Genomic DNA, 55,947 nt, shown 5'->3' on the forward strand with positions numbered 1-55,947 from the left:
CCAGAATTCACCAACCGGCGCGGCCACCTATCGGCCATCAAAATTGACGCCGACCGGACTCCGTAATCGTCGCGCTACAGGATTCGACGCCGCTGATGCAGCTTGTGGAACGCTATGTCGACCAGACCATGCTGGATGCCATCGCCCGCGAATATGCCAAGGGGCGGCTGCTGCTGGTGGCCACGGCGGACCTGGACGCGCTGGAGCCGGTGATCTGGAACATGACGGCGATCGCCGCCAGCAAGAATCCCCGCGCGCCGGAGCTGTTCCGCAAGATACTCGTGGCGTCGGCGTCGATCCCCGGCGCCTTCCCACCGGTGATGATCGACGTGACCGTCGACGGCGTCCGCCACCAGGAAATGCATGTCGACGGCGGCACGATCGCGCAGGTCTTCCTCTATCCGCCGGCGGCGAAGGCCGCGCTGCACGGCCATATCGTGGCGCGCAAGCGCACGCTCTACATCATCCGCAACGCCCGGCTGGACCCAGACTGGGCAAGCGTCGAACGGCGCACCCTGCCGGTGGCCGCGCGCGCCGTCGCCTCGCTCACCCAGACGCAGGGGATAGGCGATCTCTACCGCATCTACGTGACCACGCAGCGCGACGGGATCGATTACAACCTGGCCTTCATCCCCAGCAGCTTCAACGTGCCGCACCGCCAGGAATTCGATACCGATTATATGCGCCAGCTCTTCGAGCTCGGCAGGGCGGAGGGAAGTGCGGGATATCGCTGGCAGAAATATCCGCCGGGATATGAGGCCGCCCCGATCGACCAGCGCTGACAGGCCGGATCTCCGCCGGAATCGTCAGGGCACGCACGCAACCGATACCGATCCGAACGGCAACGGGGCGAAGGCCGCTTCCGACATCCGCCCCGCCATTGCCGGATTCCCGCTCAGCTGGAACCGGCGGCCGGTTCCGACAGCTTGGCCAGGGCATCGCTGATCGTGAAGCTGCCCGGTTTCTGCACGCGGGGGAAATCCTTGAACGTCTGCACGAACTTGTCCGCCAACCCGTAGGCGCCGAACAGGATATAGTCGTGATAGAGGAACCATTCGTAATAGCTGTTCGACGTGATGTCGGCATATTCGTAGGGATCGGTCCGCAGGTTGAACAGCTTGGGCAGGCGGAGCGGGACGAAGGGCTCGGCCCAGACCTGCATGGTGCCACGCACCCGCTGCTCCATGAACACGATCTTCCAATTGTCGTAACGGACGCCCAGCACGTCACCGTCATCGCTGAAATAGAAGAACAGCTTGCGCGGGCTCTCCTCTTCCTCGCCCGTGAGGTAGGGCAGCAGGTTCACGCCATCGATGTGGTTCTTGAACGTCTTGCCATTGGCCTCGTGGCCCTTCTTCAGCTTTTCCACGACATCGGGTTCGCCCGCGATCGCCAGGAAGGTGGGCAGCCAGTCATGATGCTGGACGATGCCGTTGGCGACATGGCCGGCCTTCACCTTGCCCGGCCAGCGCACCAGCAGCGGCACGCGGAAGGCGCCTTCCCAATTGGTGTTCTTTTCGCTGCGGAACGGCGTGGTGCCGCCATCGGGCCATGAGTTGCGATGGGGGCCGTTGTCCGTCGAATACATGACGAAGGTGTCGTCGACGATACCGAGTTCATCGAGCAGATCGAGCATCTGGCCGACATTGCCGTCATGATCGATCATCGTGTCGTGATAAGGCGATTGCCAGCGGCCGGCCTGGCCCAGGCTTTCCTTCTTGGTGTGCGTGAACATGTGCATGTGGGTGGTGTTCAGCCACACGAAGAAGGGCACGCCATCGGCATGCGCCTTCTTGATGAAGGCGCGGGCATGCTTGACGAAATCGTCGTCGCAGGTTTCCATGCGCTCCTTCGTCAGAGGGCCGGTATCCTTGATCTTCTGCTTGCCGACCTTGCCCCAGCGCGGCTCCTCGGTCGTGTCGTCCTTGTCCTGCGCAAAGCAGTGGAGAACGCCGCGCGGGCCGATGGTCTTGCGGATGTTGGGGAAATCCTTTTCCGGATAATAATCGTACATCTCCGGCTCTTCCTCGGCATTCAGGTGGTAGAGATTGCCGTAGAATTCGTCGAAGCCATGCAGGGTGGGCAGAAATTCGTTGCGGTCGCCCAGATGGTTCTTGCCGAACTGGCCGGTCGCGTAGCCATGGTTCTTCAGCAGGTCCGCGATCGTGACGGTTTCCGCCTGCAGCCCTTCGCGTCCGCCCGGACGGCCGACCTTCGACAGGCCGGTGCGATAGACGCTCTGGCCGGTGATGAAGGAGGAACGGCCCGCCGTGCAGCTCTGCTCGCCATAGCTGTCGGTGAACATCGTGCCTTCCCTGGCGAGGCGATCGATATTCGGGGTCTGATACCCCATCAGGCCGTGGGAATAGCAACTGAGGTTGCTGATCCCGATATCGTCGCCCCAGGTGGGCGCAGATGCGCCAGCGCGATCCGGCGGCGGCGTTCGAGCAGGCCGATGCCGACAAGGACGGCAAGGTGACGCAGGCGGAATATGCGGCGGCGCGATCCCGCCATTTCGCCCAGCTCGACCATAATGGCGACGGCGTGGTCAGCCGGGCGGATTTCCCTCGCGCGTCCAGCCGTCCGCAGATCGCCGCCCGGCTGGACGCGATGATCGCCGAAGCCGATCTCAACAAGGACGGGCAGGTCACGCGCGAGGAACTGGCCAAGGCGCCCATGCCGATGTTCACGCGCGCGGACACCAACAAGGACGGTGCGGTGACGCAGGCCGAGATCGCGGCCCTGCGCGCGGCGCACGGGCGCTGACCGGCCATCATCCCATGGTGAGGCGCAGCGCGGGAAGCTGCAGGAGCTGGACCAGCCCGACGATGCAGGCCACCGCCGCCAGGCTGATGAGCGCCAGCCGGACCCTGGGCCGCTTGAACGTCTGGCCGATGCCGCCCAGGAACAGCGCCAGGGCCAGGATCACCGTCGCCTGGACGAAGGCGTCGCTGATATTGTTCGCCCTCTCGCCATCGGCGAACAGCCTGTCCGCCTCACGCTCCATCCGCGCGGCCTCGTTCCGCAACGGCATCGCATAGTCCGTCATCGCGAAGGGCGTGGGCGGCGCCGACAGGTTGTGGAGCGGCTTCAAGGCGATCCAGGCATCGAAGGCCGGCCGGAATGCGGGCCGGAAGCGCCGGTGGTAAAAAGCCTGCAACCTTGGCTCCTCCTGCGCCACGGCATCGAGCCATTGCGAGAAAAGGAAGAGGTCCACGGCCTCCAACTGGCCGTTCTGCATGGCAAGCCGGCTCGCCTCCACCCGGGCGGCACCGGCGCGGGTATAGGCGGCCGCTTGCTCGCCATCCCAGAGCGCCGCCTGGAAGCCTGCCCAAGAGGTCAGGAACGCCGCCACCGACAGCACCAGCGCGGCGATGATCTCGGCCAGATCCAGATGCCGTTCGTGGCGCCGCTGCGCGGCCTCGATCGTTTCGGCCTCTTCATCCATCGGGCGGGCACCCTTCACTCCTCCCCTTGCTTTTCGATTGCCCGCGCGCGCTTCGCCATCGGGGAAAACCCGTGCCGCGACCCGGCAACGTCCCGATCGTCCTCGCGGCGGGGCCGGCCTTCCCGCAGCGCCGATGGCCGCCCCGCGCCATCCGGACTGATCTCAGGCGATCTCGGTATTCTTCCCGATAGGTATGGCGGCTTCCGCTGCCCCATAATGACGACAACCGGAAGCCATGGAGGGAATCGATGGCGAAGCGTTGGTTCGGCATTGCCGTCTTGCTTGTGGCAACCGCCTGTGCATCGACCCCGCGGGTCAATTACGACTCCGATCCGACGGCGGATTTCAGCCGCTACCGATCCTATAGCTGGGTATTTTCCGGCGTTCCGCAGGGGATGAACCCGCTGCTGTTCGAACGGGTGAAGGCGTCGATCGACCGGTCGCTCGCCGCCCGATCCTTCACGCAATCGGCGAACGGCGATTTCGCCATAGCCTTCACGCTCGGCGCCCGCGACAGGGTGGAGGTGACGGATTACGGCCCTTACGGCCCCTTCTTCCCCCGCTTCGGCTATGGCTGGGGCGGATATCACGATGTCGACGTGCGCAACGTGACCGACGGCACCCTGACCATCGACATATATGACGTCGCCACGAAAAAGCCGGTCTGGCACGGCACCGCGACGCAGGAGATCAACCGGAACAAGCCCGATCCGGCGATGATCGACGTCGCGGTCGACGCGGCGCTCGCCAATTTCCCGCCGCCCCCGCCCAAGGCCCGATAGCGCCGGCCCGCCGATCGGAGACGTGATATGGACGAACCACCCGTTCCCCCCGGCGACGCTGATTCCCTGATCGGCGGCGATCCTTCGGAGGAACTTTCCTCCAATCGCACCGCGCTATCGCTTTTCCGCACGGAGATGAGCAGCGACCGCACGCTGATGTCGGTCGTCCGCACCTCGCTCTCGCTGATCGCCTTCGGCTTCACCGTCTTCCAGTTCTTCCAGACGCTGAAGGAGAATTATCTGAAGGACCAGATGATGAGCGCCGCGCCCCGCCGGTTCGGCGCGGTGCTGATCGCCATCGGCATGGTGATGCTGTGCCTGGGCCTTTATAACCATGTGCGCTCGATCAGGATGCTGCGCGAACGGCGCAACCGCCTCTATCGGCTGGGGCTGATCCACAACATGGCGCAATTCCAGCTATCGTCGACGACATTGATCGCCGGCGCCCTGCTGATCGTCGGCCTGTTCGCGATCCTGCGCGCCATCTTCCATATCGGGCCGTTCTGATGGCGACCGCCGGGGCCATGCCGGCCGTGGCCGATCGCGATATGGCCTGGATTCCCGCCGGCCGCTTCACGATGGGATCGGATGATCATTATCCCGAGGAGCGGCCGAGCCGCCCGGCCCGCGTGGACGGATTCTGGATCGACAGGATGCCGGTGACGAACGCGGCGTTCGCGCGCTTCGTGGCCGCCACCGGGCATGTGACGGTCGCGGAGACCGCCCCGGACCCGGCCGACTATCCCGGTGCGCTTCCGGAAAATCTCGTTCCGGCATCGCTGCTGTTCGTGCAGCCTTCGGCCCCGGTCGCCCTCCACGGCCCGATCACCCAATGGTGGCAATATACGGCCGGCGCGGACTGGCGGCATCCCACGGGGCCGGAAAGCAGCCTCGACGGCCTGGACGACCATCCCGTCGTCCATGTCGCGCTGGCCGATGTCGAGGCTTATGCCGCCTGGGCCGGGCTGGCGCTGCCCACGGAGGCCGAATGGGAATATGCCGCGCGCGGCGGGCTGGAAGGCGCGGAATATGCCTGGGGCGATGTCCTGATGCCCGACGGCAAGGCCATGGCGAACACCTGGCAGGGCGTGTTTCCCATGGAAAACCGGCTGGAGGACGGCTGGCTGCGCACGTCGCCGGTGGGCACCTATCCGCCGAACGGCCACGGCCTTAACGACATGATCGGCAATGTGTGGGAATGGACGGCGGATTGGTGGTCGCTCCCCGGCGCGCGGATCGCCGCCAAAAGCTGCTGCGGCGGGGATCGGCCCCGCCCGCCGACCGAGGCCGGAAGCGTGGCGCCGGGCGATCCGATCCCCATCCCCCGCCGCGTGCTGAAGGGCGGATCGCATCTCTGCGCGCCCAGCTACTGCCGGCGTTACCGGCCCGCCGCCCGGCATGCGCATCCTATCGACACGCCGACCTCCCATATCGGATTCCGTTGCGTGTATCGGGAAGGCGCGGGGGAATAGCCGCGCCCGTCGCCGGCGAGGCCGCGAGCGGATTCAGCCGATGATGTCGGCGACGATGCGGCGCAGCTCGCGCTGGGAGAGGAGCGCCGATCCGGCGGCGCGGATGGCGGGATCGTAAGCCGGCATCGGCGGCCGGCGCGTTTCGTTTCGTGCGTTCTTGTGATTGATGGTCTGCATTTCATTCCTGGGCGCGTTCGATCGCGCATCTTGGTTTATGGAAATGCCGGCGGCGGCGCCCATACGCTATCGGATGAAGCGACACGCGCGGCCTTGGGGCCACGGCATGTCTGGCGTTCCGGTGGATTGGCATGCCCCACCCAGCGGGGTTCGGGCGGCAGCCGGGTTCGGACGATCCCGGCGCATGGCGCACCATGTCGGCGCCCTGGATATGGGGGGCATCAGGCCCCGATCAACCCCCTGCCCGCCGCGCGGCGGCTAGTGGGCTGGGCATTTGCTGGGAATTACCGGGCGATGGAGCCCGCCGTTCCGGCTTTCGCAGCCGGACGGCGGGTTCGCATCAGCCGCACGATCAACGGGCGGCGAAGCGGAGATCGGACTTGGCGACGGCCATCGCCATATCGGCCTTCGCCCCTTCGATCGCCTTGGCGCGGCAGCGGGCGCTCGCCACCGTGGGGACGTTGCCCGTCCGGCCGCAGATCCGGTCGGCGGCGCGGCTGACGCGGCTCTTCAAGGTGGCGACGCCGGCATCGGTCGACAGATCGAGATCGCTGTAGGAGACCGGCTGGCTGACCGTTTCGGCGCGCAGCGGGGTGGCGGCGGCGAGGGTGATGACAGTGGCGACGATCGCACCGAAGCCGGCGAGCGAGTTGTTCTTGATGGTCATTTTCTTTCCCTTCCCTGAGTGAGGTTGCAGATGCTTTCCTACTCAGCAGGGATCGTGCCAATTTCGATTTCCCCGGAAATTCTCATATTTTTCGATTTTACCGATATGATATCCACCATCTATCGGTAAATTTCGCACATAGATGGCGAAATAAACCATCTTACGGAAATTCCCTCCATGGGCAATCCGCCATCTGTCCGGTTTCGGACAAAGGGCGGCGGCTGGCCCTGCCCCGGCGAAAGGCCGATAGTCGCGCCATGGACGATTCGATGACGGGCCAGAAGGCCATGCCGGCGTCCATGAGGAGGATTTGCCGATGACCGATGCGCCGACCAGCATCAGCCTTGACGCCCATCTCGCCATTGCGGGGCCGGCGGCCGAAAGCTTCGCCCGCCTGTGGCGGACATTGTGGCGACAGGACCACCTGCCGGCGGAATTGCTGGAACTCTGCCGCCTGACGATGGCCCGTCTCCACGGCGATGCCGGCGAGCAGGCCGCCGCCAATATCGAGCTGGGCGGCCATGCGCCCTCGCCCGGCCGGCGCGATGCCGTCCTGTCCGGCACGGCGCTGGACGATCCGGCTTTTTCGCCCGCGGACAAGGCGGTGCTGCTGTTCGCCGAATATTATTGGATGGACCCGCAATCCATCACCGATGAGGCCGCCGATGCGGTGAAGGCCCATTTCGGCGAGGCGGGGCTGGTGATGCTGATCGAGGCTTTGGGCTGCATCGACGGCCGCATCCGCGCCGCCCGCTGCCTGCGCGACCTGACGGCCGCCGCCCCTGCGAAGGAGACCGCCCATGTCGGCTAAGCCCCGCGCCACCGGCCCCGGCACCCAGACCGGCAATGTCATCCGCGACAGCGCGATGGGCCTGATCCCCGAAACGGTGGATGAGATCATCGCCCTCAACGGCCATGTCTGGCGCGACAGCCTGGTGCCGCCTTCGCTGCTGGAGATCATCCGCCTGCGCAATGCGCGCACGGTGAACTGCGTCTTCTGCAAATCGGTGCGCTATGACGTGGCCCGCCGCGACGGCCTTTCCGAGGATCGCGCCGAGATGGTGGCCGACGGCTATGAGGACAGCGCCCTTGCCCCCCGCGAAAAGGCGGCGCTGGCGCTGGCCGATGCCTATCTGAACTTCCCGGCCGGCATGGCGCCGGACGGCGCGGCGCGGCTTTCGTGCACGTTCCAGCCGGCCGAGATCGCATCGATGCTGGTGGCGCTGATGACCTTCAACTTCACCTCGCGCATGGCGGTGAGCATCGGCGGCATGCCGGAAGAACCGCTGCCGATCACCGAAGTCTCCCTCGCCATATCGACAAGCTGAGCGGGGCACGGCGACGCGGCGTTTCCATGGCCGGGGATCGGGTATAAGCGACCCATCATGTCGATCGAATCCGAAGCCCGGCCGCGCGCCGATTTCGAAGCGGGATTGGCCGCGCTGGCGGAGCTGCTGGGCGAGCGCTTCACGCGCAACGCCGCGATCCGCGAGCAGCACGGCAAGGCCGAGACCTATCATGCCGCCAGGACGCCGGATGCGGTGATCTTCCCGCGATCGACCGAAGAGGTGGCGGCGGCGGTGGCCATCTGCGCGCGCCATGCCATCCCCATCATCGCTTATGGCGCGGGCACGTCGCTGGAGGGCAATATCACCGCCATCCACGGCGGCGTCTGCTTCGATATGACCGGCATGAACCGGATCGTCACGGTGAACGAGGCCGACCTCGACTGCACGGTGGAAGCCGGCGTGACCCGCGAGGAGCTGAACCTGCACCTGCGCGACAAGGGGCTGTTCTTTCCGATCGATCCCGGCGCGAACGCCACGCTGGGCGGCATGGCATCGACGCGCGCGTCGGGCACCAACGCCGTGCGCTACGGCACGATGCGCGAGAATGTGCTGGCGCTGAAGGTGGTGACGCCGGAAGGCCGGATCATCACCACTGCCGGGCGGGCGCGCAAGTCCGCCGCCGGTTACGACCTGACCCGGCTGTTCGTGGGATCGGAAGGCACGCTGGGCATCGCGACCGAGGTGACGCTGCGCCTTTACGGCATCCCCGAAACCATCTCGGCGGCGGTGTGCCCGTTCGAGAGCCTGCAGGGCGCCGTCGACACCGTCGTCCAGGCGATCCAGCTCGGCGTGCCGATGGCGCGGATCGAATTGCTGGACGACGTGCAGATCGACGCGGTGAACCGCTGGGCCGGCACCGGGCTTGCAGTGCGGAACACCCTGTTCTTCGAATTCCACGGCAGCGAGGCGCATGTGCGCGAGCAGGTGGAGACGGTGCGCGCGATCAGCGCCGACAATGGCGGCGGCGATTTCAGCTGGGCCTCCACCACCGAGGAGCGCAATCGCCTGTGGAAGGCGCGGCACCAGGCTTATTATGCCGCGCTTAACCTGCGGCCGGGATCGACGGGCTGGTCCACCGACGTGTGCGTGCCGATCAGCCGCCTGGCCGAATGCATCGTCGCGACCAAGGCCGATCTGGCCGGCATCGCCATGCCCGCGCCGATCGTCGGCCATGTCGGCGACGGCAATTTCCACGTCACCTTCGTGCTCGATCCCGAACGGCCGGAGGAGTTCGCCGAGGCCCGCCGCATCAATGCCCGGCTGGTGGAGCGCGCGCTGGCGATGGGCGGCACCTGCACCGGCGAACATGGCGTGGGGCTGGGCAAGATCGACTGGCTGGAGGCGGAGCATGGCGAGGCCGTGGAGCTGATGCGGCGGATCAAGCGCGCCATCGATCCCGCCAACATCATGAACCCCGGCAAGATCCTGCGCCTGCCGCCCGATCCGGCCTGAAGCCGGTCAGGCCCGGCGCGCGGGCCGTGGCGGAAGCGCGGTGCGGCCGGAGGCGTGGATGACCACGCGGTTGCGGCCGCCGCGCTTCGCCTCATACAGCGCCTCGTCCGCAAGGCGGTAGAGCAGCGGGAAGCTCGTCGCAGCACCGGTATCGGCAAGGCCGATGCTGACGGTGACGGGCATGTCGGCGGGCAGCAGCCCGTCATAGCCCTGGCCGGCGATGCCGATCCGCACGCGATCGGCGAATTCGGCCAGCGGCCGGCCGGCCAGCCCGCGAACGATCAGCACGAATTCCTCGCCGCCCAGCCGGCCGGCCGTGCAGATGTCGCCCTCCCACTGCCGCAAGCGATCGGCGATGCGGCGCAGCACCCTGTCGCCCACATCGTGCCCGAAATGATCGTTGACCGCCTTGAAGCGATCGACATCGATCAGGAGCAGCCCGAAGGCGATATTCTCCCGCTCCGCAAGTGCCAGCGCCTCGCCGGCGGCGGCGATGAAGCCGCGACGGTTGAGAAGGCCGGTCAGCGAATCGCGGCGGGCCAGCTCATCCAGCTCCGCCTGTGCGGCCTGCGCGGCGTCCCGCTCGATGCGGAGCCGCGCGAGGCGGCGGGTGATCGCGAAGGACAGCCATATCGTCTGGAAAGCGGATGCCATCAGCACCGCGATCTGCGCGCCGCCGCCCAGCAGCCGATCGTTGAGGTCCAAAAGCTGGGTGGCCCCCAGGGTCGCCATCGGCACCGCCCAGGCAAGCGCGAAATCGCGCGCCTCCACGCTGCCGCGCCGCCAGGCGGTGACGATCGCGGCCGTGACCGCCAGCAGATCCGCGATGATGAGAACGCCCAATATCTGCCCGATCGGCTCGATCGCGGGGCCGACGGCGAAGGCCGCCGGCAACCCGACCAGCGCCACCGCCGCGCCCAGCAGGAGAACGCCGATGCGCAGAGCGCGGGGAAGCAGCGACCGTTCGAGCGAGGTGACCGCGCTTGCGGTTGCGCAGGCGATCGCCAACGTCGAAAGGAAGGTGCAGATCTGCGAGGAAAGCGTGCCCGCGATGCCCGGCACCACCAGCAGCGCCAGCTGCGACCAGATCAGGCCCCAGATGAAGACGCAGGCCGCCCAGGCCCCGTGCCAGGCGATGAACTGCCGGCGCACGCCATGCGCCAGCGACAGGTTGTAGATCGTGCCGAGCAGCAGCAGCGTGAGCGCGCCGCCGATCAGCGGACCGACGAGCGTGCCCTCGCGGTCGGCCTCGCTCCCCGGCATCAGCCGCGCCCGCAGCAGATCGTGGCTCGCCAGCCGATCGAAGCGCATGGTGAGCGACGCCACGGGCACGTCCCGATCGGGCAGGCGGAAGACGATCTGGCCGCCATCGCGCCAATGCGTGCCGAAATCGCCGCGCGCGACCCCGAATGTCCGGACCGCGCCGTCCGCATAGGTGGAAAATATCGTAAGGCGATCGAAGCGGGTAAGATGGACCAGCAGGGCGAGATCATCGCCGGCCGATCGGGCCTGCACCGGCATGTGCAGCCAGAGCGTGCCGGCCTGATAGCCGCGCGGCCGGCCGTGGCACCGATAATCCGCCGGGGACGGCATCTCCGCGCCGGGATCCTCCGGCGTGACGACGTAACAGAGCGGCGCGCCGATCTTCAGCGAATCGACCGCGCCATGCGCGAACGGGGCGAATCCGCACAGCAGGAAGATGGCGATAACGGCGCCGGCCAGCCCCCTGATGCCCCTTCTCCCGCTCTGATGCCCTAGCATTCCCATGATCTTTCGGATCATATCTGTCTAGAATGATCAAAGTTTTACCAATGATGGCAGGGCTTTGCCGATTCGGCCGGCCGGCCTCTGGCGAAGGAGCAAAATCGGCGGATTACCGCGGGCAATCGTCGTTTCCATTTCCCTAACACTTTTTGTTCAAGATCATCCCGAAAGGGCAGAACAAAGCTATGGGGTCGACTCCTTTCCATATTAGCCGGTCGCGCTACGGGCCGAACCTGCGCATCCTGTGCGCGGCGCTGCTGATCGGGCTCGTCGTGGGCGCGCTTGGCCTGTTCCTGCCGGTCGAGATGGCCGCGCGGACCATCAGGGGCAAGCTGCACGCCGATCAGGCAAGCGGATCTATCGTCGTCGTTGCCGTCGACGATCCGAGCGTCGCCGAACTCGGCCCGTGGCCATGGCCGAGGGACCAGATCGGACAGATCGTGGGCAAGCTGCGCGCCGCCGGAGCAAAGCAGATCCATCTCGATATCGATCTGTCATCGCCAGGCAAGCCCGCAGAAGACGCGGCGCTCGAGGATGCGTTGCGCGCCGCGAAGGGGCATGTGTCCCTCTCTTCCCGACTGCTCGTCGACATGGTTGCCGGAACGCAGGCGGATACCAGGCCGCTGCCGCGCTTCACCCGCCATGCCACGATGGCGAACACCAATTTATGGGTGGATCGGGACAGCAAGATCTGGGCGCATCCTTATGCCCTCGAACTCGCCACGGGGGTCATGCCATCGCTGGCCAGCCTGCTGAGCGGCGTCCAGGGCAATGAAGGCGCGCAATTCCCCCTGGACTATGCGATCGACGTGCGCTCCGTCCCCGTCGTCAGCGCGCGGGATATCGCCAAGGGCCGCTGGGACAGCAAGATCGTCGCCGGGCGCAAGGTGATCGTCGCGCAGACGTCCACGGGCGCCGAACATTATTTCATGCCGGGCTACGCCCTCGTGCCGGCGGCGTTCTTCCATGTGATCGCGGCTGAAACCCTGATTGCGGGCCGCCCCATCGCCCTGGGCTGGATGCCGCCTTTGATCCTGGCCGGAATGATCGCCGCGATATTCCTGACATTGCGCAACCGGACACATGCGCGGATCGTGCTGGCGGGGGGCTACGGGCTTTTCCTGATCGGGCCGATATTCCTGGAACATCACCACATCTTCCCGGATATCATGGCGTCGCTCGTCACCATGACGGTGGTTGCGGTCGTTCATCTCTACAAGAATCTGCGGCGCGCCTATCATGTCCGGGGCACCACCAATTCCATCTCCGGCCTGCCCAATCTGAATGCGCTGCGCCAAAGGGAGGAAGCCGCGCTCGGCACCCTGGTCGTCGCGCGGATCCAGAATTTCGCCGAAATCACCACCGCCCTTCCCCAGGAATATGAGCGCGAGCTCGTCGAGCAGATCACGAGCCGGTTCAGCTTCGGCACGACGGGCGCCGCCATTTATCAGGCGGACGAAGGGATATTCATCTGGGTAGCGCAGACCCAGAATGACGAGATGCTGATCGAGCAGCTTAACGGCCTGCACGCCCTGTTCCGCAGCCCGGTGATCGTTTCGGCCCAGCTTGTCGACGTGACGGTGACCTTCGGCCTGGGCAATGATTCCTCGCGCCCGCTGATGCAGCGCGTGTCGAGCGCGCTCGTGGCGGCCGACGAGGCCGCAAAGGAAGGCCTGCGCTGCGCGACATTCGATCCGGCGACGCTGGAGGATGCGCAGTGGAAACTGTCTCTCCTCGGCCGTCTCGACCAGGCGATCGAGCGGGGCGAGATCTGGGTCGCCTACCAGCCCAAGATCGACCTCGCCAATGATCGCATCATCGGCGCCGAGGCGCTCGCACGCTGGAAGCATCCCGAGAAGGGTGAAATCTTCCCGAGTCAGTTCATCGTCGCCGCCGAGCGAAGCGGGCGAATCGAAAATCTGACCGCGCATGTCCTCGATTCGGCCGTGGGACTCGCGGCGCGGATCAATCGGTCCGGCTACACGTTCAGCATCGCCGTGAATCTTTCGGCGCGGCTGCTCGACAAGCCAGGCCTGATCGGGATGGTGGAGCAGACGCTTGCCCGTCACGCCCTGCCGGCCGGCCTGCTGATCCTGGAAGTGACCGAGACGACGGCCATGGCCAGCCAGAGCGAATCCTTCGCGAATCTGGAACGGCTGAGCGCCATGGGCGTGCAGCTATCGATCGACGATTATGGCACCGGCCTTTCAACCCTCGAATATCTAAAGAAAATTCCGGCAGGCGAGATCAAGATCGATCGCAGCTTCGTCGGCATGCTCGATAAATCCCAGGGCGACCGGATCATGGTGCATTCGACGATCCAGCTCGCTCATTCGCTGGGTCGCAAGGTGGTGGCCGAGGGGGTGGAGAATGCCGCCACGCTCGCCGAATTGCGGCGGATGCAATGCGATTTCGTGCAAGGCTACCATACCGGCCGGCCGATGCCGGCGCCTGCCCTGATCAACCAATTGCCAGTTAACGCAAGGGAAACTGCGGCTTAATATACTTAATATCTTGTTAACCATGATTGGTAGTGATACCCCTCGTTTCGCGGGCGTCCTGAACCTGCCCGCGCAATGTGAGGGGCAATCATGGTTAAGAGCACGGGTCACAATCGCCACGCCAACCAGCCGCTGCGCTGGGACATCTGGAGCTATCTCCTGGGTGGCGGTCAGTGGCGCTGAGCGCAAGGCGCTTAGCTTGACGAAAAGCCCCGCTTTCAGCGGGGCTTTTTTTATGTCCGGCCAGGCCCGCGTTACTGTCGAACGGCCTCGCTGGTCGACGGTTTCACTTCCATCCGCTGTGCGAATCATCAGGCGGCCAGGCACCGGCATAACGGCAGGCGATTCGGCCATGGCATAATCGCCAAAGAAAAAGGGCGCCCCGGCCGATGCCGGAACGCCCCTTCCGAACCCGAAAGAGAAGAATCAGCCCTCCATATCTTCCAGTTCACGGCCGCGCGTTTCGTTGACCATGGCGCGGACGAAGAAGAAGGAAGCGCAGGCCGATAGCGCATAGAAGCCGTAGGTCACCGGCAGACCGACGCCGGCCGCCAGCGCCGGGAAGCTGACGCTGATCGCGAAATTGGCGATCCACTGGGCAAAGCCGGACACCGCCAGCCCCGATCCCCGGATCTGGTTAGGGAACATCTCGCCCAGCATCACCCACATCACCGGCCCCCAGCTCAGGTTGAAGAAGATGACGTAGAGGTTGGCCGCGATCAGCGCGATCAGCCCGACCTGGTCCGACAGATGCAGGCTGCCGTCCACGAAGCCCGCCGTCGCGAAACAGGCGGCCATGGTGCCGAGCGTCACGGCCATGCCGGCGGAACCGATCAGCAGCAGCGGCTTGCGCCCGATGCGATCGATCAGGCCGACGGTGACGAGGCAGGCAAGGATCGAAAGCGTGCCGGAGAGGATGTTGATCTTCAGCGCGTCATTCTCGCTGAAGCCCACCGACTGCCACAGCACCGCGCCATAATAGAACACGATGTTGATGCCGACGAGCTGCTGGAAGATGGCGATGCCGATCCCCGCCCAGACGATCCTGCGGACCCGCCCGGTGGACTTGTCCAGCAGATCGGACAGCTTGGGCTTGTGGTGATCGGCCGCCAGCGAGGCGCGGATCTCCTCCACCTTGCGGCGCGCCTCGTGCGGGCCGAACAGGCGGGCGAGCACGGCTTCCGCCTCCGCGATGCGGCCACGCACGACGAGGAAGCGGGGGCTTTCCGGGATGAAGAGCAGCGCCAGGAAATAGACCGCCGCCGGAATCACCTGCATCCAGAACATCCAGCGCCACGCGGGATAGCCGAACCAGAAGGGCGCGGTGGAGCCGCCGGCCGAATGGGCGAGCGCATAATTCGCCACGAACGCGCCGGTGAGCCCGGTGATGATCATGATCTGCTGGACGCTGGACAGCCGGCCGCGGATATGGGCGGGCGTCACCTCGCTGATATAGACCGGCGAAAGCACGCTGGCCGCGCCGACGCCGATGCCGCCGATCAGCCGGGCGATGATGAACACCGCCGAGGAGCCCGCCGCGCCCGCAGCCAGCGCGCTCAGCAGGAACAGCACCGCCGCGATCATCATCACGTTGCGCCGGCCTAGCCGATCGGCCAGCCGGCCGGCGATGAACGCGCCCGCCGCGCAGCCCACCAGGATCGCGCCAACGTTGAGGCCCGTGCCCAGCTTCGAAAGATCGAAGGCCCGCTCCAGCCCGTCCTGCGTGCCGTTGATGACGCCGCTGTCATAACCGAACATGAAGCCGCCGATAGTCGCCACCGCGACGATCGCCGCGATGAACGCCATATTCACGCGCTCTAGCTGCGCCTGATACATGCCTCTTTCCTCTCCTCGAGCGCTTTTCCCGCGCCCTTTCCCTGTTGACGGCAATCCCCGGTCTCAGCCGGGATGGTTTATCCTGATGGGCTGCACCGGCAGGCCCGGCGCATCGACGCGGAACGCGAACAGATCCCCCGCCAGCGGCTGCGCCGCGAGCTGGCACTCGTCGAGGCCCTTGCGCGCCGTGGTGGCATAAGCGGTGCGCAGATCATCGCCGCCGAAGGCGATCTTGGTGACGTTGGCGACGGGGAAGCGCACGGTTTCCATCAGCTCCCCCGCCGGCGAATAGCGGCGCACCGCGCCGCCGCCGAACAGGCCGATCCACAGGCAGCCTTCGGAATCCACGGTGGGGCCGTCGGGATGGCCATCGGCGGGATCGATCGTGGCGAAGAGGCGGGACGCCCCCGGCGCCCCATTATCATCCACCGCGAAAGCATGGATACGCCCGCCGAGCGTATCGACATGATAGAGCGTCCGGCCATCGGGCGCGAAGGCGGGGCCGTTGGTGATGACCACCGGATCAATCGCGGCGGCGGCCTGCGCCTGCCCGCGCGCCAGGCGGTAGATGCGCCCGGTGGCGGCATTTTCCGCATCGTCCATCGATCCGAACCATAGCTGGCCGTCGGGCGCCACGGTCGCATCGTTGAGGCGGTTGCCGGGCAGGTGCGGTTCGGGCGCCAGATGCGGATCGAATGTGCCGGTGGCCGGATCGAAACGGTGGAGCCCGCTTTGCAGGCCGACCATCAGCCCGCCATCCGCGATCGGCAATATCCAGCCCGGCTGGGACGGCGCGGGCCAGCGTTTCAGCATGCCCTGATCGGGATCGAAGCGGTGGACCCTTTTTCCCTTGATGTCGACGAACCACAAGGCCGCGTCCCGGGCCAGCCAGAGCGGGCCTTCGCCCAGCGTGGCGCCCACGGGGCAGACGCTGCGGGGGGCGGTGGCGGCCATGTCAGCGCCAGCCGGCGTCGACGAAATAATCGTGCCCGGTGCACATGCGCGCATCGTCCGACGCGAGGAACAGCACGAGGGCGGCGACATCGGCCGGCTGGATGCGCCCGTCCAGGCATTGCGCGGAGACGATTTCCGCCTCGCCTTCCGGCGTATACCATTTCATCTGCCGCGGCGTCTGCACATTGCCCGGCACGATCGTGTTCACGCGGATATTATCCCGCCCGAGATCGCGGGCAAGCGAGCGGGTGAGCCCTTCGATGCCGGCCTTGGCCGTCTGGTAGAGGATCAGGTCGGCAAGCGCGAGGTGCCAGCTGATCGATCCGAAATTGAGGATGGCGCCGCCGCCCGCCTTCTTCATCGCCGGCACCACCGCCTGGGCCGCGAAGAACATGTGGCGCAGGTTCACCGCGAAGCGCTCGTCCCAATATTCGGGCGTCACCTCGGCAATGGCATGGCGATCGTCATTGCCGGCATTGTTCACCAGCACGTCGAAGCCGCCCAGTTCCTGCTCGTAACCGGCAATGACCTGGCGGAGATGGGCGACATCGGTGAGGTCGCAACGGGTGAAGCGCGGCGCATGCACGGCCTGCCCGGACAGCCGCTCGACCAGCGCCCGGGACGGTTCCTCGACGATATCGACGAACACGACGCGCGATCCCTGCCGGACGAACGCCTCGACCAGCCCTTCGCCGATGCCACTGCCACCGCCCGTGATGAAAACGCGCTTGCCGGCGAGACTGGGGTAGATGGCGGCCTTGTCCGCCGTGATGGGGGCCTGCAACAACGCCTCAGTCTCCGACATAAACGGTTTTGATCTGGGTATAGAATTCGACGGCGGCGAAGCCCTGCTCGCGCGCGCCGTAGCTCGATCCGCGCGTGCCGCCGAAGGGCACATGATAATCGACGCCGGCGGTGGGCAGGTTCACCATCACCATGCCCGCGCGCACGTTCCGCCGGAAATCGCGGGCATGCTTCAGCGAGGTGGTGACGATGCCGGCGGACAGGCCAAAATTGCCGCGATTGGCGATTTCCAGCGCCTCCTCGTAATTCCTCGCGCGGATGGTGGAGACGACGGGGCCGAACACCTCCTCATTGTTGATGCGCATGTCCGGGTTGGTATCGGCGATCACCGCCGGGCTCATGAAATAGCCGGGCGTGGCGAGGCTGAGGCGCTCGCCGCCGGTGACGAGCCGGCCGCCTTCGCCGGTGGCGATACCGACATAGCGGAGATTCTGTTCGAATTGGCTGTCGCTGGCGGCCGGGCCGACCTGCGTCGCCGGATCGAGCGCGGGGCCGACCTTGAGCGCCTTCGCGCGCTCGGCCAGCGCGGCGACGAAGCGATCGTGGATCGCATCCTCCACGATCACGCGGCTGGAAGCGGTGCAGCGCTGGCCGGTCTGGAAGAAGCCGCCGTCGAGCGCAATCTGCACGGCGCGGTCGAGATCGGCGTCCGCCAGCACGACCAGCGGATTCTTGCCGCCCATTTCCATCTGCACGCGCGCCTGCCGCGCCATGGCGGCGATGCCCACCTTGGCGCCGACGGCCTGCGATCCGGTGAAGGAGATGCCGGCGACATCGGGATGATCGACCAGCGCCGAGCCGACGCCGCCCTGCCCCAGCACCATGTTGAAGATGCCCTTGGGCACGTTCAGCGCCGCGCCGCATTCGTGGATGATGGTGGCGAGCGCATGGGCGATGGCGGGCGTCGGATTGGCGGGCTTCAGCACCACCGTGTTGCCGAAGGCGAGCGCGGGCGCGGTTTTCCACGCGGGGATCGCGATCGGGAAGTTCCAGGGGGTGATGAGGCCGTAGACGCCGACGGCCTCGCGCCAGGTGGAGGCATCGAGGCCGGGGCGAGTGGATTCCAGGGTCTGGCCGTGGCGGCGCAGCGCCTCGCCCGCGAAATATTTGAAGATGCGCGCGGCGCGCATCACCTCGCCCGTCGCTTCCGCCCGGGTCTTGCCCTCCTCGCGCGCGAGAAGCTCGCCCAGCTCGGCGCCGCGCGCCATCAGGGTGGCGCCGACGCGATCGAGCAGATCGGACCGCAATTCCGGCGACGACGCCGACCAGGCGGGAAAAGCGCCCCGCGCGGCGACGACGGCCGCCTCCACCTCCGCCGGCCCGCCCGCCGGATAGCTGGCGACGACATCGTCGGTATCGGAAGGATTCAGGCTGTCGAAGGGCGTATCCGCCGAAACATGTTCGCCGTTGATGAAATGGGTGAGCTTCATGCCGCCTCTCCTTTCCGGGCGGTCGCCGTGACGAGGCCACGATCGACAAGGTTGCGCATCAGATCGGCGATGCCGAAATTCCAGGCGGGGGCGGCCCCAGCCGTGTTGACCCGGTTCACGAGCGTGCCGATGCGCGGCGTGGAGATCGTCACCACATCGCCCACCTTGTGGGTGAAACCGCGATTGGGGACATCGCGATCCTGGGTCGGCGCGAACAGCGTGCCGAGCAGGAAGACGAAGCCGTCGGGATAATGATGCTCGCTCATCGCCTGGGCCAGCAGGTCCTCCGGATCGCGGCTGATCTGCCGCATCGAGCTGGTGCCATGCAGCTTGTATCCCTCCGGCCCGTCGATGGTAAGCTCCACCACCGCATCGCGCACGTCGTCCATGCCGAAGCGATCGTCGAACAGCCGGACGAACGGGCCGATCGCGCAGGAGGCGTTATTGTCCTTCGCCTTGCTGAGCAGCAGGGCGGACCGGCCCTCGAAATCGCGCAGGTTGACGTCGTTGCCCAGCGTCGCGCCGACCGCATGGCCATGGGCATCGGCGAGGATCGCCACTTCGGGTTCCGGATTGTTCCAGGTGGAATCGGATCGCACGCCGATTTCCGCCCCCCACCCGACCGAGGCGAGCACGGGCGTCTTGGTGAAGATCTCCGCATCCGGGCCGATCGCGACCTCCAGATATTGCGACCACATGCCGTCGGCGATCAGCGCCTCCTTGAGGGCGGCGGCGTCCGCCGAGCCGGGGACGACCGAGCGGATGCCGGTGCCGACCTTCGCCTCCAGCCGGCCGCGCACCTCGGCGGCGAGATCGGCATCGCCGCGCGCGGCTTCCTCGATCACGCGCTCGATCGCGGAGAGGGCGAAGGTGACGCCGGCGGCCTTCACCACCTGGAGATCGATGGGGCTCAGCAGCCGGAGCGGGGCATCGGGCGCGGCCGACAGGCCCAGCGTGACGAGATCGCCGAGCGCGCGGCCGGCGCCGGCATCGAACGCGCGATGCGCCACCAGTTCCGAAACCGTGGGGAAGACCGCCGCCATGTCATGGACGACACCGCCCTGGACCAGCACCGGGCTGGGCCCCTCGGCCGTCTGGATGCGGCCCAGGAAGCTGCCCTCGCGCCAGTCGTCGGGCAGCATGGCCGCTGCCTCGAACCGGAAGCCCGTCATCAATCCCCTCTCTCGACTCTGTGCGTTTGCGACGCTAATTGATAGCGCTACCATTGCGATGTCTGGCAGCGCTGTCAAGTTGCGCGGATGCGGGATATCGATGAGGGAAGCCGGGCCTGAGGCGCCGGCCGGGGAGGATGATATGGCTTCGATCAACCGGCCCGGGCCGGTGCTGTGCTTCGGCGAAATGCTGCTGCGCCTTTCGGCGACGGGCCGGGGCCTGCTGCTGCAGGAGGAAAGGCTGGACGCGCGCTTCGGCGGCGCGGAGGCGAATGTCGCGGTGGCGCTGGCGAAGCTCGGCCGGCCGGCGGCGATGGCGACCATCCTGCCGGACAATGCGATCGGCGATGCCGCGATCGATGCACTGCGGCGTCATGGCGTCATCATCGACGGCATCGCCCGGCGCGATGGCCGGATGGGCCTATATTTCCTGACGCCGGGGGCCGGCGTGCGCGCCTCCGCCATATTCTACGATCGCGCCGATAGCGTCTTTGCGCGGGCACGGCCCGGCGATTTCGACTGGCCGGCCCTGCTGGCCGGCGCCGGCCGGCTGCACCTTTCCGGCATCACCCCCGCCCTGGGGCCTGACAGCGCGGAACTGGCGCTGGAGGCGGTGCGCGCGGCCAGGGCGGCGGGCGTTCCCATATCCTTCGACGGCAATTATCGCGCGCGGCTGTGGGAGGCGTGGGACAGCGATCCCCGCGCGATCCTGACCGAGCTGATCCGCCATGCCGACCTGCTGTTCGGCAACCATCGCGACATCGCCCTGCTGCTGGGCCGCGCCTTCCACGGCGACGGGCCGGAACGGCGGCGGGAAGCGGCGCTGGCCGCCTTCGCCGCTTTTCCCAACCTGCGCCGCATCGCTTCCACCGCGCGGCATATCGAGGATGCCGACCGGCACCGGCTGACCGCGCGGATCGATACGCCCGATGCGGCGTTCGAGACGGCGGAGATCGAGGTGGCCGGCATCATCGACCGCATCGGCACCGGCGATGCCTTTGCCGCCGGCGTGCTGCATTCCCTGGCCGATGGCGAGGCCGCCGCGGCGGAGACCGGCCTCGCGCTCGCGGCGCTGAAACATTCGATCCCCGGCGATTTCAGCCTCTCCGGCCCGCGCGAGCTCGCCGCCTTCCGGGAGGGCGGACGCGACGTGAAGCGATAGGAACGCGATATGCTGCTCACCCTGGCCCTAATGGCCGCCACGCCGGCCGTGGCGACGTGCATCGATCCCGACCGGGTGGTGAGCCGCCGGGCCGAAGGCGACGACGCCATCCGCTTCGTGATGCTGGACGGCACCCATTATCTGAACCGGATCGGCGCCGCCTGCCCCGGCATGGCGCGGGCGGATGCGGCGGGCGCGCTGATCATCGAGAAGAAGGGCGCGCGACTCTGCCGGGGCGATTTCGTGCGGGCGGCCCGCCCCGGCGATCCGGGCGTGCCCTGCGTGCTCGGCAAGTTCGAAGCGGTGCCGGCCGACGGCACGGGGCGTTGAGGCGAGCGGGGGGGCACGGCGATCCGGCTCGGGAGCGATCGAAATTCAATTATCGTGAATGTTTGACCGCATACTTATCAAACCGGTCATGCTGAACTGGTTTCAGCATCCATCCCTCCGCTTGCACCGACATTGGCAGTCGCACGGTGGCCCCCGGAGCAAGTCCGGAGTGACGACCCTTCGTAACCGATCCGCCAGCCGATCCGCCCTACGCCATGGTTTCGAGCAGCGTGGGGATCGGCACGAAGGCGAAGGCGACGGAGCTGTCCGCCACGCCATAGGGCATGAACAGCAGATCGCCGTGCCGGAGCGCGCCGCAGGTGTAGACGACGTTGGGGACATAGCCCTCGCGGTCCTCGTCCGCCGCCGACAGGAGCGGCTGGACGGTGCGGCCAATGATCTTCGAGGGATCCTGCTTGTCGAGCAGCACCGCGCCGATCGAATATTTGCGCATCGCGCCGACGCCGTGGGTGAGGAGCAGCCAGCCCTCGTCCAGCTCGATCGGGGCGCCGCAATTGCCGATCTGCACCATCTCCCACGGATAGCGCGGGGTCAGCAGCAGTTCGCCCTCGTCCCAATGGTCGATCCGGTCGGAGGTGATGAGGAACAGATTTTCGCCATCCTGCCGGCCGATCATCATATATTGGCCGCCGATCGTGCGCGGGAACAGCGCCATGCCCTTGTTGCGCGCGGCCGATCCCTCGATCGCTTCCATGTGGAAGGCGCGGAAATCATAGGTGCGCAGGAATTCGGAGCGGATCGAGCGGCCGTCATAGGCGGTATAGGTGCCGATCCATTCGACCCGGCCGTCATCATGGGTGAACTGGACGAGGCGGAGATCCTCGAGCCCGTTGCTCTGCGCGGGCGTGATCGGGAAGATCAGCGTGCCCGATATCGTCGAATCCTGCTGCCGGTGGATCTGGACGCGGCCGTTGGGCTCGGGATCGCCCGGCTCCAGCGTCGCGGTGGTGCAGAAGGGCGGTTCGGGCGCGAGTTCGAACTGCATGCCGGGGGAGAGTATCCCCTCGCGAAACGCGATCGAGCTGATATGGCCTTCGCCCACCGCGCGCAGCGACAGGATCACCCGCTGCGAGCCGGCCGACAGGCCCGACTGATCGGGATGCGGCACGATGCTGGGGTTCATCAGCGCGGCGGCGGCATAGCTATATTCGTGGCAGAAATAGGCGCCGATCAGCTGCTGCTTGACCGGCGAGATGCGCATGCCGTCCAGCCCCAAAGCCAGCTCGATCTGGCCGTAGCGCTTGTTGAACATGTTGCGCGTCTGCCAGTGGCGCGCCTCGAAATCGCGCAGCACCAGCGCCAGCTCGGCCTCCGCATGGACATCATCCAGCGCCAGCACCTGGCGAACGATGCGGCCGACACGGCCGGCGGCGGGGTTCGCCGGATCGACGGGAATATGGAAAGGCCGCACCACGACGCGGGACGCATCGGCATTGAGCCGGAGCGGCGTGTGAATCAGATCGAGCTGAATGGCGCCGCACTCCTCCCCGCAGGGTGCCCGACAGGGGCGCCCTTTGCCAAGTCAGGCCGCCTTTTCCGTCCAGCCCCCCGAAGGGCTGGGCGGCTCAGACGGCCACGGCCCCCGTTTCGGGCCGTTCGGGGCTGTCCGACACCAGGCCGGTCTGCGCCATGGCGCAGGCGGCGAGCTGAAAGGCCAGCACCGATTCTGCGCCTGTATTAAGATTCACGCCGTCCCGCATCAATCCGTCAAAACAACTGCCGTCGGCGGCCGACGCCACCGGCTGGCCGAGATCATTGTCCCCCAGGAACCAGCGCCAGGCCCGCTGGGCCGCGGCATGCCAGCGCGGATCGCGGGTCGCGGCCCAGGCCGTCAACGCCGCGTCGATCATCGCCCAGGCTTCCACGGGCTGCTGGTCGTAAGGCAGCGGCGGGGCAAAGGGACGTTCGAAGCTTTCATTGCCGACCGCGCGGAAATGCCCGTCCTCGGCCGTCTGGATGCGATCGAGCCAGCCCAGCACCTCCAGCCCGGCGGCGTGCATCCGCTGATCGCCCAGCACCATGCCGGCGCGGATCAGCGCTTCGGGCAGGCGGGCATTGTCATACCCAAGGGTCGGTTCGAACCAGCCCCAGTCGGGCCGCCGGGTTTCCGCCAGCGCCAGCGCCAGCCGGCGGCCGCAGGTTTCGATGATGCGATAAGCGAGAGTGTGGCCGGGCTGGCCTTCCAGCAGCGCCTCCGCCCCCAGCATCGCGAAGGCGAGGCTGCGGTGGTTCTGCAGCTTGAGCGCGGTGGGCGCGGCTTCATCGAACAAATGCCTCGCCCAGCGGCGCAGATCGGGGCGGCGCGCCTCCGCCGCCGTGACGCCCACGGCCCAGAGCGCGCGGCCGAAGCTGTCCTCCGATCCCACTTCCTCCAGCCATCGGCGGTCATAGGCCATGAAGTTGCGGAACATGCCGCGATCGCGATTCCAGGCGTGCTGGACGAAACCCGCATAGATGGTGGCGAGCGCCTCGCTGCGTTCGGTGCGGGCGTCGCCCAACCGGTGCATCAGGATCAGCGCGCGGGCATTGTCGTCCACGCAATAGCCATGATGCCGATCCGGCACGCTGAACACCGAATGCTGGATGATCCCGCACTGGTCGGTCAGCCGCTCGACCGCGGCAAGGCGAGGCGCGATGCGATCGCCGCGACCGGCGACCGGCAGGCGTAGCGGACGCGGCGCGATCGCGCGATCGAAGATGTCGAGATAGGCATCCGCCAGGCGCGGCCAGATCATCGTGCGGCCGACCGCATAGGCCCGTTGCCGCATCGCTTCGCGCCGTTCGGGATCGGCCAGCAGCGTGTTGATCGCGCGGGCGAAGCCGTCGCTGTCGCCGAAGCCGACTTCGATGCCGACGCCTTCAGCGATCAGATCGGCGGCGTGCCAATAGGGTGTCGAGACGATCGGCTTGCCGAGCGCCACCGCGTAGGACAGCGTGCCCGAGGTGATCTGCGCCTCGTTCAGATAGGGCGTGACATAGATGTCGACGGCCTCGAGATAATCGAGAAGCTGGTCCGTCTCGGTATATTCGTTGATGAAGCGGACATAGGGCTCGACGCCCAGTTCCTGCGCCAGAACGGCCAGCCGTTCGCGATAGGCCTCGCCCTGCTGGATAACGAGCTGGGGATGGGTGGCGCCGAGCACGACATAAAGCACGTCGGGATGCTCGGCGGCGATCGCGGGCAGCGCCCGGATCATGGTTTCGATGCCCTTGTTGGGGGAAAGCAGCCCGAAGGTGAGCAGCACCTTGCGGCCCTGGAAGCCGAACCGCGCCTTGGCCGCCTCTACATCGGCAATCGGGCGATCGGGCACGCCATGCGCGACCACGGCGATACGGGCGAGCGGCACGCCATGGACGCGCTGGAGCATGTTGCGCGCACGCTCCGTCATCACGATCAGGCGATCGGCGCGGCGGGCCAGCGCATCGATGACGAAGCGCTGTTCCGGGCTGGGGTCCGCCAGCACCGTGTGCAGCGTGACGACCACGGGGGCTTCCACCCGATCGAGCAGGCGGAGCAGATGCGCTCCGGCGGCCCCGCCGAATATGCCATATTCGTGCTGGACGCAGACGAGGTCCACGCCGTCCTGGTTGATGCGCCGGGCGGCGGCGCGATAATCGGCCAGATCCGCCTGCCCGATCTGGCAGACGACCTGCGGGGGATAGGCATGGAGGCCGCCCGGTTCGTCCATCGCATAGACATCGGCGACCAGATCGGGCCGCGCCGCCAGCAGAGCCGCGCGGACATCGGCGGTGAAGGTGGCAATACCGCACATGCGCGGCGGATGATTGCCGATCAGGGCAATATGGCCGGTCCGCTTCCCGTGAGCGTTCATCAGCACCTCGCTGCATTGCGAAAAAATTTGCGGTGCGCCGGGCCGAGTCGCGGCCCCGCGCAATCCAAGGGATCGTATGTCAAATGCACCGATCGACAAAAGGTTTCGGCGGGTCGCGCCGACGAATCGCGTTGCATCGCAGCAACAGGGGCTGGAATCCCTGCCGGAACAGCGCCCTCCGGCCGCTACCGCAGATTATATGTCAATGCCCCTGGGCGAGGGCGATCAGCGCCGGAATATCGAGATGCGCTTCCAGCACTGCGGCGATGGAATCGAGCGCGGCGTCGACCGCAGCGGCCTGGTCATGCCCGCCGCCGGCCGCGCCGATACGGGCAAGGAGCGCGCCGCGCAGGCCGGGTTCCGCCAGCAGGCCGTGGACATAGCTGCCCATGACGAGGCCGTCGGCCGATAGCGCGCCATCCACGCGGCCATCGTCCAGCCGGGCGAAGGGGCGCGCGGCGGCGTCCGCTCCCCCGGTTTCGCCCATATGCATCTCGTAACCCGAAAAACGGCCGCCCAGCGCCGTGCCGGCGACCGCCTTCAGCGTCTTGGCGGGCGTGAGGACGGTTTCGACATCCAGCAGGCCGAGGCCCACGACCGATCCCGGCGGGCCTTCGATGCCGGCGGGATCGGCGATGCGCCGGCCGAGCATCTGATAGCCGCCGCACAGGCCCAGCACCGCGCCGCCGCGACGGTGGTGCGCGAGGATATCGATATCCCAGCCTTCGGCGCGCAGCACCGCGAGGTCGGCGATGGTCGCCTTCGATCCGGCCAGCACGATCAGCCGCGCCTCGGCCGGGATCGGCCTGCCGGGCGGCACCATCAGCAGTTCGACATCGGGTTCCAGCCGCAGCGGATCGAGATCGTCGAAATTGGAGATGCGCGGCAGGATCGGGCAGGCGACGACCAGCCGGCCCCTGTCGTCGTTCCGGCGGCGCTCGAGGATCACCGCATCCTCGCTGGGCAGACGAACCGCATCCTTGAGCCAGGGCACCACGCCGAAGCCGCGCCAGCCGGACAGGCTTTCGATCATGCGATAGCCATCGTCGAACAAGGCGGGATCGCCACGGAACTTGTTGATGATGAAGCCCCGGATCATCGCCGCGTCCATCGGATCGATCACCGCGCGGGTGCCGGCGACCGCCGCGATCACGCCGCCGCGATCGATATCGCCGACAAGGATGACGGGCACATCGGCCGCCCGCGCGAAGCCCATATTGGCGATATCGCCGGCGCGCAGGTTGATTTCGGCCGGCGATCCCGCGCCTTCGACCACCACGACATCGCATTGGGCGCGGAGCCGATGGTAGCTTTCCAGCACCTCGCCCAGCAGCGGGCGGCGCGCCTCGCGGAAATTGCCGGCGCCGATCGTGCCGCGCACCTGGCCCCGGACGATGAGCTGCGAGGTGCGATCGGCCTGCGGCTTCAGCAGCACGGGGTTCATGTCGCTATGGGGGGCCACACGGGCCGCGATCGCCTGCGTCGCCTGGGCGCGGCCGATCTCCCCGCCGTCCACCGTGACAGCCGCGTTGTTCGACATGTTCTGCGGCTTGAACGGGCGCACCGAAAACCCGCGATTGGCGAAGGCCCGGCACAGACCGGCGACGAGCACCGACTTGCCGACATCCGATCCGGTGCCCTGCAGCATCAGGCCGCCCATGCGATTGCTCCCGCTATCCAGAGGAGCAGGCAGGCGCGGATGTAGATGCGCAGCGCGCGGGCGATATCCGCGGCCGTGGCCGCCGCGCGGCCGCCGCCGATCCACGGCTTGTCCTGCATGATGCCGTCATAGGCGATCGGCCCGCCGAGCCGCAGGCCGAGCGCGCCCGCCATCGCCGCCTCCGGCCAGCCGGCATTGGGGGAGGCATGGTGGCGATGATCGCGTGCCATCACCCGCCAGCCGTCCATGCCGGCAAGGCAGATCAGCAGGCCGGCCAGCCGCGCCGGCAGGAAATTGGCGGCATCGTCGATGCGGGCGGCTGCCCAGCCATAAGCCCGACAGCGTTCCTCGCGATGGCCGATCAGGCTGTCGGCGGTGTTGATCGCCTTGTAGGTCCAGATGCCGGGCAGGCCGAGCAGGAGGAGCCAGAAGAAGGGCGCGGCGACGCCGTCGCAGAAGCTTTCCGAAAGGCTTTCGATCGCGGCGCGGGCGACGCCGGCTTCGTCCAGCGCACCGGTATCGCGCCCGACGATCATCCCCACCGCCCGGCGCGCGCCGGCGAGGTCGCCGGCCGCGAGCCGGGATGCGACCGGCCGGACATGATCGTGGAGGCTGCGCGCGGCAAGGCCGGGGGCGGCGGCGGCCGCGACGCCGATCCATCCCCAGCGGCCGAGCCAAGCCCAGAGCATCTGTTCGATCGCGAGCGCGACCAGAAAGGTGCCGCCGATCAGCAGCGCCATGGCGGCGATGCCGGCGGCTCGGCGGGCGGCATCGCTGCGGCCCGACCAGTTCCAGCGCCCTTCCAGCCCGTCGATCACGCGGGCGAACAGGCCCACGGGATGGCCGATGCGGCGGTAGAGCGCGGGCGGCCAGCCGATCAGCGCATCGATCGCAAGCGCCACGCAGGCGACGCCGCTAGCCATGCGCCAGGGCCCGGTCGAGCCGATCGAACGCGGCGGCATCGGCGGGGAGGCCGAGCCGCAGCCAGCGGGGCTGATAATCGAACGGCCGGGTCAATATGCCCTGCCGCGCCAACCGTTCGAACAAGGCCGGCGCATCGTCGGTTTCGATCAGGCGGAAAAGCGGGCACGCGCCCCGCCCCTCCAGGCCGTGGCGGGCGAGCAGGGCATCCAGCGCATCGGCATCGGCGCGCAGCCGGCGGCGGGTGTCGGCGATCCAGGCCGCGTCGCGATAGGCGGCGGTGCCGATCGCGATCGCGGCCGCCGAGACCGGCCAGCTTCCCAGCCGCCGGTCGAGCCTTTCCAGCATGGCGGGCGGCGCGATCATGAAACCCAGCCGCAGGCCCGCCAGCCCGAAATATTTGCCGAAGGACCGCAGCACGATCACCGGCAGGTCCGCATCCAGCATCGGCAGGATGCCGGCTTCCGGGCAGGCATCGGCGAAGGCTTCGTCCACCACCAGCCAGCCGCCTTTTCCCGCCATCCGCCGCGCGAGATCGACCAGCGTGGCGGGCGGAAGGATGCCGCCGTCGGGATTGTTGGGATTGGCGAGCAGGATCGTGCCACCGCACGCGGCCTCCTGGTCCAGGGCGTCGGCCGACATGGCAATGCTGCCGGCAAGCGCGTCGCCATGGGTGCGATAGCCGGGCTCGACATGGCGGAAGGGCGCGGGCAGGCCGAGCGCCGGCAGCAGCCGCAGGCCGATCTCCGTGCCCGGCAGCGCCCGGACGCGATCGGGCGCGGCGCCGAAACAGGCGGCCGCGGCCGCCTCCAGGCGCCCAAGCGCCTGCGGATCGGGCAAGGCGCGCCAGTCGATCGGCCCGGCCAGACCCGCATCCCAGCCGTGCGGATTTATGCCCGTGCTAAGATCGATCCAGGGGCGCGGCGCATCGGCATAGACCATCCGCGCGCGATCCAGCCGGCCGCCATGAAAGGTCCAGTCGTCCGACACCATCGCGCTTCGCCGCACTCCGCCCCGCTATCATCCGAGGCGCCGGCCTTAGCCGGCTTTTCGCCGGCACGGAACCGCGTTGATGCCGCGCGGGTTGGGCAGCGGGAACGGGGAGGCACAGGATGACCGAGACGCTTTCGCCTGCTTTGCCGGATGACATCGAGGCGCTGGTGCACGCGGTGCTTCGCGCCGCGCGGGACCGCGATCGCACGCTCGCCACGGCGGAAAGCTGCACCGGCGGGCTGCTGGCGTCGCTGCTCACCGACGTCGAGGGCACGGGTCATGTCTTCGAACGGGGCTTCGTCTGCTACAGCGAGGATGCCAAGTGCGAGCTGCTCGGCATCGCGCGCGAACGGATCGACAGCTGCGGCGCGGTGAGCCGCGAGGTGGCCGTAGCGATGGCGAAGGGCGCGATCCTGCGATCGCACGCCGATATAGCGCTGGCGATCACGGGCTTCGCCGGCGCGGGCGGGCCGGGGGACGAGGAAGGGCTCGTCCATCTCGCCTGCGCCCTGTGCGGCGGCGCGACCACGCATCGCGAGGCGCATTTCGGCGCGATCGGGCGCGGCGCGATCCGCATCGCCAGCCTGCGCGCCGCGCTGGAGATGATGCGCGACGCCATCGGCTGAGGGGCCGCCCCCCGGCGCGCCTCAGCTCTGCCGCAGCACGCCGCGATAGGCGGCATCCTCCATCGCCCGGCCGGCGCCCTTGGCCACGCAGGCCAGCGCCTCGTCGGCGACGGTGACGGGCAGCCCCGTCTCCTCCGCGATCAGCGCGTCGATATTCCGAAGCAGCGCGCCGCCGCCGGTGAGCACGATGCCGCGATCGACGATGTCGGCCGCCAGCTCCGGCGGGGTATTTTCGAGCGCGGCCAGCACGGCGCCGACGATCTGGCTGACGGGCTCGGCGATCGCCTCCGCGATCTCGGCCTCCGTCACCACGATCTCCTTGGGCACGCCGGCGACGAGATCGCGGCCCTTGATCCGCAGTTCGGCGCCATGGCCGGGCGGCGTGGTGGCGCTGCCGATCTGCTGCTTGATCCGCTCGGCCGTCGCCTCGCCCACCATCAGATTGTGCCGCCGCCGGATCGCCGAGGTGATGGCGTCGTCCATCTTGTCGCCGCCGACCCGCACCGACGCGCTATAGGCCAGCCCGCGCAGCGACAGCACCGCCACCTCGGTGGTGCCGCCGCCGATATCGACCACCATCACGCCCACGGGATCGATCACCGGCAGGCCGGCGCCGATCGCGGCGGCCATCGGCTCCTCCACCAGCAGCACGCGCGAGGCGCCGGCGTTGGAGGCGGCGTCGCGGATGGCGCGGCGCTCCACCACCGTCGCGCCGGAAGAGATGCCGACGATGATCTCCGGCCGGCGCAGGAAGCGCTTGGTGCCGCCGTGCAGCTTGTGGATGAAATGCTTGATCATCTGCTCGGCGATGTCGATGTCCGCGATCACGCCGTCGCGCAGCGGGCGGATCGCCTGGATATGCTCCGGCGTCTTGCCCAGCATCAGCTTGGCGTCCGCACCCACGGCGCGGACCTTCTTCACGCCGTTGCGGGTCTCGATCGCCACCACGGACGGTTCGTTGAGGACGATGCCGGCATCGCGCAGATAGACGACCGTGTTGGCGGTGCCGAGATCGATGGCCATGTCATGCGACGCGAACTGAAAGAAACGCGACATTGATCTGTTCTTGCTCCCGGCTGTGACCGCATCGGTGCGATGCCCGGCGCGCCGCATCGCCGATCCGCCGGGGTTGGGGGCTGGCAAGGCATATGGTCAACCGCGCCAGCGGCCAAATGGCCCTTATCCGGGGCGACCGGGAGAATGGGCGCCGGCCCGGCGGCAAAGCCGGGCCGGAATAAGGCTTCAGGGGCGGACGGCGGGGCCGACTGGCCGGGCGACGAAGGCACGCGCCATCGCCGTGGTGCCCGCCAGATGGCCGGCGGCGGGCAGAGGCTCCTCGCCCACCAGCGTCGCCTGCGCCGTCGCCGAGGTGCCGTTCGGCACCGCGAACAGGCCGTGGCGGGCGAACCAGTCGCCGACATCGACGCGCGAGGTGAGCATCGCCGTGAAGGGCGAGGCGATCAGGCCGATCGCGACCGGCAGCGCCCAGATGGCGAAGCCCGCGCCCAGCAGCAGCGGCAGCAGCAGCGCGAAACCCAGGCCGATATGCACGCGGCAGAGCATCAGGGCGTCGCGCAGCGGCATGCCATCGGCATCGCGCCGCTGCGGCATCCAGCCCACCGGGCGGCCGCGCAGGATATCGATGATCGCCATCGTCTGGTTGACCATCGTGATCGGTGCCATCGCCATGGACAGCGGCATTTCGATCGCGATCGTCGCGGCGAGCTTGCGCGCGCCGCCCATCGCCGCGCGCAGGCCATCGTCGACGCTGAGCCAGAGGACGGCGATCAGCTTCGGCCCGAACAGCAGGAGCAGCGTGAGCATCACCAGCCAGGTATCGGGCGGCGAGGAGAAGGTGGCATCCGACGCGCCGACCGAGGCGGCGATGCCGAGCAGCAGCATCAGCATCCACAGCGGCGAGGTGAGGAAGGCGGACGCGCCCATCAGCAGTTGCAGGCGGTTCACCCAGTGGAAGCCGCGCGCGCCCAGCAGGCGGACATGCTGGAGGTTGCCCTGGCACCAGCGGCGATCGCGCACCGAATGATCGGCGATCGTCGGCGGAAATTCCTCGTAGCTGCCCTCCGGCAGCGAGACCATGTGGACCGACCAGCCGTTGCGGCGCAGCAGCGCGGCTTCCACCATGTCGTGGCTCAGCACATGGCCGCCGAACGGTTCCGGCCCCGGCAGGCGCGGCAGGCCACAGCTTTCGGCGAAGGCGCGGACGCGGACGATGGCGTTGTGGCCCCAGAAGGTCGATTCCGTGCCCGACCACCATTGCAGGCCGGCGGCGGCGGCCGGGCCATAGGCGACCGCCGCGAACTGGTGCCAGCGCGCGAAGAAGGTGCGGGCGTTGATGATCGTCGGGATCGTCTGGATCAGGCCGACGCTGGGCCGTTCCTCCATCGTCGTGGCGAGCAGCGCCATGGCCGGCCCGCTCATAAGGCTGTCCGCGTCGAGGACGATCATATTCTCGTAGGCGGCGCCGAAACGGCCGATCCATTCGGCGATATTGCCCGGCTTGCGGGCGATATTCTCGGTCCGGCGGCGGTAGAACACCTTCACCGGGTTGCCGGCGCGCACGGCACGCAGCGCGGCAAGCTCGCGCGCTTCCATGTCGGCGCGGGAATCGCTGAGCACGAAGATGTGGAACAGATCCTGCCCGCCGATCGCCGCGATCGATGCGCTCATCTCGGCGATGCGGCCGAACACCGCCTCGGTATCCTCGTTGTAGATCGGCATCAGCACCGCCGTCCGCCGTTTCGGCAGCCGCAGCCGCGTGAACCAGCGCGACAGGCCCGGCCCGTTGCCGAGCAGCACGACCAGCCCGGCGAGCGCGCCGAGGAAGCCGAAGGTGATCCAGCTATAGAGGCTGAAGAAAAGGAGCGAGAGGATCACGTCGAGGAGGCTGAGCCCGTCCGCCGCGAAGGATCGCATCATCTCCTGCGTCGCGGCGATGCCCACCAGCAGGCTGCCGAGCACGAGGAACAGGCGGCGCTCCCACACGCCCTCGACCGCGATGGCGGTGGGGCCGGGCTCCAGATCGGCCAGCGACGTGGCCGTATCCAGCGATTGCACCGGCATCGCCAATGGTGCCTCATTCGGCAGCAGAGGTTCGGAAAAGGGCATGCTTTTCCGTTCGGCGGCCGACAATTGCTGTACCTTATGCAGATGCACGGTGGTCAAACCCATCTATTATGTTTCCCCCGGATCACCCTCCCCAGAACAACCGGCTCCGTTTCTTTTTTCGTTCAACCGGTTGGGCAACGATACGCTCTGCCCTTCAATACAGGAGGTAGAGAAGCGTTTCGCTTAACGCATCGCCTCCCCGCTTCAGGTAAGCGCGCAAATCACTCGGTCGGCCGTCCGACCGGTCGACATCGACGATCAACCGCCAGCGGGAGGCGGTGCCGACCACCGGATAGGCATAGGTGGCGATCACCTTGCCGCCATTGGTCGTCACCACGCCTTCGACGCCGCTTTCACGATCGAGGCCGGCCAGCCGCGCGCCTTCGAAATCGGCTACGAGGCGGCGGGCATCGGGCAGCGGATCATGGCCCGGCCGCCCGGCCACGCCCGTCCAGCAATCCACGGCGCGGGCAAGGCCCGCCGGCGCGGGATCATCCCCGCCCCAGGTGAGGCGGTAGCCGATGTCATAACGGTTGCCGGCCCTGGCGGGTCCGGCCGGGGTCCAGAAGGCGACGATATTGTCCTCGATCTCCCGCACCGTCGGGATTTCGTAGAGCATCACCGCGCCCGGCCCCCAATCGCCGATCGGCTCCACCCACAGATTGGGGCGCTTTTCATAATAAGCGCCGTCATCCTGATAATGGACGAACTGCCGATCGCGCTGGAGCAGGCCGAAGCCGCGCGGATTGCTGTCGCTATAGCTGCTGGTGGTGGGATGCGGCGGGTTGCCGAGCGGGCGCCAGATACGCTCGCCCGCGCCGGTGAGCATGGCCAGCCCATCCGAATCGTGGATTTCCGGGCGCCAGTCGATCGCCTGGGCGCGATTGCCCTCGCCATACCAGAACATGCTGGTGAGCGGCGCGATCCCCAGCCGCGCGACATCGCGGCGCAGATGGAGCGTGGCGGTCACATCCTGCACCGGCCCCGCCTCCGTCTTGCGGTTGACGAAGCGGTAGGCGCCGGTGACGCTCGGCCCTTCCAGCAGCGCGAATACCGTCATCGCATCATCCGGCCCCGGCATCAGCCAGAAACGGGTGAAGATCGGAAACTCCTCCTGCCCGTCGATCCCGGTATCGATGGCGAGCGCGCGGGCCGACAGGCCATATTGGTGGAGCTGGCCGGCGGAGCGGAAATAGGATGCGCCCTGATAGGCGAGCCAGTCCCCCCGGCCGCCGGCATTCATCAGGCGGAAGCCGGCAAAGCCCGGCGCCATCTGGAAACGGCGGCCATGCTTGTCCGGCGCGATATCATACATTGCCGGCGAAAAGGGCACGGGGAAGGCGCGGCCGCCCTCGACCCGGTTGATCTCCACCGGCGTGTTGGCGAAACGGTGGATCGGGAAGAAGCGCGTCTCCCGCTCGCCATCGCCGCGCCACAGCGCATGATCGGCGCGGAAGCTGATACGGTTCACCTCGTCATAGTCGATCGCGGCGGCAGCGGCGATCGGCTCGGGCGCGTGCCAGCCTTCCCGCCCGCGATCCACGGCAAGCTGCTGCAGCCATTCCCACGAGAATGGCTGGCCGCCGCTCTTCCGCGCCGCCTGGGCACCGCCAGTGGCGAGGATGAGGCCGGTGGTGGCGATCCCCGCCAGGGCATGCCGCCGCGACAGGATGCCGGGCGCCGAAGGTTCGCGAGACGTGACAGGTGAGTTGCTGGGCATTCGTCTGGATCGTTCCGTTGCTGATACGCTTGGCACAAGACGCCGGACCGGGCCTTTGGTTCAACGGGCCTTCGTTGCGCTACCGATCCATCTAACGCAGCCCCGCGCGGCGGCAAATCCCGCTCGCCCGGCGGTGCCTATGGCGCGATGAACATGAAGCCAGGCTTAAGCGGCCCGAGCGGCGAAGCGATCCGGAAACGCGCCGTGGCGGGCTTGCCGGCGGCCGGCCGATCGCCGATGGGGCGATATCGGGTTCTGGGTTATCGGCTGGTTTTCCGCATGATTGGATCGATATCGGCGCTGCTGCTGGCGGCCGCCGGCATGCTTGCGCCGTCGGGCGAGGAAGCGCGCATCGCGGATTTCCTCAACGATTATCGCACGGCGCACGGGCTGCCGCCCATCCCCTATTCGCCCGCGTGGCGCACGCCCATGCCCGCGATCTCGAGGATCATAATCCCGATTCCGGCACGGACGGGGATGGGCGGCGCTGCACCCTGCACAGCTGGTCCGCCGCATCGGGCGCGACGCCGGTCTGCTACACGGCGGACCATGCCCGCGCCCAGCTGATGTGGAGCAAGCCGCGCGAGATCACGCGCGGGGCCTATGGCGGCCAGGGATTCGAAATCGCGGCGCGATATAGCGAGGGGATCGACGCCGACATCGCTTTCGACCTGTGGCGCGGCAGCGCCGCCCACAATGCGGTGATCCTGGAACAGGGGCGCTGGGCCGGAACCGGCTGGCGGGCGATGGGGGTCGCGCTGGACGGGCGCTATGCCGTGGTGTGGTTCGGCAAGGTGCCCGATCCGGCGCGCTAGCCGGCGATCGCGACCGCCCTCATTCGCGGCCGTCGGCTCCGGCCAGCATCCGGATGATGCCGGAGAAATCGAGCACGCCGTTCCCGGCATTGACGAAGGCCTGGTAGAGCGCGCCGGCGGCCGCACCCATCGGCACGGCGGCGTCGACGCCCTGCGCCGCCTCGACCGCGAGCTTCAGATCCTTGAGCATCAGCGCGGAGGCGAAGCCGCCCTGATAGCCGTTGTCCGCCGGCGTCTGCGGGCCGACGCCGGGCAGCGGGCAATAGCTGGTCATCGACCAGCTCTGCCCCGAGGCCTTGGACGAGATGTCGAAAAAGGTCTGCGGATCGAGGCCCAGCTTCTGCGCCATCACGAACGCTTCGCAGGTCGCGACCATGGTGGCGCCCAGCAGCATGTTGTTGCAGATCTTGGCGGCCTGGCCGGAACCGAGCGGGCCGGCATGGATCACCGCCTTGCCCATCCTTTCCAGGATCGGCTGGGCGCGGCCGAAATGCTCCGCCGATCCGCCGACCATGAAGGTAAGCGTGCCGCCATTGGCCGCCGCGATGCCGCCCGAGACGGGCGCATCGACCATGGCGAGCCCCTTGGCCTGCGCGGCCGCGCCCACGGCGCGGGCCGAGGCGACATCGATGGTGGAGCAATCCAGCAGCAGCGCGGTGCCGGGCACGGCGCCGAACACCTCACCTTCATAGACGGCGCGGACATGCTTGCCGGCGGGCAGCATCGTCACCACGAATTCCGCATCGGTTACGGCCTCCGCCGCCGACGCCGCCGGCAGGCAGCCGGCGGCCTTCGCCCGATCCAGCGCATCCTGCGACAGATCGAAGGCGCGGACATCATGCCCCGCCTTGGCCAGGTTGGCGGCCATGCCGCCGCCCATATTGCCGAGCCCGATGAAACCGATGCGTGCCATGTGTCTCTCCGTAATTCCCCCTCTCTTTCAAGGAAGGGGGTTAGGGGGTGGGATGAGCCCGGGGAGGGCGCGCGATTGTTTCGTAACCGGCATCACCCGCCCCCCGGCCCCTCCCTTGAAAGGGAAAGGAGGTTATTTGCCCGTCCAGTTGCCGGGGCGCTTTTCGACGAAGGCGGTCATGCCTTCGGCCTTGTCCTCCGTGGCGCAGAGGCCGTTGAACAGGCGGCGTTCGAACAGGATGCCCTGGGCAAGCCCGGTTTCGAAGGCGGCGTTCACCATTTCCTTGTTGGCGATGGCGGCCAGCGGCGGCATCGCCGCGATCTGCGCGGCCGTCTTCAGCGCTTCGTCGACGAGATCGGCGGCCGGCACCACCCGGGCGACCAGGCTGGCGCGTTCGGCCTCGGCCGCGTCCATCATCCGGCCGGTGAGGCACATTTCCATCGCCTTGGCCTTGCCCACCGCGCGGGTGAGCCGCTGCGACCCACCCATGCCGGGCGCCACGCCGAGCTTGATTTCGGGCTGGCCGAACCTGGCCGTATCGGCGGCCAGGATGAAATCGGCCATCATCGCCAGCTCGCACCCGCCGCCCAGCGCGAAGCCCGCGACCGCCGCGATCCACGGCTTGCGCGTGGCCGTGACCCGTTCGAAGCCGGCGAAGAAATTCTCCGCATACATGGCGGCAAAGCCCTTGGGCTGCATTTCCTTGATGTCGGCGCCGGCGGCGAACGCCTTTTCATTGCCGGTGAGGACGGCGCAGCGCTGGCCCGGATCGGCATCGAAGGCGGCGAAGGCGGCGATGAGATCGGCCAGCACCTGGGTGTTGAGCGCGTTGAGCGCCTGCGGCCGGTTGAGCCGGATCAGCGTGACGGCGCCATGGTTTTCCACCAGCAGCGTTTCATAGGTGGCCATTTCATTCGTTCCTTTCGTCATCCTGTGGTGCGGCGTCCAACCGGCTTTCATGGGTCATCCTGACGAAAGCCAGGCCCCGTTGCCGCCACGCATGAATTCCCGGCGCGGCATCGATGGATGCTGAAACGGGTTCAGCATGGCGGGAAAGCCTATAGCGGCACCGGCGTCCATTCCTGATCCCCCGGCAGCGGCGCGAAGATCTGGTCGATCACATGATCGCTCACCCCTTCGGGTGTCGCCGGATCCCATCTGGGCGCATTATCCTTGTCGATGATCAGCGCGCGCACGCCTTCGATGAAATCGTGGCGCTGGCAGATGTGGGAGGCGACGCGATATTCGACGCGCATCTCGTCCGCGAAATCCGCATGGTCGCGCCCCTGCGCCAGCAGCCGCAGCGATACCTTGCAGGTGGTGGGCGATTTGGTGGCGAGCGTCGCCAGCTCCTTCTCCGCCCATTCCGATCCGTCCGCCTGGAGCGCGGCGATCACGCCTTCCAGCGTCTCGGGCGCGAACAGGCGATCGATCCGCTCGCGATTGCCGGCGATGCGCGCGGGCGGCGGCGGCACCGCGAAGCCCGCCAGGATCTGATCCACCTCGCCCGGATCGGCGGCGATCGCGGCCTTCAGCGCATCCAGCCCGTCGCTCGGCACATAATGGGTGGCAAGGCCCAGCGCGACGCATTCCGCCCCGTCGATCCGCGCGCCGGTCAGGGCCAGGAACTGGCCGGTGCGACCCGGCAGGCGCGAAAGATACCAGCCGCCGCCGACATCCGGGAACAGGCCGATGCCGCTTTCGGGCATGGCATAGACGGTGCGTTCGGTGGCGATGCGATAGGCCGCCGGCTGCGAGATGCCGACGCCGCCGCCCATGGTGATGCCGTCCATGAAGGCGATCACCGGCTTGGCATAGGTGAAGAGCAGGTGGTTGAGGCGATATTCGCGGAAGAAGAAATCGCGCGCGCCGACGCCATCGGTGGCGCCGCTTTCCGCGATCATGCGGATATCGCCGCCGGCGCAGAAGCCGCGCCCTTCGGCATGGTCGATCATCACCATGCGGATCGCGGGATCGGCGCGCCAGGCGAGCAGCCGTTCGATCATCGCATCGCACATCGCCGTGTTCAGCGCGTGGATCGCCTTGGGCCGATTGAGCCGGATGCGCCCGACCGCGCCTTCGACCGCGAAAATCACCTCGTCCGTCATAGCTGTCCTTCGATACGGGCCTTCGACTGGGCTCAGTCCCTACCCAGGATGAGCGGGGAGAAGAAGCGAGGGATCACTGCCGCATCATCTCCCGCGCGATGATGACGCGCATGATCTCGTTCGTGCCTTCCAGGATGCGGTGGACGCGCAGGTCACGATAGAAACGCTCGATCGGATAATCCTGCAGATAGCCGTAGCCGCCATGGAGCTGGAGCGCGCGATCGACCACGGCCGAACCGGTATCGGTGGCCAGCCGCTTCGCCATGGCGGCGAACTTGGTGCGATCATGCGCGCCCGCCGTGACCTTCGCCGCCGCCGTGTAGAGCAGCATGCGGGCGGCCTGAAGCTCCGTCTCCATATCCGCCAGCACGAACTGGGTGTTCTGGAAATCGAGGATGCGCTGGCCGAACTGGCGGCGTTCGGCCGTGTAGCGCAGCGCCTCGTCCAGGCAGCGCTGCGCGCCGCCCAGCGAACAGGCGCCGATGTTGAGGCGGCCGCCGTCGAGGCCCGCCATCGCGATCTTGAAGCCTTCGCCTTCCTTGCCGAGCAGATTTTCCACCGGCACGCGCACGCCATCGAAATTGACCTGCGCGGTCGGCTGCGATCGCCAGCCGAGCTTCTTTTCCTGCGCGCCGAAGGAAACGCCGGGCATGTCCTTTTCGATCACCAGGCAGGAAATGCCCTTCGGCCCGTCCTCCCCGGTGCGGACCATGGTGACGTAGAGATCGTTCTCGCCGCCGCCGGAGATGAAGGCCTTGGCCCCCGTCACCACATAATGATCGCCGTCGCGCACCGCCTTGGTCTTGAGCGCGGCGGCATCCGAGCCCGAGCCCGGCTCCGTCAGGCAGTAGCTCGCGATCTTCTCGCACGGCACGAGGTCGGCCAGATATTTCGCCTTCACCGCATCGCCGCCGAAGCGATCGATCATCCACGCGGCCATGTTGTGGATCGAGATGAAGGCCGAGGTGGAAGGGCAGCCATAGGCCATCGCCTCCATGATCAGCGCCGATTCCATCCGGCCGAGGCCGATGCCCCCGGATTCCTCCGAAACATAGATGGCGCCGAAGCCGAGCTCGGCCGCCGCCTTCACGACATCGCGGGGGAAATGATGATCCTCATCCCACCGCGCGGCAAAAGGCGTGATCGCATCGGCGGTGAATTTCCGCGCCATTTCCTGGATGGCGCGCTGGTCGTCGGTAAGATCGAACTGATTGGTCATCTTTTCTCGCTCATCCTATCTGGACCAAAATCACAAGACCGCATCATTCCCAGGCAAAGGTCGTGCGCAGATCACATGCCGCAGGTTCCTCGCCCTCCTCAAAAAGATCCACACGGCCGATCGCGCTGCGTTGAGCTGCCGTCAAAGGTCCAGGGGAAGAAAAATAGGCCGCGCCATGCGCCCTGTTCCACAGGGCAATAACATATCGGCCCTGTATGCGCCGCTCGGCAAAAACAACATGCCCGTGGCTCGAAGCTTTCGGCACGCTGCGCCCCTTGGGACGCGAGGCCCAGCCGATCCCGAAGACCTCGAGTTTTCCGAAGTCTCCCTCCCATTGAAACCGCCCGCCATGAACACCGCCATCCAGCGTGACCACATGTTCACCCGGAAGCAGATCAATAATGGGGGAATAGCCGCAAAACCGCCCCGGGCCGGCCAGTTCGCTCGCATCGGCGCCGGCACCCCAAAGGAGGCCGAGCAAACCCAATGTGAGCGAACGGGCCTTCACCCCATCACCCCATGGTGGGAATGACGAAGGCGTTGCCGCCGTCGGCCGAACCGTCCGGCCAGCGGGCGGTGACGGTCTTGATCTTGGTCCAGAACTTCACGCCTTCCATGCCGTGCTGGTTGGTATCGCCGAAGGCGGAGCGCTTCCAGCCGCCGAAGGTGTGATAGGCGACCGGCACCGGGATCGGCACGTTGATGCCGACCATGCCGACGTTCACGCGGGCCGCGAATTCGCGCGCGGCGTGGCCGTTGCGGGTGAAGATGGCGACGCCGTTGCCATATTGGTGCTTCGACGGCAGCGACACCGCTTCCTCGAAATCCTTCGCGCGGACGATCTGGAGGACGGGGCCGAAAATCTCCTCCTGATAGGTGCGCATGCCCGTCTTCACATGATCGAACAGCGTCGGCCCGACGAAGAAGCCGTTTTCATGGCCCTGGAGGGTGAAGCCGCGGCCGTCGACCACCAGCTCCGCGCCCTCGTCCACGCCCATCTGGATATAGTTTTCGATGCGCGCCTTGTGCTGGGCGGTGACGACGGGGCCGTAATGCGCCTCCGCATCGGTCGACACGCCGACGCGGAGCGCCGCGATCGCCGGGATCAGCTTTTCGCGCAGGCGGTTGGCGGTATCCTCGCCCACCGGCACCACCACCGGCAGCGCCATGCAGCGTTCGCCGGCCGATCCGAAGGCCGCGCCCGAAAGATCGTTCACCACCTGATCCAGATCGGCGTCCGGCATGACGATGCCGTGATTCTTGGCGCCGCCCATCGCCTGCACGCGCTTGCCCGCCGCGACGCCGCGCTGGTAGACATAATGCGCGATATCCGACGAGCCGACGAAGCTGACGGCCGCGATATCGGGATGGTCGAGGATCGCGTCCACCATCTCCTTGTCGCCCTGCACCACGTTCAGGATGCCGTCGGGCAGGCCCGCTTCCTTGAACAGCTCCGCCAGGCGGACGGGGACGGAGGGATCGCGTTCCGACGGCTTCAGGATGAAGGCGTTGCCCACCGCGATCGCCACGCCCGCCATCCACAGCGGAATCATGCCGGGGAAGTTGAACGGCGTGATGCCGGCGCCGATGCCGAGCGGCTGGCGCATCGAATAGACGTCGATGCCGGGGCCGGCGCCCTGGGTATATTCGCCCTTCAGCACGTGCGGGATGCCGCAGCAGAATTCGATCACCTCCAGCCCGCGCTGGATATCGCCCTTGGCATCGGCGATCACCTTGCCATGTTCGGACGAGAGCAGGTGGGCGAGTTCCTCCATATTCTGCTCGACCAGTTCCTTGAACCGGAACATCACCCGCGCGCGGCGCTGCGGATTGGTGGCGGCCCAGGCCGGCTGCGCGGCCTTGGCGGCATCCACCGCCTTCTGCAGCTCCGCAGCGCCGCCCAGCGCGACGCGCGCCTGCACCTGGCCCGAATTGGGATCGAAGATGTCGCTCTGCCGGTTGCCGCCGGCGGCCGCGGCGCCTGCGATGAAATTCTCGACGATGCGCATGATCGGCATTCCTCTCTAATCTGTCCCCGCCTCCCTTCACCATCGGGGAATTGCACGCAAGGGCGCATGCGTGCAGGGATGGCCTGCATTTTTGCAGGATCAACCGGCGGGGACGAGGCAGGCGATGTTCGACTGGGACGATCTGCGCATCTTCCTGGCGGTGGCGCGCGCGCGGAAGATCGCGCCGGCCGCCCGCATGCTGGGGATCGACGCCACCACCATCGGCCGCAGGATGAGCCGGCTCGCCGCCAGCCTCGGCGCGCCGCTGTTCGAGACGATCGGCGGCGAGCGGCGGCTGACCCCGCGCGGCGAGGCGCTGTTCGCCCATGCCGAGACGATCGAGAGCGCGGCGCTGGCGGCGATGGGCGAGGTGGCCGGCGACGCGCGCAGCCTGTCCGGCCAGGTGCGCCTCAGCGTGGCGGAGGGCTTTGCGAGCTGGGTGCTGGCGCCCGCGCTGCCCGCCTTCCACGCCGCCAACCCCGATATCCGCATCGACCTCGTCACCGCATCGGGCTTCCTCAACCCCTCCAAGCGGGAGGCGGACATGGCGGTGATGCTGGCGCGGCCGCGCACCGGGCGGCTCGTCGCCGCCAAGCTGGGCGACTATGCGCTCGGCCTTTATGCGGCGCGCGCCTATCTGGCGGATCATGCGGCCCCGCGCCGGGTGGAGGATCTCCACGCCCACAGCCTGATCGGCTATGTGCCCGAATTCATCTACGCGCCCGAGCTCGATTATCTGGGCGAGATCGGCGGCGGGCTGGAGGCGCGCCTCCGATCGACCAGCATCAACGTGCAGCACAGGATGGTGGCGGCCGGCGGCGGCATCGGCGTGCTGCCCGCCTTCATCGCCGATCGCGATCCCGCGCTCGCACCCGTCCTGCCGGCCACCACCATCCGCCGCAGCTTCTGGCTGGTGACGCACAGCGACGTCCGCCGGCTGGCCCGGATCGCGGCGGTGGCGGCGTGGCTGAAGGCGTGCGTGGCGGGATTGCGGTAAAGCGCGAAACGGGCCGCCCCGGACGTTTGCAACCGGGCCATGCGCCGGGAAAAACGGCCGGAAGGCGCGATCGCCGCTGTGGGTTCGGAAATGCCGTGCGTCTTAGCTGGATGACGTGCCTTGCGTGGAAGGCGCCGCGGCAGATGGCGTCGCGGCGGCCGGGCGATGGGGGATCAGGCCGGGGCCGCAACCTGAATCCACCTATCGCCCGACCTTCCGGCAAGGCATGTTCGCGCGGCGGGCACGGTCGGGCCTTCGGACGGCAAGGCCCGCCACAAGACACGATCGAGAGGAAATACCGACATGGCGAATGCTGACGGACAGTGGGATTGCGTGACCAAGACGCCGATGGGCGAGCAGAAGTCCGTCTTCACCATCGTGACGAACGGCGACACCTTCACCGGCTCCAATGACGGCCCGACCGGCAAGGTCGACGTGATCGACGGCAAGATCGAGAACGGCGTGCTGACCTGGAAGATGAAGCTGAAGATGCCGCCGATGACCATGGATGCCACCGCCACCGTCGACGGCGACACGCTGAACGGATCGGTCAAGGTCGGCCCGCTGGGCACGATGACAATGATCGGCCAGCGCCGCGCCTGAGGCCGGCCGGCGAACCGATATCCAGATACGAACCGGGGCGGCCTCCGTGCGGACGGAGCCGCCCCGATGCTTTTGGGGCGGCCCGGCCGGATCGCCTTTTATTCTGCGCTATCTCCCAGAGATCATCGCGCGACAGGCTTCGAAACCTGAAGGCCTTGCGCCGATCTTCTTTGGATGCCCCCGGATCGATTTCGCGCCGACTGAATTTTTGCGCCGCGCGCCGCGCCTAGCATATTGCTCGATGCCGATCCGCCCTGCGTGGAGGCTCAGCTTGCATCAGCGCCGGTGGGGAAGCCGGCAACGCGCCGTTCCATGGAAAAGCAGCCTGCCCGGCTGCCCCCCCCTTCGTCATTCCCGCGTAGGCGGGAATCCATTGTGTCGGGCGCCATCGACTCAAGAGAGCCCACCATAGCCATAGGTTCCCGCTTACGCGGGAATGACAAAGCGAGAGAGGTGACGAAAAACCCTTCTCCCCGATGCCCCGGTCATAAGGCAGGCCCACGCGGCCTAACGAATCCGCAGCATGATTTCGGACTGGCAGAAGAAAGCAACGCAACCCTTTACCTCAAGCGTGTCGGCGTCCTTCAGCGTCAGGAAGCCGTTGCTCGTGCCCCAGCCGCTTTCGGGGTCGTAGAGCGATCCGCCCGCATATCGGGTGGGACCGCCGGTGAAGCCGTCGAATATGCGCAGACCCTTCACCGGGCGGGTGCGCAGCGCCTTTTCGCCATTCTTCACGTCCCGCAGGTCGGGATTGGCGCGGAGCGTGGGGCCGTCGAGGATGCGGCCGCAAACCGCCGGGCCGCAATTGTAAAGCTCGATGGTGCCGCCGCGATCCTGCGAGCGCCAGAGGCCGAGCACCGAGGCGGCGGGCGCGGCCGCCACGGCCGCCGCCGGCCCGAGCGCCGCCAGCGCGGCGATGGCGACGGCCACAAGCGCGCGCGAACGGCAGGAGATATGCGGATGGGATCGCAGCGATGGATGACGGTTCATGGCATTCCCCACTCTCTGTTATTGGATCAGTTGTTCGCGCGGCGGGCCGGCGGCGAAGCGCAATGCTCGGCCGATCGCCTTGCCGGACGGGAATTGAGACGGCGGATCGAGGCCGGAACGGCCCGCGCGGTCAGCCGCCGCGACGGAGCAGCAGCATGCCGGGCTGGCGATCGATGTGGACGGGGTGCAGCGCCGCCACGCCTTCCAGAAACGCCTCGGTATCGCCGGCGTTGAAGGTGCCGACGATGCGATAATTGGCGATGGCGGAATCGGCGATCACCAGCTTTTCCTTGGCGCTGCGGTTGATGCGCTCGACCGCGAGCGCCAGCGGCTCGCCTTCGAAGCTGAGCTGCCCATTCTCCCAATCGAGCGAGCGGGCGACATCCGTCTTGGCGACGCGCACCTGCGTGCCTTCGGTCGAGGCGACGAGTTCCTTGCCGGGCACGAGCGCGGCGTCGGCATCGGCGCTGGCGGTCCGGGTGAGCAGGCTGGTTTCGCGGCCGCGATCGGCCTGCGCCATCACCTCCACCTTGCCTTCGTAGAGGACCACCCGCATCTGGCGCGGCAGCAACTCCACGCTGAACGAGGTGCCGGTGGCGACGGTGAGCCGGTTGCGCGCCAGCACGCTCAGCGGGCGCAGCGGATCGTGCGCGACATCGAACTTGGCGCGGCCGTTGACCAAGGTGAGGCGCCGGCGATCGGCGTCCATCCGCACCTCGACGCGGGTCGCCCCGTCCATGGTGAGCCGGGTGCCGTCCTCCAGCGTGGCGATGCGGCGTTCGCCGATCCCGGTTTCATAGACCTGGACGGGATGGCCGAAGATCTGGATGCCGAGCACGAATATCATCGCGAAGCAGGCCGCAAGAGCCGCGACCCACGGCCGGCGCGGCGCCGGCCCGCGCGACCAGCGGCGCTCGTTGGTCCGGCGCAGGCTTTCCACCGCCTCCGCCCGATGGGCGATCATTTCCGGCGCGTCCTTCACCCAATCCACGCCCTGCCACAGCACCACGACCTCCTCGAAGGCGGCGGCATTGGCGGGATCGGCGGCAATCCAGGCATCGAAGGCATCCTGCGACGCCTGATCGAGCGGCGAGGCCGCCAGCCGGACGCACCAGAAGGCGGCTTCCTCGGCCCGCTCGAAGGCGGCCTCTTCATCCGCCGGCATCATTGCTGCTCCCTCCGGGCCTGCAGCGTCAGATGGGCGAGCGCGCGCGTCACATGCTTTTCCACCGCGCTGGGCGAGATGGAGAAGCTTTCGGCGATCATGCGCTTGTCGATATTCTCTACGCGATACAAAACGAAAATCGTCCTTGTCCTTTCGGGCAGCTCGGCGAGCCCGGCGGCGAGCCGCGACAGCGCGTTGCGCGCCGTCGCCAGCTTTTCGGGATCGAGCCATTCGATCCCCTGCCCGTAGAGCGTGTCGAGCACGTCCTGATGATCGGTTCGGACCTTCTGCCGCCGCGCGCGATCGCGCAGCAGATTGGCTGCGATCCTGAAGATGTAACCCGAATGGAAGCCGCTTTCGGCCGCGGAGGCATTGAACACGCGGGCGAAGGTTTCCTGCGTCAGGTCCTCCGCCTCGGCATGATCATGCACCCGCTTCATGAAATAGGACATCAACGCCGGCCGCCAGCGCCGGTAATGTTGTGTCAGCTCGGCTTCCTGCTCGGGTAACAGGGGACGCATCCTTTCGAAAAATGCGCTTCTTCGTCGAGTAATACGCGCAGCCTTTCAAATCCCACAGCGATTTGCAAATCGCCGGCGACGAAATCGACACGCTTCCGACATGATCGGCAGGGGCCGGATATTATGCCGGCCGGCCCGAAGATTTGCCGATTGGGACGACGCCCGCGATCAAGCCATCGAAAGCCGGGACTAAGCAGCTAGGAAATCGGGATTTCCCCGTTGAACGAAACGCCGGCTGCATTTCTTTCCCGGATGAGGCCGATCAGCGCGCGCAAGCCCGCCGGCACATGGCGGCGGCCGGGATAATATAGGCAGAGGCCGGGATAAGGCGGGCTGCAATCCTCCAGCACCGGCACCAGCCGCCCCGCCGCGATATGGCCGGCGACCGACCATTGGCTGAGATAGGCCAGCCCCACGCCCGCCAGCGCCGCTTCCAGCATCAGCGTCATCTCATCCAGCACCAGCCGGCCGGGAACATCCATGGCGATCGCCTGCCCGCGACATTCGAACTCCCACCGCCAGATGCTGCCGCTGGCCATGCGCGCGCGGATGCATTCGTGGCCGAGCAGGTCATCGGGCACCTGCGGGCGCGGGCGATCGCGGAAATAGGAAGGCGTGCCCACCACCAGCATCCGCTGATCGCCGCCGATCGGCACCGCGATCATGTCGTTTGGAACCGCCTCGGCAAGGCGGATGCCGGCATCGAAACCCTGGCCGACGATATCGACGAGCTTGCCTTCGGTGACGATCACCACGTTCATTTCGGGATAGCGGCGGAGATATTCGAGGACGATCGGTTCCAGGATCATCCGCGCCGCCCCAGCCGATGTGTTGATCCGAAGCGTGCCGGTCGGGGTTTCGCGATGGCTGTTCACCGCCTCGACCGCCTGGCCGATCTCCCCCAGCGCGGGCGCGATGCGCGCGATGAACTGATCGCCGGCATCGGTGGGCGAGACGCTGCGCGTGGTGCGGTTGAACAGGCGCACGCCGAGCCGCGCCTCCAGCGCCGCCACGGCATGGCTGAGCGCCGATGTCGACATGCCGAGTTCCGCCGCCGCCGCCCGGAAGCTGCCGAGCCGCGCGACGGCCACGACCGCCTCATATTCCGCAAGACCGCTTCGCGTGCGCGCCATTATCCCGATTTCCGCATCACCACATGCCGGTTTGTCCGGCTAATCCAATCAATCCTACGCCCTAGATGCGGTTCATCAAATCCCAATCCGAAAGGACCGCCCCATGGAGACCATCGACCAGATCTATATCGACCAGATCTATATCGACGGCGCCTATGTGACGCCGCACGGCACCGAATTGTTCGATCTCCACAATCCGGCCACGGGCGATGTGATCGGCCGCGTGCGGCTGGGCGACGAGACGGACGCGCGCGCTGCGATCGCCGCCGCCAAACGCGCGTTCCCGGCCTTCTCGCAGACGAGCAAGGCGGATCGCATCGCCATGCTGCGCCGGATGCACGATGCGGTCACGGCGCGGGCCGACGCGCTTACCGAAGCCGTGATCCTGGAATATGGTGCCCCGGCCAGCCGCGCTCGCTGGATGGCGGAATATGCCGCCAGCGTCCTGGCCGATGCCGCCCGCACGCTGGAGGATTATGATTTCACCCGCCGGATCGGATCGGCCACGGTGACGATGGAGCCGCTGGGCGTGGTGGGCATCATCACGCCCTGGAACAGCAATGCCGGCTTCATCTGCAGCAAGCTCGCCATGGTGGTGGCGTCGGGTTCCACCTGCGTCATCAAGCCGAGCGAGATGAGCGCCATGCAGACGCGGATCGTGCTGGAGGCGCTGCACGAAGCCGGCCTGCCCGCCGGGGTCTTCAACATCGTCAACGGGCGCGGCGACACGGTGGGCGCGGAATTCAGCACCCATCCCGATATCGCCAAGGTGAGCTTCACCGGATCGACCGCCACCGGCCGCGCGATCCTGAAGGCGGCTTCCGACACCTTCAAGCGGGTGACGCTGGAACTGGGCGGCAAATCGCCGATGCTGATCCTGGACGATGCCGATTTCGCCGAGGCCGTGCCGTTCGCTTTGCAGGCGGGTTACATGAACAGCGGACAGGCGTGCATCGCCGGCACGCGCATCCTGGTGCCCGAGGCGCGGCTGGCGGAATTCGAGGCGGCGATCGCGGCGGGCGTGGCGACGATCAAATCCGGCGATCCGCGCGATCCCGCGACCGCCATCGGCCCGATGGTGAGCGAGAAGCAATGGCAGCGCGTGCAATCCTATATCCGGCGCGGGATCGAGGAAGGGGCGACGCTGCTGGCGGGTGGCGAAGGGCGCCCCGAGGGCGAGACGGGCGGCTGGTTCGTCCGCCCGACGATCTTCACCGCCGTTCGCAACGACATGGTCATCGCCCGCGACGAGATATTCGGCCCGGTCCTGTCGATCATCGCCTACGGGAGCGAGGAGGAGGCGATCGCCATCGCCAACGACACCAGCTACGGCCTGCATGCCTATGTCGCGTCGGCCGATCCCGCCCGCGCGCGCAAGGTGGCGGGCCGGCTGGTGGCGGGCCGGGTGATCATCAACGGCGCGCCGATGGAGCCGCTCGCCCCCTTCGGCGGGTTCAAGCATTCGGGGATCGGCCGCGAGAACGGCGTGTTCGGGCTGGAGGCCTATCTGGAACCCAAGGCGGTGATGGGCTGACGTCCATCGCGGCGGGCGGGCGCGACAGGCGGCGCACCCACCCCGCGGGGGACTATGCCCGCGCGCCTTCCCCCAGGCCGCCCTTGGCCAGCCTGTCGAACGCGCGGAGCGTTTCGAGCAGCGCCGGCATTTCGCCGAGCGGCACCATATTGGGCCCGTCGCTGGGGGCGCTGTCCGGGTCCTGATGGGTTTCGATGAAGACGGCGGCGACGCCGATCGCCACCGCCGCGCGCGCCAGCGCCGGCACATATTCGCGCTGGCCGCCCGATCGATCCCCCTGCCCGCCCGGCTGCTGCACCGAATGGGTGGCATCGAACATCACCGGATAGCCGGTTGCCGCCATGATCGGCAGCGCGCGCATGTCGCTGACCAGGGTGTTGTAGCCGAAGCTCGCGCCGCGTTCGCACAGCATGATCCGGTCGTTACCGGCGGCCGCGATCTTCGCGGCGACATTCTTCATGTCCCAGGGCGCCAGGAACTGGCCCTTCTTCACATTCACCACCCGGCCGGTGCGGGCGGCCGCGACGAGAAGATCGGTCTGGCGGCAGAGGAAGGCCGGGATCTGGAGCACGTCCACCACCTCCGCCACGGGGGCGCATTGCGCGGGCTCGTGGACGTCGGTGAGCACGGGACAGCCGAAGCGCTCGCGAACCTCGGCGAAGACCGCCAGCGCCTTTTCCAGGCCGATGCCGCGCGGGGCGGCGATCGAGGTGCGGTTGCCCTTGTCGAACGAGGATTTGTAGATGAAGCCGATGCCGAGCCGGGCGCACAGCGTGCTCAACGCATCGGCCATCTCCAGCGCATGATCGCGGCTTTCCATGGCGCAGGGGCCGGCGACCAGCACGAACGGCTTGTCATTGGCGATCTCGACGGTTCCGACGGACAGGCTTTTCAACGAACGCTCCATGAACAGGTGGCCGCGACCATAAGGATTCGCCCGCGCTTGGCCAGAGCCCGCCAGACATCGCTTTCCGGTCCGGCCCCGTCCCGCCCCCAGCGGAACATCGTTGCTGCGCCGTCATCAGTGATAATGCGGCCGGCCATCCTCAATCATGATCTCGATCGCGCATGCGTATCGGCAAAGTGTTGCGCATGCGTATTCGGGGAATGGGCATCGCAGGAACGTAACAAAACGAAAGCATAGGCAGTCCCGATGCACGCAAGGCGCGAACTCCTCCGGCAAGATACGCAATTTCTTGCAAACAGGACGGAAACAAGCGCGGTCGACATGTGGCTGGACTGCAACGACCCGCTTTAGCTTGCCTCCTTAATAAAAATTCATGCCGATGAACATGGAATCATGTGGATTCATGGTGTAGGGGAACCGCAGCCGACGAATTTTTCCAAAGCAAACAATCATCGGCCCCGGGAGCATAGAATGACTACGGACCTGCAGAGGACCCTTATCGAAATTACGGCCGATATCGTTTCGGCGCATGTATCCAATAATGTCGTGAGCAACGGCGACGTGCCGCAACTGATCCAGTCGGTGCACGATGCTCTTGCCAAATTGGCATCGCCGGACGCATCGGCCACCGAAGAATCTTCTGGAGATAAGCCGGTTGGAGCGGTCGGCGTCCGCAAATCCACGGCAAATCCTGATTTTATCCTCAGCATGATCGACGGCAAGCCGTATAAGAGCCTGAAGCGCCACATCGGTCGTCATGGCTATACGCCGGAAAGCTATCGCGAAACCTTCGGCCTCCCCGCCAACTATCCGCTGGTGGCGCCGGCCTATAGCGAGCATCGCCGCGCCGTCGCCAAGCAGTTCGGGCTGGGCCGCAAGAAGGCCGAGCCGGCAGAAGCCCCGGCCAAGCGGACGCGCAGGACGGCCAAGGCCGGCGCCTGACGGTATCGAGGCGGGCGGGCGGCAGGCAGGGACCGGCCGCCCGTTCCGTCCCCGCTATCGCCAGAAGGGGCGGATGGCGAGCAACGCCAGGCGGGCATCCTCGGCATCGCCGATGGCCGATCGCAGCGCGGGCTCGCCCGTCCCGGCGGGGCGCGGCAGGCCGAGATCGGCGATCAGCCCCGGTTCGGTGACGATATCGTTGAGCACGCCCAGCCGATCCGACAGCGTGGCCAGCGCGCGCAGGAAATCGCGCCGGGCCTTATGCGGGCCTTCGAACAGCGGCGCGAACATGTCGCTCGCATAGCGCAGCTTCTTCACGGCGATCCGCACCTTGTGCCGGCCGGCATCGTCGAGCGCGTCCAGCGGGCCGGCCCGCTTGATCCGCCGCCGGAAGCGGCGAAGGCCGTGGCGGATGACGGCGCGGGCGTCCGCCTGATCGGACGGCGCATCCGAAAGCGGCCGGCACCAGGCCCCGATCGAAATCCATTCGGCGAGATCCAGCAGCAGCGCGCGGCTTCGCGCGCCGGCCAATGCGCCGATCGCCGCGACATAGGCCGCCTCGCGCTGCTCCAGCACGGATCGGCGGAGCATGTCGTCGCCATGGCGCGCGATCAGCACGTCGATCGCGCGGGCGCGGGCCATGGCGCCGGCCAGCCACCTCAACTCCCCGTCGAGATGCGCGGGCAGATGATCCGCCAGCATCGGCCGGAACAGGGCGATGGTGGAACGCAGCCGGCGGAGCGCGACCCGCGCCTGATGCAGCGCCCCGGCATGCCAGTCCGCCATCACCAGCGGTTCGTTGAGGCGGAACTGCCGCAGGCATGCGCCGGCCGCCGCGCCGAATGCCTGCGCGGCGGTCGCGTCGTCGGCAAGCGCCAGCGGCTCCGCCTTGGCCGGCCCGGCATCCCGACCCGCGATCAGGCGATAGCCGCGCTCGGCCTTGCTGGACACGCCTACGCGGACCGGGGCGATGCCGTCCAGCAGCCGCGCGAGATCGAACAGCGCGGCGGGCGATCCCGATTTCAGCTCCAGCTCCACCTCATCGAATGCGCGGCTGACGCCCGCCACCGAAATCTCGCCGCTATCCAGCGACGCCTCGATCCGGGCATCGCCATGGATGACGTCATGGAGCCGCCGGACGACCCGGATTTCGAACAAAGGCGCGAGCCTCGCATCCAGGCCCGGCAGCAGCGCGCGGACGGGTGGCTCATCCAGCGCGGCCTCCTCGCCCCCGGCCAGCGGCCACGACCATTCGCCACGGGCGAACAGGCCCGCGGCCGACCCACCGGGCAGCTTCAGCGTCTGGAGGGGGACGCCCTCGCCATGGCGGATGCGCAGCGACGCGCCGGCCGCGCCGAGATCGCGATCCGGCGTATCATAATAGATCGCATGGAGATGCTGCTCGCGCGAGGCCGGGTCCCGGAGCATGGGCAAGGCGAGGAACGACGCCATCGCCGCCGCATCGACATCCAGCTTCAGCTCCACCTCTTCCTGGCCGGCCATGAGGCGATGCTCCATCCATGGTTCCGCCCGCGACACGCCGGCGAACCGATCGGCAATCGATCATCCGGGCATGGAACACGAACGGAACATCATCATTCCATACCGACAAATCGAGCAATATATCGATCAAGACGACGAAAAATCATAGTCTACAAGAGATTCACAGTGTAGAATTCGTTGGATATCGATCAATGCGATCGAATCTCGGCAGCATCTACACCGGAGTGTGAATGATGGACGACCGGAACACAGCGCTCATCGAACTCACCGCCGATATCGTCTCGGCGCATCTGGCGAACAACAATGTTGCCGCGAACGACGTGCCGATCCTGATCCGCTCCGTCCACGATGCCCTTGCCAAGGCGGCCGGCGGCGGCGCGCAAACCTCCGCGAGCGGCGCGGGCAAGCCCGCGCCGGCGGTGGGAATACGCAAATCGCTGTCCGATCCCGAATATATCGTCAGCATGATCGACGGAAAATCCTACAAGAGCCTGAAGCGGCACATCACCCGCCACGGCTATACGCCCGAAAGCTATCGCGAGGCCTTCGGATTGCCGGCCAGCTATCCCATGGTGGCGCCGGCCTATAGCGAACGCCGCCGCGCCGTCGCCAAGGAACTGGGCCTCGGCCGCAAGAAGGGCGAACGCCCCGCCCCCCGGCCGGCCGCCGCCAAGCGCCCGCGCAAGCAGGCCCCCTGATCCGCGCGGATTGATCCACGTGGGCTGATCCGCGCGCGATCGCCTTATCATCCCCGTCCACAAGCGGCCTCACCCGCCGCCTGCCTTGGTGCATGTCCACAGGTCCGCATCGTGCAATTCCCGGATTGGGAAAAGCGGTGGCGCGCGATATGCCTGATGGCATCGGACGGACGGCAGAGGGAATGGGGATGCGTTTGAGGCTGGCTTTGTTCGCGGCGGTGGCCGTCGCTTTTCCGGGCATCGCCCACGCACAGGGCGCGCAGGCCAGCTCGCCGCCCGAATTCGCCCGCCGGATCGATCAGCTGAAGCCCGGACAATGGGTGTGGGCGCCGCAGGTGGCGCCGAACGGCCCGGTGCTGATCTATGTCGATCTCTCCCGGCAGATCGCGCTGGTCTATCGCAACGGCGTCCGCATCGCCGCGACCACGGTTTCCACCGGCAAGGCCGGCCACGCGACGCCGACCGGCGTGTTCACGATCCTGCAGAAGGATGCCAAGCACCGGTCCAGCAAATATAATAATGCGCCGATGCCCTACCAGCAGCGGCTGACATGGGACGGCGTGGCGCTGCATGCCGGCGGCCTGCCGGGCTATCCCGAAAGCCATGGCTGCGTGCACCTGCCCTATGGCTTCGCGCGCGAGCTGTTCGCGCTCACCGACCTCGGCGTCACCGTGGTGGTGCAGGGCGATGCGCAAAACCATGTCCGCACCAGCGAGAACAGCCTGCTAGCGCCCTTCAACGACAAGGGCCAGCCGGTCGAGCACCAGGCGCTGGCGGAGGGCGAGGAATATCGCTGGACCCCGGAGCTGGCCGGCGCCGGCCCGCTTTCCATCATCATCTCCAAGAGCGACCAGCGCGTCGTGGTGATCCGCAACGGCACCGAGATCGGCCGCAGCGTCGCCCGGATCGACGACAGCGATCCCGGTTCCCACGTCATCACCCTGATCGAGCAGGCCGGCCGGCCGCAATGGGTCTATGTCGGCCTGCCCGGCCATGACGAGGATGCCGGCCATGTGCTGGACGAGGCGACGATCAACCGCGTCCACATGCCGCGCCCCTTCTACGAGGCGGTGAAGGCGCAGCTGAAGCCGGGATCGACAATCCTCGTCACCAACTCCGCAGTGGGCGCCAAACCGCTCGAGCGGCTGACGATCATGGACGCCGTCATACCCCGGCCCTGACCGGTATCAGGCGAGCTTGGCCGCGTAGATCATCCGGCCTTCGCCGAGATGGTCGAACAGCTGCTGGATCCGGCTGTCGCCGACCGCGAAGCAGCCCTGGCTCCGCCCCAGCTTGCCGTGGCCGCGGATCATGTCCGGCTCGGCATACCAGGCGCCATGCACCACGATGGCGCGGGCCAGCGCATTGCTGTTGGTGGGATCGAGCCCGGTCAGCCGCTGGGAGCGGCCATGCTTGCCGACATAATAATCGCCGGTCAGGAAGGCGCCCTCGCACGAGGCGTTGGACCCCGGCTGGTTGGAGAAGCGCTCCACCCAGCCGCAATGATCGGGATCGGAACCGGAACCGTGCGAAACCAGCAGCGGCAGGTTCCGCCCACCGGCGAGATCGACGAGGTGGAAGCGCGGCTGCGACGAGGCGGCGGCGAAATCGACGATCGCCATCCGGTCCCGCTTCACCGCCGGGCCATGCCGCTCCAGCGCGGCCAGCGCGGCGGCGAACAAGGCCGGCCGGATGCCATCGGGTGCCCTTGCGGACGGGGTGGACGGCGCGGCGGGCGCATCGGCCCGCGCGATCGGCCGGGCCGGCACCGGGGCCGGGGCGTTGGGTTCCGCGGATAGCTTGTCCGCCAGGGGGCCGAGGAGAGTCGAGCCGGCGATGGCACCGCCTGCCAGCAGGATGTTTCTGCGACTATAATTCATAGGGTGCGTCGGATACCTTCGGTCGGCAAGCAAAGTCTTGATCGGAATTGGCCGTGAATCGCATTGTCCTGCGGCCGGGCAGCCATAGCCGGAGATCCATGGCCCATGGGAGCGCCCCTGTGAAACATCCGTCCGTCTCACGCATGTCCAGCGCCGCTTATCGCGATGCCGTCGCCCAGATCATCCGGCGGGTGCAGAAGGATCATGAGCTGAACGACGGGCAGCTCGCGACGCGGCTGGCCTGTTCGGCCAGCACGATCCGCAACGCGCGGACGGGCGCGACGAATCTCGATGCCGCGATCCTGATAAACATCGAACGGCAGTTCGGCCCCGGCGCGATCGATCCCTATCTGGCGCTGGCCAACGCGCGCGCCATCCCGATCGAGCCGCCCGCGCTGGATGCGCCCCCGACGCTGGCCATCGTCGAGGCGCTTCATCGCCTGATCGAAACCCAGACGCCCGACAGCGACGGCGGGGGCAGCACGACCCCGCGCGAGCTGCTCGCCATCCTGAAGGAATTGCGCGGCGCCCGCAGCGCCTTCGACGCGCTGATCCTGATCGCCGATCCGCCGCCGGCGAGCGGCGAGAAAGGCTTCCGGCACAAGAATCCCAAGCGCCTTGCCGTCGTCCGCACCGAGGGCGACGACGTGGCCCATGCCCGCATCTTCGAAAGCCGCGCCGGCCTGGGGCAATAAGCGCGGTCCGGCATAAGCGGCCGCACCCGGATTGACGATATATGCACCATCATGCATATACATGCTCATGCAACTAGACACGTTCCAGGCCTTAGCCGATCCGACGCGCCGGCGCGTCATCGATGCGCTGGGCCGGGGCGAGCGGCAGGTCAACGACCTCGTCGAGGAGGTGGGCATCCACCAGTCGGGCGTGTCCCGGCACCTGCGCATCCTCCACGAAGCCGGGTTCGTGGCGATGCGGCCGGACGGGCAGCGGCGGCTCTATTCGCTGAAGCAGGCGCCGTTCCGCGAACTGGAGGACTGGCTCGCCCGGTATCGCGGGCTGTGGGAGGCGCGGCTCGACCGTTTCGGCGCCGCGCTGGAAGCCGGGCAAGGCCGCCGGGAAACGCTGGAGGAACGCTGAGCATGCGCGAGAGGATGAAGGCGAGCATCGTCGTCGAGCGCACCTACAAGGCGCCGATCGAGGAATTGTGGGCTCTGTGGACGACGAAGGAGGGCTTCGCTTCCTGGTGGGGGCCGCAGGGTTTCCGCGCCGACGTCCACATGCTCGATGGGCGGCCGGGCGGCGCGCTGCATTACGACATGGCCGCGGATACGCCCGAGATGGTCGCGGCGATGCGGGAAATGGGCGAATCCCCGTCGCACGAGACGCGCGGCACCTTCACCGAGTTCAAGCCGCACGAGCGCCTCGTCCTCACCCACATCATCGATTTCCTGCCGGGCGTGGAGCCCTATGAAAACGAGATCGTCGTGCAATTCTTCCCCGTCGCGGACGGCCAGGTGCGGATGGTGGTGACGCTGTCGGCCATGCACGATCCCGAATTCACCAGGATGCAGCAGGAAGGCTTCGCCAGCCAGCTTTCGAAGCTGGACCAGCGCTACGGCTGGCGGGGATAAGGCGGTCCGGTGGCAGGCGGACGATCCGCCGATCCTTACGGATCCGCGTGATTCCCGCTGTTTGGGGCCGTGGATTTTCCCGAAGTTCGGGTAGAGTCCGGCCCATGGACGATTCGGCCTGAACGAAGCGCGACGCCCGCCTCACCTGTCGGGCGTCGATGCCTCCGGCCCCCTTCCCGCACGATAGCCTGCGGGCCGGGATCGGGCGCCGCGCGGGA

General features: G+C 67.3%; 53 protein-coding genes. 22 read left to right on the top strand and 31 right to left on the bottom strand.

From position 1 onward, the window contains the following. The first annotated feature begins 95 nt into the window (after positions 1-95). On the top strand, positions 96-782 hold the full coding sequence (locus CV103_RS14675; protein WP_107395367.1) for a patatin-like phospholipase domain-containing protein: 687 nt from the start codon (positions 96-98) through the stop codon (positions 780-782). Between the two features lie 113 nt (positions 783-895). Here CV103_RS14675 and CV103_RS14680 read toward each other — a convergent pair whose 3' ends face one another. After that, complete coding sequence (locus CV103_RS14680) at positions 896-2,392, bottom strand: arylsulfatase (RefSeq protein ID WP_107395368.1); 1,497 nt, start codon at positions 2,390-2,392, stop codon at positions 896-898. 23 nt (positions 2,393-2,415) lie between these two features. On the opposite strand from CV103_RS14680, the gene CV103_RS14685 reads away from it, so the two are divergent. Beyond that, a complete protein-coding gene (locus CV103_RS14685) occupies positions 2,416-2,766 on the top strand; it encodes an EF-hand domain-containing protein (protein ID WP_107395369.1) in 351 nt (116 codons plus the stop codon). Between the two features lie 7 nt (positions 2,767-2,773). Here CV103_RS14685 and CV103_RS14690 read toward each other — a convergent pair whose 3' ends face one another. Further along, positions 2,774-3,448, bottom strand: a complete 675-nt coding sequence (locus CV103_RS14690) for a hypothetical protein (RefSeq protein WP_015459289.1) — start codon at positions 3,446-3,448, stop codon at positions 2,774-2,776. A gap of 248 nt (positions 3,449-3,696) precedes the next feature. Between CV103_RS14690 and CV103_RS14695 the strand changes: the two genes are divergently transcribed. The 3 genes from CV103_RS14695 to CV103_RS14705 are packed head-to-tail and all read left to right on the top strand — an operon-like array spanning position 3,697 to position 5,702. Then, positions 3,697-4,230, top strand: coding sequence for a DUF4136 domain-containing protein (locus CV103_RS14695; RefSeq protein ID WP_107395370.1), 534 nt, complete (start codon positions 3,697-3,699; stop codon positions 4,228-4,230). Positions 4,231-4,257: 27 nt separating this feature from the next. Beyond that, positions 4,258-4,737 (top strand): YidH family protein, encoded by a 480-nt coding sequence (locus CV103_RS14700; protein WP_015459287.1) that lies wholly within the window; start codon positions 4,258-4,260, stop codon positions 4,735-4,737. Next, positions 4,737-5,702: a formylglycine-generating enzyme family protein gene (locus CV103_RS14705; protein ID WP_245896863.1), complete on the top strand. Its 966-nt coding sequence runs from the start codon at positions 4,737-4,739 to the stop codon at positions 5,700-5,702. Before CV103_RS14700 ends, CV103_RS14705 begins: the two co-directional genes overlap by 1 nt. Positions 5,703-5,735: 33 nt before the next feature. Here CV103_RS14705 and CV103_RS22510 read toward each other — a convergent pair whose 3' ends face one another. Both CV103_RS22510 and CV103_RS14715 read right to left on the bottom strand, forming a co-directional pair. Then, positions 5,736-5,879, bottom strand: coding sequence for a hypothetical protein (locus CV103_RS22510; RefSeq protein WP_170112644.1), 144 nt, complete (start codon positions 5,877-5,879; stop codon positions 5,736-5,738). A 352-nt stretch (positions 5,880-6,231) separates the two neighbouring features. Next, positions 6,232-6,546, bottom strand: a complete 315-nt coding sequence (locus tag CV103_RS14715) for a UrcA family protein (RefSeq protein WP_107395371.1) — start codon at positions 6,544-6,546, stop codon at positions 6,232-6,234. Positions 6,547-6,862: 316 nt separating this feature from the next. On the opposite strand from CV103_RS14715, the gene CV103_RS14720 reads away from it, so the two are divergent. From CV103_RS14720 to CV103_RS14730, 3 genes are read left to right on the top strand one after another with little or no spacing between them, the layout of a single operon-like run. Continuing rightward, complete coding sequence (locus CV103_RS14720) at positions 6,863-7,357, top strand: carboxymuconolactone decarboxylase family protein (protein WP_107395372.1); 495 nt, start codon at positions 6,863-6,865, stop codon at positions 7,355-7,357. Beyond that, complete coding sequence (locus CV103_RS14725; RefSeq protein WP_070932307.1) at positions 7,347-7,874, top strand: carboxymuconolactone decarboxylase family protein; 528 nt, start codon at positions 7,347-7,349, stop codon at positions 7,872-7,874. Before CV103_RS14720 ends, CV103_RS14725 begins: the two co-directional genes overlap by 11 nt. A 57-nt stretch (positions 7,875-7,931) precedes the next feature. Continuing rightward, positions 7,932-9,347 (top strand): FAD-binding oxidoreductase, encoded by a 1,416-nt coding sequence (locus tag CV103_RS14730; protein WP_107395373.1) that lies wholly within the window; start codon positions 7,932-7,934, stop codon positions 9,345-9,347. 6 nt (positions 9,348-9,353) lie between these two features. Here the strand turns inward: CV103_RS14730 and CV103_RS14735 are convergent, their stop codons facing one another. Further along, positions 9,354-11,108 (bottom strand): sensor domain-containing diguanylate cyclase, encoded by a 1,755-nt coding sequence (locus CV103_RS14735; RefSeq protein WP_070935423.1) that lies wholly within the window; start codon positions 11,106-11,108, stop codon positions 9,354-9,356. Between the two features lie 188 nt (positions 11,109-11,296). Between CV103_RS14735 and CV103_RS14740 the strand changes: the two genes are divergently transcribed. Next, the gene (locus CV103_RS14740) at positions 11,297-13,612 is read left to right on the top strand and encodes an EAL domain-containing protein (RefSeq protein WP_107395374.1); all 2,316 of its coding nucleotides are present in this window, start codon (positions 11,297-11,299) and stop codon (positions 13,610-13,612) included. 426 nt (positions 13,613-14,038) lie between these two features. On the opposite strand, the gene CV103_RS14745 is transcribed toward CV103_RS14740, so the two are convergent. From CV103_RS14745 to CV103_RS14765, 5 genes are all read right to left on the bottom strand, one after another. Beyond that, positions 14,039-15,448: a sugar porter family MFS transporter gene (locus CV103_RS14745; RefSeq protein WP_107395375.1), complete on the bottom strand. Its 1,410-nt coding sequence runs from the start codon at positions 15,446-15,448 to the stop codon at positions 14,039-14,041. A 63-nt stretch (positions 15,449-15,511) separates the two neighbouring features. Next, positions 15,512-16,402 (bottom strand): SMP-30/gluconolactonase/LRE family protein, encoded by an 891-nt coding sequence (locus tag CV103_RS14750; protein ID WP_107395376.1) that lies wholly within the window; start codon positions 16,400-16,402, stop codon positions 15,512-15,514. Between the two features lies 1 nt (position 16,403). Further along, complete coding sequence (gene xylB / locus CV103_RS14755) at positions 16,404-17,189, bottom strand: D-xylose 1-dehydrogenase (protein ID WP_245896864.1); 786 nt, start codon at positions 17,187-17,189, stop codon at positions 16,404-16,406. A 4-nt stretch (positions 17,190-17,193) separates the two neighbouring features. After that, positions 17,194-18,636 (bottom strand): aldehyde dehydrogenase family protein, encoded by a 1,443-nt coding sequence (locus CV103_RS14760; RefSeq protein ID WP_107395378.1) that lies wholly within the window; start codon positions 18,634-18,636, stop codon positions 17,194-17,196. Beyond that, positions 18,633-19,808, bottom strand: coding sequence for a fumarylacetoacetate hydrolase family protein (locus tag CV103_RS14765; protein ID WP_107395379.1), 1,176 nt, complete (start codon positions 19,806-19,808; stop codon positions 18,633-18,635). The genes CV103_RS14760 and CV103_RS14765 overlap by 4 nt, the downstream gene beginning before the upstream one ends. Positions 19,809-19,950: 142 nt before the next feature. Here CV103_RS14765 and CV103_RS14770 point away from each other — a divergent pair, with 142 nt between their 5' ends. Both CV103_RS14770 and CV103_RS14775 read left to right on the top strand, forming a co-directional pair. Continuing rightward, entirely contained in the window at positions 19,951-20,970 is a 1,020-nt protein-coding gene (locus CV103_RS14770) for a sugar kinase (RefSeq protein WP_107395380.1), read from the top strand. A 9-nt stretch (positions 20,971-20,979) separates the two neighbouring features. Next, positions 20,980-21,300, top strand: a complete 321-nt coding sequence (locus CV103_RS14775; RefSeq protein WP_146163439.1) for a hypothetical protein — start codon at positions 20,980-20,982, stop codon at positions 21,298-21,300. Between the two features lie 208 nt (positions 21,301-21,508). On the opposite strand, the gene CV103_RS14780 is transcribed toward CV103_RS14775, so the two are convergent. From CV103_RS14780 to cobD, 5 genes are all read right to left on the bottom strand, one after another. Continuing rightward, positions 21,509-22,735, bottom strand: a complete 1,227-nt coding sequence (locus tag CV103_RS14780; protein WP_015459271.1) for a glycoside hydrolase family 130 protein — start codon at positions 22,733-22,735, stop codon at positions 21,509-21,511. Between the two features lie 151 nt (positions 22,736-22,886). Continuing rightward, entirely contained in the window at positions 22,887-25,154 is a 2,268-nt protein-coding gene (locus CV103_RS14785) for a glycosyltransferase family 4 protein (protein ID WP_107395382.1), read from the bottom strand. 202 nt (positions 25,155-25,356) lie between these two features. Beyond that, positions 25,357-26,814 (bottom strand): cobyric acid synthase, encoded by a 1,458-nt coding sequence (locus tag CV103_RS14790; RefSeq protein WP_107395383.1) that lies wholly within the window; start codon positions 26,812-26,814, stop codon positions 25,357-25,359. Next, the gene (gene cbiB / locus CV103_RS14795; protein ID WP_245896867.1) at positions 26,802-27,737 is read right to left on the bottom strand and encodes an adenosylcobinamide-phosphate synthase CbiB; all 936 of its coding nucleotides are present in this window, start codon (positions 27,735-27,737) and stop codon (positions 26,802-26,804) included. Before cbiB ends, CV103_RS14790 begins: the two co-directional genes overlap by 13 nt. Then, positions 27,730-28,728, bottom strand: a complete 999-nt coding sequence (gene cobD / locus CV103_RS14800) for a threonine-phosphate decarboxylase CobD (protein ID WP_107395385.1) — start codon at positions 28,726-28,728, stop codon at positions 27,730-27,732. The genes cbiB and cobD overlap by 8 nt, the downstream gene beginning before the upstream one ends. Before the next feature lie 119 nt (positions 28,729-28,847). On the opposite strand from cobD, the gene CV103_RS14805 reads away from it, so the two are divergent. Further along, positions 28,848-29,354: a CinA family protein gene (locus tag CV103_RS14805; RefSeq protein ID WP_107395386.1), complete on the top strand. Its 507-nt coding sequence runs from the start codon at positions 28,848-28,850 to the stop codon at positions 29,352-29,354. Positions 29,355-29,375: 21 nt separating this feature from the next. On the opposite strand, the gene CV103_RS14810 is transcribed toward CV103_RS14805, so the two are convergent. The 3 genes from CV103_RS14810 to CV103_RS14820 all read right to left on the bottom strand — a co-directional run bounded on the left by CV103_RS14810 (position 29,376) and on the right by CV103_RS14820 (position 34,200). Beyond that, entirely contained in the window at positions 29,376-30,410 is a 1,035-nt protein-coding gene (locus tag CV103_RS14810; RefSeq protein ID WP_015459265.1) for a rod shape-determining protein, read from the bottom strand. 186 nt (positions 30,411-30,596) lie between these two features. Next, complete coding sequence (mdoH, locus tag CV103_RS14815; RefSeq protein ID WP_245896868.1) at positions 30,597-32,543, bottom strand: glucans biosynthesis glucosyltransferase MdoH; 1,947 nt, start codon at positions 32,541-32,543, stop codon at positions 30,597-30,599. Between the two features lie 91 nt (positions 32,544-32,634). Continuing rightward, positions 32,635-34,200, bottom strand: coding sequence for an OpgD/OpgG family glucan biosynthesis protein (locus tag CV103_RS14820; protein ID WP_107395387.1), 1,566 nt, complete (start codon positions 34,198-34,200; stop codon positions 32,635-32,637). A 416-nt stretch (positions 34,201-34,616) separates the two neighbouring features. Here CV103_RS14820 and CV103_RS22905 point away from each other — a divergent pair, with 416 nt between their 5' ends. Next, positions 34,617-35,015, top strand: a complete 399-nt coding sequence (locus CV103_RS22905) for a CAP domain-containing protein (RefSeq protein WP_245896870.1) — start codon at positions 34,617-34,619, stop codon at positions 35,013-35,015. Positions 35,016-35,034: 19 nt separating this feature from the next. Here CV103_RS22905 and mmsB read toward each other — a convergent pair whose 3' ends face one another. From mmsB to CV103_RS14855, 6 genes are all read right to left on the bottom strand, one after another. After that, positions 35,035-35,928, bottom strand: a complete 894-nt coding sequence (gene mmsB, locus CV103_RS14830; RefSeq protein ID WP_107395388.1) for a 3-hydroxyisobutyrate dehydrogenase — start codon at positions 35,926-35,928, stop codon at positions 35,035-35,037. Between the two features lie 132 nt (positions 35,929-36,060). Next, positions 36,061-36,837, bottom strand: coding sequence for an enoyl-CoA hydratase-related protein (locus tag CV103_RS14835; RefSeq protein WP_015459260.1), 777 nt, complete (start codon positions 36,835-36,837; stop codon positions 36,061-36,063). A 149-nt stretch (positions 36,838-36,986) separates the two neighbouring features. Then, positions 36,987-38,036 (bottom strand): enoyl-CoA hydratase/isomerase family protein, encoded by a 1,050-nt coding sequence (locus CV103_RS14840; RefSeq protein ID WP_107395389.1) that lies wholly within the window; start codon positions 38,034-38,036, stop codon positions 36,987-36,989. A 73-nt stretch (positions 38,037-38,109) separates the two neighbouring features. Then, the gene (locus CV103_RS14845; protein ID WP_107395390.1) at positions 38,110-39,255 is read right to left on the bottom strand and encodes an acyl-CoA dehydrogenase family protein; all 1,146 of its coding nucleotides are present in this window, start codon (positions 39,253-39,255) and stop codon (positions 38,110-38,112) included. 43 nt (positions 39,256-39,298) lie between these two features. Then, positions 39,299-39,763: a hypothetical protein gene (locus tag CV103_RS14850; RefSeq protein WP_211314407.1), complete on the bottom strand. Its 465-nt coding sequence runs from the start codon at positions 39,761-39,763 to the stop codon at positions 39,299-39,301. A 4-nt stretch (positions 39,764-39,767) separates the two neighbouring features. After that, positions 39,768-41,264 (bottom strand): CoA-acylating methylmalonate-semialdehyde dehydrogenase, encoded by a 1,497-nt coding sequence (locus CV103_RS14855; RefSeq protein WP_015459256.1) that lies wholly within the window; start codon positions 41,262-41,264, stop codon positions 39,768-39,770. A gap of 124 nt (positions 41,265-41,388) precedes the next feature. Between CV103_RS14855 and CV103_RS14860 the strand changes: the two genes are divergently transcribed. Both CV103_RS14860 and CV103_RS14865 read left to right on the top strand, forming a co-directional pair. After that, the gene (locus CV103_RS14860; protein WP_070932269.1) at positions 41,389-42,261 is read left to right on the top strand and encodes a LysR family transcriptional regulator; all 873 of its coding nucleotides are present in this window, start codon (positions 41,389-41,391) and stop codon (positions 42,259-42,261) included. A gap of 303 nt (positions 42,262-42,564) precedes the next feature. Further along, positions 42,565-42,864: a hypothetical protein gene (locus CV103_RS14865; protein WP_015459254.1), complete on the top strand. Its 300-nt coding sequence runs from the start codon at positions 42,565-42,567 to the stop codon at positions 42,862-42,864. Positions 42,865-43,371: 507 nt separating this feature from the next. Here CV103_RS14865 and CV103_RS14870 read toward each other — a convergent pair. From CV103_RS14870 to CV103_RS14885, 4 genes are all read right to left on the bottom strand, one after another. Then, positions 43,372-43,854: a DUF2147 domain-containing protein gene (locus tag CV103_RS14870; RefSeq protein ID WP_107395391.1), complete on the bottom strand. Its 483-nt coding sequence runs from the start codon at positions 43,852-43,854 to the stop codon at positions 43,372-43,374. Positions 43,855-43,984: 130 nt separating this feature from the next. After that, positions 43,985-45,019 carry a FecR family protein gene (locus CV103_RS14875; protein ID WP_015459252.1) on the bottom strand — a complete coding sequence of 345 codons (1,035 nt, stop codon included), beginning with the start codon at positions 45,017-45,019 and terminating at the stop codon, positions 43,985-43,987. After that, positions 45,019-45,540, bottom strand: coding sequence for an RNA polymerase sigma factor (locus CV103_RS14880; RefSeq protein WP_015459251.1), 522 nt, complete (start codon positions 45,538-45,540; stop codon positions 45,019-45,021). The genes CV103_RS14875 and CV103_RS14880 overlap by 1 nt, the downstream gene beginning before the upstream one ends. A gap of 197 nt (positions 45,541-45,737) precedes the next feature. Further along, positions 45,738-46,673, bottom strand: coding sequence for a LysR family transcriptional regulator (locus CV103_RS14885; RefSeq protein ID WP_107395392.1), 936 nt, complete (start codon positions 46,671-46,673; stop codon positions 45,738-45,740). Between the two features lie 103 nt (positions 46,674-46,776). Here CV103_RS14885 and CV103_RS14890 point away from each other — a divergent pair, with 103 nt between their 5' ends. Then, positions 46,777-48,207, top strand: a complete 1,431-nt coding sequence (locus CV103_RS14890; protein WP_107395393.1) for an aldehyde dehydrogenase family protein — start codon at positions 46,777-46,779, stop codon at positions 48,205-48,207. A 52-nt stretch (positions 48,208-48,259) separates the two neighbouring features. Here CV103_RS14890 and kdsA read toward each other — a convergent pair whose 3' ends face one another. After that, positions 48,260-49,114 carry a 3-deoxy-8-phosphooctulonate synthase gene (gene kdsA, locus CV103_RS14895; RefSeq protein WP_107395394.1) on the bottom strand — a complete coding sequence of 285 codons (855 nt, stop codon included), beginning with the start codon at positions 49,112-49,114 and terminating at the stop codon, positions 48,260-48,262. Between the two features lie 471 nt (positions 49,115-49,585). Here kdsA and CV103_RS14900 point away from each other — a divergent pair, with 471 nt between their 5' ends. After that, positions 49,586-50,056 (top strand): Ros/MucR family transcriptional regulator, encoded by a 471-nt coding sequence (locus tag CV103_RS14900; protein WP_015459247.1) that lies wholly within the window; start codon positions 49,586-49,588, stop codon positions 50,054-50,056. A 54-nt stretch (positions 50,057-50,110) separates the two neighbouring features. On the opposite strand, the gene CV103_RS14905 is transcribed toward CV103_RS14900, so the two are convergent. Then, positions 50,111-51,574: a CYTH and CHAD domain-containing protein gene (locus CV103_RS14905; RefSeq protein WP_107395395.1), complete on the bottom strand. Its 1,464-nt coding sequence runs from the start codon at positions 51,572-51,574 to the stop codon at positions 50,111-50,113. Positions 51,575-51,789: 215 nt separating this feature from the next. Between CV103_RS14905 and CV103_RS14910 the strand changes: the two genes are divergently transcribed. Next, positions 51,790-52,257 carry a Ros/MucR family transcriptional regulator gene (locus tag CV103_RS14910; RefSeq protein WP_070932256.1) on the top strand — a complete coding sequence of 156 codons (468 nt, stop codon included), beginning with the start codon at positions 51,790-51,792 and terminating at the stop codon, positions 52,255-52,257. 188 nt (positions 52,258-52,445) lie between these two features. Continuing rightward, positions 52,446-53,438: a L,D-transpeptidase family protein gene (locus CV103_RS14915; protein ID WP_107395403.1), complete on the top strand. Its 993-nt coding sequence runs from the start codon at positions 52,446-52,448 to the stop codon at positions 53,436-53,438. A gap of 6 nt (positions 53,439-53,444) precedes the next feature. Here the strand turns inward: CV103_RS14915 and CV103_RS14920 are convergent, their stop codons facing one another. Further along, complete coding sequence (locus CV103_RS14920) at positions 53,445-54,137, bottom strand: murein L,D-transpeptidase catalytic domain family protein (RefSeq protein WP_107395396.1); 693 nt, start codon at positions 54,135-54,137, stop codon at positions 53,445-53,447. Positions 54,138-54,256: 119 nt separating this feature from the next. Here CV103_RS14920 and CV103_RS14925 point away from each other — a divergent pair, with 119 nt between their 5' ends. The 3 genes from CV103_RS14925 (at position 54,257) to CV103_RS14935 (ending at position 55,729) form a co-directional block, all read left to right on the top strand. Then, a complete protein-coding gene (locus CV103_RS14925; protein ID WP_107395397.1) occupies positions 54,257-54,832 on the top strand; it encodes a hypothetical protein in 576 nt (191 codons plus the stop codon). 67 nt (positions 54,833-54,899) lie between these two features. Beyond that, on the top strand, positions 54,900-55,235 hold the full coding sequence (locus CV103_RS14930) for an ArsR/SmtB family transcription factor (protein ID WP_107395398.1): 336 nt from the start codon (positions 54,900-54,902) through the stop codon (positions 55,233-55,235). Between the two features lie 2 nt (positions 55,236-55,237). Continuing rightward, a complete protein-coding gene (locus tag CV103_RS14935) occupies positions 55,238-55,729 on the top strand; it encodes an SRPBCC family protein (protein WP_041864910.1) in 492 nt (163 codons plus the stop codon). Positions 55,730-55,947: the final 218 nt, after the last annotated feature.

The sequence above is a fragment of the Edaphosphingomonas fennica genome (assembly GCF_003034225.1).
In the GTDB taxonomy this organism is placed as follows: Bacteria; Pseudomonadota; Alphaproteobacteria; order Sphingomonadales; family Sphingomonadaceae; genus Sphingomonas_E; species Sphingomonas_E fennica.

What these genes read in the sequence shown, in the direction of transcription:
- CV103_RS14675 (WP_107395367.1), top strand. Translation starts at nt 96, where the DNA reads ATGCAGCTTGTGGAACGCTATGTCGACCAGACCATGCTGGATGCCATC.
- CV103_RS14685 (WP_107395369.1), top strand. Translation starts at nt 2,416, where the DNA reads ATGCGCCAGCGCGATCCGGCGGCGGCGTTCGAGCAGGCCGATGCCGAC.
- CV103_RS14690 (WP_015459289.1), bottom strand. Translation starts at nt 3,448, where the DNA reads ATGGATGAAGAGGCCGAAACGATCGAGGCCGCGCAGCGGCGCCACGAA.
- CV103_RS14695 (WP_107395370.1), top strand. Translation starts at nt 3,697, where the DNA reads ATGGCGAAGCGTTGGTTCGGCATTGCCGTCTTGCTTGTGGCAACCGCC.
- CV103_RS14700 (WP_015459287.1), top strand. Translation starts at nt 4,258, where the DNA reads ATGGACGAACCACCCGTTCCCCCCGGCGACGCTGATTCCCTGATCGGC.
- CV103_RS14705 (WP_245896863.1), top strand. Translation starts at nt 4,737, where the DNA reads ATGGCGACCGCCGGGGCCATGCCGGCCGTGGCCGATCGCGATATGGCC.
- CV103_RS22510 (WP_170112644.1), bottom strand. Translation starts at nt 5,879, where the DNA reads ATGCAGACCATCAATCACAAGAACGCACGAAACGAAACGCGCCGGCCG.
- CV103_RS14715 (WP_107395371.1), bottom strand. Translation starts at nt 6,546, where the DNA reads ATGACCATCAAGAACAACTCGCTCGCCGGCTTCGGTGCGATCGTCGCC.
- CV103_RS14720 (WP_107395372.1), top strand. Translation starts at nt 6,863, where the DNA reads ATGACCGATGCGCCGACCAGCATCAGCCTTGACGCCCATCTCGCCATT.
- CV103_RS14725 (WP_070932307.1), top strand. Translation starts at nt 7,347, where the DNA reads ATGTCGGCTAAGCCCCGCGCCACCGGCCCCGGCACCCAGACCGGCAAT.
- CV103_RS14730 (WP_107395373.1), top strand. Translation starts at nt 7,932, where the DNA reads ATGTCGATCGAATCCGAAGCCCGGCCGCGCGCCGATTTCGAAGCGGGA.
- CV103_RS14735 (WP_070935423.1), bottom strand. Translation starts at nt 11,108, where the DNA reads ATGCTAGGGCATCAGAGCGGGAGAAGGGGCATCAGGGGGCTGGCCGGC.
- CV103_RS14740 (WP_107395374.1), top strand. Translation starts at nt 11,297, where the DNA reads ATGGGGTCGACTCCTTTCCATATTAGCCGGTCGCGCTACGGGCCGAAC.
- CV103_RS14745 (WP_107395375.1), bottom strand. Translation starts at nt 15,448, where the DNA reads ATGTATCAGGCGCAGCTAGAGCGCGTGAATATGGCGTTCATCGCGGCG.
- CV103_RS14750 (WP_107395376.1), bottom strand. Translation starts at nt 16,402, where the DNA reads ATGGCCGCCACCGCCCCCCGCAGCGTCTGCCCCGTGGGCGCCACGCTG.
- CV103_RS14760 (WP_107395378.1), bottom strand. Translation starts at nt 18,636, where the DNA reads ATGAAGCTCACCCATTTCATCAACGGCGAACATGTTTCGGCGGATACG.
- CV103_RS14765 (WP_107395379.1), bottom strand. Translation starts at nt 19,808, where the DNA reads ATGACGGGCTTCCGGTTCGAGGCAGCGGCCATGCTGCCCGACGACTGG.
- CV103_RS14770 (WP_107395380.1), top strand. Translation starts at nt 19,951, where the DNA reads ATGGCTTCGATCAACCGGCCCGGGCCGGTGCTGTGCTTCGGCGAAATG.
- CV103_RS14775 (WP_146163439.1), top strand. Translation starts at nt 20,980, where the DNA reads ATGCTGCTCACCCTGGCCCTAATGGCCGCCACGCCGGCCGTGGCGACG.
- CV103_RS14785 (WP_107395382.1), bottom strand. Translation starts at nt 25,154, where the DNA reads ATGAACGCTCACGGGAAGCGGACCGGCCATATTGCCCTGATCGGCAAT.
- CV103_RS14790 (WP_107395383.1), bottom strand. Translation starts at nt 26,814, where the DNA reads ATGGGCGGCCTGATGCTGCAGGGCACCGGATCGGATGTCGGCAAGTCG.
- cbiB (WP_245896867.1), bottom strand. Translation starts at nt 27,737, where the DNA reads ATGGCTAGCGGCGTCGCCTGCGTGGCGCTTGCGATCGATGCGCTGATC.
- cobD (WP_107395385.1), bottom strand. Translation starts at nt 28,728, where the DNA reads ATGGTGTCGGACGACTGGACCTTTCATGGCGGCCGGCTGGATCGCGCG.
- CV103_RS14805 (WP_107395386.1), top strand. Translation starts at nt 28,848, where the DNA reads ATGACCGAGACGCTTTCGCCTGCTTTGCCGGATGACATCGAGGCGCTG.
- CV103_RS14810 (WP_015459265.1), bottom strand. Translation starts at nt 30,410, where the DNA reads ATGTCGCGTTTCTTTCAGTTCGCGTCGCATGACATGGCCATCGATCTC.
- mdoH (WP_245896868.1), bottom strand. Translation starts at nt 32,543, where the DNA reads ATGGGTTTGACCACCGTGCATCTGCATAAGGTACAGCAATTGTCGGCC.
- CV103_RS14820 (WP_107395387.1), bottom strand. Translation starts at nt 34,200, where the DNA reads ATGCCCAGCAACTCACCTGTCACGTCTCGCGAACCTTCGGCGCCCGGC.
- mmsB (WP_107395388.1), bottom strand. Translation starts at nt 35,928, where the DNA reads ATGGCACGCATCGGTTTCATCGGGCTCGGCAATATGGGCGGCGGCATG.
- CV103_RS14835 (WP_015459260.1), bottom strand. Translation starts at nt 36,837, where the DNA reads ATGGCCACCTATGAAACGCTGCTGGTGGAAAACCATGGCGCCGTCACG.
- CV103_RS14840 (WP_107395389.1), bottom strand. Translation starts at nt 38,036, where the DNA reads ATGACGGACGAGGTGATTTTCGCGGTCGAAGGCGCGGTCGGGCGCATC.
- CV103_RS14845 (WP_107395390.1), bottom strand. Translation starts at nt 39,255, where the DNA reads ATGACCAATCAGTTCGATCTTACCGACGACCAGCGCGCCATCCAGGAA.
- CV103_RS14855 (WP_015459256.1), bottom strand. Translation starts at nt 41,264, where the DNA reads ATGCGCATCGTCGAGAATTTCATCGCAGGCGCCGCGGCCGCCGGCGGC.
- CV103_RS14860 (WP_070932269.1), top strand. Translation starts at nt 41,389, where the DNA reads ATGTTCGACTGGGACGATCTGCGCATCTTCCTGGCGGTGGCGCGCGCG.
- CV103_RS14865 (WP_015459254.1), top strand. Translation starts at nt 42,565, where the DNA reads ATGGCGAATGCTGACGGACAGTGGGATTGCGTGACCAAGACGCCGATG.
- CV103_RS14870 (WP_107395391.1), bottom strand. Translation starts at nt 43,854, where the DNA reads ATGAACCGTCATCCATCGCTGCGATCCCATCCGCATATCTCCTGCCGT.
- CV103_RS14875 (WP_015459252.1), bottom strand. Translation starts at nt 45,019, where the DNA reads ATGCCGGCGGATGAAGAGGCCGCCTTCGAGCGGGCCGAGGAAGCCGCC.
- CV103_RS14880 (WP_015459251.1), bottom strand. Translation starts at nt 45,540, where the DNA reads ATGCGTCCCCTGTTACCCGAGCAGGAAGCCGAGCTGACACAACATTAC.
- CV103_RS14885 (WP_107395392.1), bottom strand. Translation starts at nt 46,673, where the DNA reads ATGGCGCGCACGCGAAGCGGTCTTGCGGAATATGAGGCGGTCGTGGCC.
- CV103_RS14890 (WP_107395393.1), top strand. Translation starts at nt 46,777, where the DNA reads ATGGAGACCATCGACCAGATCTATATCGACCAGATCTATATCGACGGC.
- kdsA (WP_107395394.1), bottom strand. Translation starts at nt 49,114, where the DNA reads ATGGAGCGTTCGTTGAAAAGCCTGTCCGTCGGAACCGTCGAGATCGCC.
- CV103_RS14900 (WP_015459247.1), top strand. Translation starts at nt 49,586, where the DNA reads ATGACTACGGACCTGCAGAGGACCCTTATCGAAATTACGGCCGATATC.
- CV103_RS14905 (WP_107395395.1), bottom strand. Translation starts at nt 51,574, where the DNA reads ATGGAGCATCGCCTCATGGCCGGCCAGGAAGAGGTGGAGCTGAAGCTG.
- CV103_RS14910 (WP_070932256.1), top strand. Translation starts at nt 51,790, where the DNA reads ATGATGGACGACCGGAACACAGCGCTCATCGAACTCACCGCCGATATC.
- CV103_RS14915 (WP_107395403.1), top strand. Translation starts at nt 52,446, where the DNA reads ATGCGTTTGAGGCTGGCTTTGTTCGCGGCGGTGGCCGTCGCTTTTCCG.
- CV103_RS14920 (WP_107395396.1), bottom strand. Translation starts at nt 54,137, where the DNA reads ATGAATTATAGTCGCAGAAACATCCTGCTGGCAGGCGGTGCCATCGCC.
- CV103_RS14930 (WP_107395398.1), top strand. Translation starts at nt 54,900, where the DNA reads ATGCAACTAGACACGTTCCAGGCCTTAGCCGATCCGACGCGCCGGCGC.
- CV103_RS14935 (WP_041864910.1), top strand. Translation starts at nt 55,238, where the DNA reads ATGCGCGAGAGGATGAAGGCGAGCATCGTCGTCGAGCGCACCTACAAG.